At 57.1% G+C, this 57552-nt stretch carries 52 protein-coding genes (2 of these 52 running past the window's edge); 29 read left to right on the top strand and 23 right to left on the bottom strand.

What is annotated here, in order from left to right:
- Together moeB and IFU29_RS07360 are read left to right on the top strand one after the other, a co-directional pair.
- Positions 1–489: the 3' portion of a molybdopterin-synthase adenylyltransferase MoeB gene (gene moeB, locus IFU29_RS07355; protein WP_191933347.1), read on the top strand. The gene continues 282 nt to the left of window position 1, outside the view; 489 of the gene's 771 nt are visible here — the last part of the coding sequence; its start codon lies beyond the left edge, outside the window; its stop codon occupies positions 487–489.
- Between the two features lie 35 nt (positions 490–524).
- On the top strand, positions 525–2072 hold the full coding sequence (locus tag IFU29_RS07360) for a sensor domain-containing diguanylate cyclase (RefSeq protein ID WP_191933348.1): 1548 nt from the start codon (positions 525–527) through the stop codon (positions 2070–2072).
- A gap of 98 nt (positions 2073–2170) precedes the next feature.
- Here IFU29_RS07360 and IFU29_RS07365 read toward each other — a convergent pair whose 3' ends face one another.
- From IFU29_RS07365 to mntR, 7 genes are all read right to left on the bottom strand, one after another.
- Positions 2171–3763, bottom strand: coding sequence for an ABC-F family ATPase (locus tag IFU29_RS07365; RefSeq protein WP_062746635.1), 1593 nt, complete (start codon positions 3761–3763; stop codon positions 2171–2173).
- Between the two features lie 139 nt (positions 3764–3902).
- Positions 3903–5393: a sugar porter family MFS transporter gene (locus IFU29_RS07370; RefSeq protein ID WP_191933349.1), complete on the bottom strand. Its 1491-nt coding sequence runs from the start codon at positions 5391–5393 to the stop codon at positions 3903–3905.
- Between the two features lie 605 nt (positions 5394–5998).
- Positions 5999–7549 (bottom strand): efflux transporter outer membrane subunit, encoded by a 1551-nt coding sequence (locus tag IFU29_RS07375; RefSeq protein WP_191933350.1) that lies wholly within the window; start codon positions 7547–7549, stop codon positions 5999–6001.
- A 1-nt stretch (position 7550) separates the two neighbouring features.
- Entirely contained in the window at positions 7551–9119 is a 1569-nt protein-coding gene (locus tag IFU29_RS07380) for a DHA2 family efflux MFS transporter permease subunit (protein ID WP_062746629.1), read from the bottom strand.
- Positions 9116–10246: an HlyD family secretion protein gene (locus tag IFU29_RS07385; RefSeq protein ID WP_191933351.1), complete on the bottom strand. Its 1131-nt coding sequence runs from the start codon at positions 10244–10246 to the stop codon at positions 9116–9118. Before IFU29_RS07385 ends, IFU29_RS07380 begins: the two co-directional genes overlap by 4 nt.
- Positions 10247–10355: 109 nt before the next feature.
- Positions 10356–11471, bottom strand: coding sequence for an SLC13 family permease (locus tag IFU29_RS07390; RefSeq protein WP_191933352.1), 1116 nt, complete (start codon positions 11469–11471; stop codon positions 10356–10358).
- A gap of 117 nt (positions 11472–11588) precedes the next feature.
- Complete coding sequence (gene mntR / locus IFU29_RS07395; protein WP_062746622.1) at positions 11589–12038, bottom strand: manganese-binding transcriptional regulator MntR; 450 nt, start codon at positions 12036–12038, stop codon at positions 11589–11591.
- Positions 12039–12564: 526 nt separating this feature from the next.
- Here mntR and IFU29_RS07400 point away from each other — a divergent pair.
- A complete protein-coding gene (locus IFU29_RS07400) occupies positions 12565–14145 on the top strand; it encodes a phosphoethanolamine transferase (protein WP_191933353.1) in 1581 nt (526 codons plus the stop codon).
- Positions 14146–14236: 91 nt separating this feature from the next.
- Here IFU29_RS07400 and ompX read toward each other — a convergent pair whose 3' ends face one another.
- Complete coding sequence (ompX, locus tag IFU29_RS07405) at positions 14237–14746, bottom strand: outer membrane protein OmpX (protein ID WP_062746618.1); 510 nt, start codon at positions 14744–14746, stop codon at positions 14237–14239.
- 376 nt (positions 14747–15122) lie between these two features.
- On the opposite strand from ompX, the gene rhtA reads away from it, so the two are divergent.
- The 6 genes from rhtA to ybiO all read left to right on the top strand — a co-directional run bounded on the left by rhtA (position 15123) and on the right by ybiO (position 21849).
- Positions 15123–16019 (top strand): threonine/homoserine exporter RhtA, encoded by an 897-nt coding sequence (rhtA, locus tag IFU29_RS07410; protein WP_191933354.1) that lies wholly within the window; start codon positions 15123–15125, stop codon positions 16017–16019.
- 363 nt (positions 16020–16382) lie between these two features.
- Entirely contained in the window at positions 16383–16886 is a 504-nt protein-coding gene (gene dps / locus IFU29_RS07415; RefSeq protein ID WP_191933659.1) for a DNA starvation/stationary phase protection protein Dps, read from the top strand.
- 370 nt (positions 16887–17256) lie between these two features.
- Positions 17257–18003, top strand: a complete 747-nt coding sequence (gene glnH / locus IFU29_RS07420; RefSeq protein ID WP_191933660.1) for a glutamine ABC transporter substrate-binding protein GlnH — start codon at positions 17257–17259, stop codon at positions 18001–18003.
- Between the two features lie 91 nt (positions 18004–18094).
- On the top strand, positions 18095–18754 hold the full coding sequence (gene glnP, locus IFU29_RS07425) for a glutamine ABC transporter permease GlnP (protein ID WP_191933355.1): 660 nt from the start codon (positions 18095–18097) through the stop codon (positions 18752–18754).
- Entirely contained in the window at positions 18751–19473 is a 723-nt protein-coding gene (gene glnQ / locus IFU29_RS07430; protein ID WP_191933356.1) for a glutamine ABC transporter ATP-binding protein GlnQ, read from the top strand. Before glnP ends, glnQ begins: the two co-directional genes overlap by 4 nt.
- Positions 19474–19617: 144 nt before the next feature.
- Positions 19618–21849, top strand: a complete 2232-nt coding sequence (gene ybiO / locus IFU29_RS07435; RefSeq protein WP_244633665.1) for a mechanosensitive channel protein — start codon at positions 19618–19620, stop codon at positions 21847–21849.
- A gap of 5 nt (positions 21850–21854) precedes the next feature.
- On the opposite strand, the gene rlmF is transcribed toward ybiO, so the two are convergent.
- Together rlmF and IFU29_RS07445 are read right to left on the bottom strand one after the other, a co-directional pair.
- Complete coding sequence (rlmF, locus tag IFU29_RS07440) at positions 21855–22784, bottom strand: 23S rRNA (adenine(1618)-N(6))-methyltransferase RlmF (RefSeq protein ID WP_191933358.1); 930 nt, start codon at positions 22782–22784, stop codon at positions 21855–21857.
- Between the two features lie 145 nt (positions 22785–22929).
- The gene (locus IFU29_RS07445; protein ID WP_191933359.1) at positions 22930–23466 is read right to left on the bottom strand and encodes a hypothetical protein; all 537 of its coding nucleotides are present in this window, start codon (positions 23464–23466) and stop codon (positions 22930–22932) included.
- 151 nt (positions 23467–23617) lie between these two features.
- On the opposite strand from IFU29_RS07445, the gene IFU29_RS07450 reads away from it, so the two are divergent.
- Positions 23618–24247 carry a flavin reductase family protein gene (locus tag IFU29_RS07450; protein ID WP_244633652.1) on the top strand — a complete coding sequence of 210 codons (630 nt, stop codon included), beginning with the start codon at positions 23618–23620 and terminating at the stop codon, positions 24245–24247.
- A gap of 83 nt (positions 24248–24330) precedes the next feature.
- Positions 24331–24852, top strand: coding sequence for a 5' nucleotidase, NT5C type (locus IFU29_RS07455; RefSeq protein ID WP_191933361.1), 522 nt, complete (start codon positions 24331–24333; stop codon positions 24850–24852).
- Positions 24853–24898: 46 nt separating this feature from the next.
- Here the strand turns inward: IFU29_RS07455 and hutG are convergent, their stop codons facing one another.
- Positions 24899–25684, bottom strand: a complete 786-nt coding sequence (gene hutG / locus IFU29_RS07460; RefSeq protein ID WP_191933362.1) for an N-formylglutamate deformylase — start codon at positions 25682–25684, stop codon at positions 24899–24901.
- The gene (gene hutI, locus IFU29_RS07465) at positions 25681–26898 is read right to left on the bottom strand and encodes an imidazolonepropionase (protein WP_191933363.1); all 1218 of its coding nucleotides are present in this window, start codon (positions 26896–26898) and stop codon (positions 25681–25683) included. The genes hutG and hutI overlap by 4 nt, the downstream gene beginning before the upstream one ends.
- Positions 26899–26979: 81 nt before the next feature.
- Between hutI and IFU29_RS07470 the strand changes: the two genes are divergently transcribed.
- Together IFU29_RS07470 and IFU29_RS07475 are read left to right on the top strand one after the other, a co-directional pair.
- Entirely contained in the window at positions 26980–28335 is a 1356-nt protein-coding gene (locus tag IFU29_RS07470) for a formimidoylglutamate deiminase (protein ID WP_191933364.1), read from the top strand.
- The gene (locus tag IFU29_RS07475) at positions 28332–28907 is read left to right on the top strand and encodes a HutD/Ves family protein (RefSeq protein WP_191933365.1); all 576 of its coding nucleotides are present in this window, start codon (positions 28332–28334) and stop codon (positions 28905–28907) included. Before IFU29_RS07470 ends, IFU29_RS07475 begins: the two co-directional genes overlap by 4 nt.
- Before the next feature lie 6 nt (positions 28908–28913).
- Here the strand turns inward: IFU29_RS07475 and hutC are convergent, their stop codons facing one another.
- Complete coding sequence (gene hutC / locus IFU29_RS07480; protein ID WP_191933366.1) at positions 28914–29669, bottom strand: histidine utilization repressor; 756 nt, start codon at positions 29667–29669, stop codon at positions 28914–28916.
- Positions 29670–29972: 303 nt separating this feature from the next.
- Between hutC and hutH the strand changes: the two genes are divergently transcribed.
- From hutH to IFU29_RS07495, 3 genes are all read left to right on the top strand, one after another.
- Positions 29973–31517: a histidine ammonia-lyase gene (gene hutH, locus IFU29_RS07485; RefSeq protein WP_191933367.1), complete on the top strand. Its 1545-nt coding sequence runs from the start codon at positions 29973–29975 to the stop codon at positions 31515–31517.
- Between the two features lie 23 nt (positions 31518–31540).
- Positions 31541–33226: a urocanate hydratase gene (hutU, locus tag IFU29_RS07490; protein ID WP_191933368.1), complete on the top strand. Its 1686-nt coding sequence runs from the start codon at positions 31541–31543 to the stop codon at positions 33224–33226.
- 125 nt (positions 33227–33351) lie between these two features.
- Complete coding sequence (locus IFU29_RS07495; RefSeq protein WP_191933369.1) at positions 33352–34512, top strand: M20 aminoacylase family protein; 1161 nt, start codon at positions 33352–33354, stop codon at positions 34510–34512.
- A 72-nt stretch (positions 34513–34584) separates the two neighbouring features.
- Here IFU29_RS07495 and ybiB read toward each other — a convergent pair whose 3' ends face one another.
- The 4 genes from ybiB to IFU29_RS07515 form a co-directional block, all read right to left on the bottom strand.
- The gene (gene ybiB, locus IFU29_RS07500; protein WP_191933370.1) at positions 34585–35556 is read right to left on the bottom strand and encodes a DNA-binding protein YbiB; all 972 of its coding nucleotides are present in this window, start codon (positions 35554–35556) and stop codon (positions 34585–34587) included.
- A gap of 27 nt (positions 35557–35583) precedes the next feature.
- A complete protein-coding gene (gene dinG / locus IFU29_RS07505; RefSeq protein WP_191933371.1) occupies positions 35584–37746 on the bottom strand; it encodes an ATP-dependent DNA helicase DinG in 2163 nt (720 codons plus the stop codon).
- A 182-nt stretch (positions 37747–37928) separates the two neighbouring features.
- Positions 37929–38453, bottom strand: coding sequence for a GNAT family N-acetyltransferase (locus IFU29_RS07510; RefSeq protein ID WP_191933661.1), 525 nt, complete (start codon positions 38451–38453; stop codon positions 37929–37931).
- 2 nt (positions 38454–38455) lie between these two features.
- Entirely contained in the window at positions 38456–39019 is a 564-nt protein-coding gene (locus tag IFU29_RS07515; protein ID WP_191933372.1) for a helix-turn-helix domain-containing protein, read from the bottom strand.
- Positions 39020–39169: 150 nt separating this feature from the next.
- On the opposite strand from IFU29_RS07515, the gene IFU29_RS07520 reads away from it, so the two are divergent.
- The 12 genes from IFU29_RS07520 to IFU29_RS07575 all read left to right on the top strand — a co-directional run bounded on the left by IFU29_RS07520 (position 39170) and on the right by IFU29_RS07575 (position 47711).
- Positions 39170–39901 (top strand): MerR family transcriptional regulator, encoded by a 732-nt coding sequence (locus tag IFU29_RS07520; RefSeq protein ID WP_191933373.1) that lies wholly within the window; start codon positions 39170–39172, stop codon positions 39899–39901.
- Between the two features lie 10 nt (positions 39902–39911).
- Positions 39912–40343 carry a nuclear transport factor 2 family protein gene (locus IFU29_RS07525; RefSeq protein ID WP_191933374.1) on the top strand — a complete coding sequence of 144 codons (432 nt, stop codon included), beginning with the start codon at positions 39912–39914 and terminating at the stop codon, positions 40341–40343.
- Positions 40340–41056 carry an SDR family NAD(P)-dependent oxidoreductase gene (locus tag IFU29_RS07530; protein ID WP_191933375.1) on the top strand — a complete coding sequence of 239 codons (717 nt, stop codon included), beginning with the start codon at positions 40340–40342 and terminating at the stop codon, positions 41054–41056. Before IFU29_RS07525 ends, IFU29_RS07530 begins: the two co-directional genes overlap by 4 nt.
- Positions 41057–41059: 3 nt before the next feature.
- Complete coding sequence (locus IFU29_RS07535; protein ID WP_191933376.1) at positions 41060–42325, top strand: FAD-dependent oxidoreductase; 1266 nt, start codon at positions 41060–41062, stop codon at positions 42323–42325.
- On the top strand, positions 42322–43038 hold the full coding sequence (locus IFU29_RS07540) for a DUF1365 family protein (protein ID WP_191933377.1): 717 nt from the start codon (positions 42322–42324) through the stop codon (positions 43036–43038). Before IFU29_RS07535 ends, IFU29_RS07540 begins: the two co-directional genes overlap by 4 nt.
- A gap of 3 nt (positions 43039–43041) precedes the next feature.
- Complete coding sequence (locus IFU29_RS07545) at positions 43042–44271, top strand: SAM-dependent methyltransferase (RefSeq protein WP_191933378.1); 1230 nt, start codon at positions 43042–43044, stop codon at positions 44269–44271.
- Positions 44268–44747: a DUF2878 domain-containing protein gene (locus IFU29_RS07550; protein WP_191933379.1), complete on the top strand. Its 480-nt coding sequence runs from the start codon at positions 44268–44270 to the stop codon at positions 44745–44747. The genes IFU29_RS07545 and IFU29_RS07550 overlap by 4 nt, the downstream gene beginning before the upstream one ends.
- Complete coding sequence (locus tag IFU29_RS07555; RefSeq protein ID WP_191933662.1) at positions 44747–45259, top strand: hypothetical protein; 513 nt, start codon at positions 44747–44749, stop codon at positions 45257–45259. The genes IFU29_RS07550 and IFU29_RS07555 overlap by 1 nt, the downstream gene beginning before the upstream one ends.
- Positions 45259–45792, top strand: coding sequence for a DUF3833 domain-containing protein (locus IFU29_RS07560; protein ID WP_062746561.1), 534 nt, complete (start codon positions 45259–45261; stop codon positions 45790–45792). Before IFU29_RS07555 ends, IFU29_RS07560 begins: the two co-directional genes overlap by 1 nt.
- 74 nt (positions 45793–45866) lie before the next feature.
- Positions 45867–45971, top strand: a complete 105-nt coding sequence (locus tag IFU29_RS07565; protein ID WP_072277467.1) for a protein YohO — start codon at positions 45867–45869, stop codon at positions 45969–45971.
- A gap of 362 nt (positions 45972–46333) precedes the next feature.
- Positions 46334–47065: a DUF2384 domain-containing protein gene (locus tag IFU29_RS07570; protein ID WP_191933380.1), complete on the top strand. Its 732-nt coding sequence runs from the start codon at positions 46334–46336 to the stop codon at positions 47063–47065.
- A complete protein-coding gene (locus tag IFU29_RS07575; RefSeq protein ID WP_191933381.1) occupies positions 47058–47711 on the top strand; it encodes an RES family NAD+ phosphorylase in 654 nt (217 codons plus the stop codon). Before IFU29_RS07570 ends, IFU29_RS07575 begins: the two co-directional genes overlap by 8 nt.
- A 7-nt stretch (positions 47712–47718) precedes the next feature.
- Here the strand turns inward: IFU29_RS07575 and idi are convergent, their stop codons facing one another.
- The 5 genes from idi to bglX all read right to left on the bottom strand — a co-directional run bounded on the left by idi (position 47719) and on the right by bglX (position 53284).
- On the bottom strand, positions 47719–48246 hold the full coding sequence (idi, locus tag IFU29_RS07580) for an isopentenyl-diphosphate Delta-isomerase (protein WP_191933382.1): 528 nt from the start codon (positions 48244–48246) through the stop codon (positions 47719–47721).
- A 124-nt stretch (positions 48247–48370) separates the two neighbouring features.
- Positions 48371–49480 carry a suppressor of fused domain protein gene (locus IFU29_RS07585; RefSeq protein ID WP_191933383.1) on the bottom strand — a complete coding sequence of 370 codons (1110 nt, stop codon included), beginning with the start codon at positions 49478–49480 and terminating at the stop codon, positions 48371–48373.
- Positions 49481–49631: 151 nt separating this feature from the next.
- Positions 49632–50045 carry a lysozyme inhibitor LprI family protein gene (locus IFU29_RS07590; protein ID WP_244633653.1) on the bottom strand — a complete coding sequence of 138 codons (414 nt, stop codon included), beginning with the start codon at positions 50043–50045 and terminating at the stop codon, positions 49632–49634.
- 24 nt (positions 50046–50069) lie between these two features.
- Positions 50070–50936, bottom strand: coding sequence for an oxygenase MpaB family protein (locus IFU29_RS07595; protein WP_191933385.1), 867 nt, complete (start codon positions 50934–50936; stop codon positions 50070–50072).
- A gap of 50 nt (positions 50937–50986) precedes the next feature.
- Positions 50987–53284, bottom strand: coding sequence for a beta-glucosidase BglX (bglX, locus tag IFU29_RS07600; protein ID WP_191933386.1), 2298 nt, complete (start codon positions 53282–53284; stop codon positions 50987–50989).
- 188 nt (positions 53285–53472) lie between these two features.
- On the opposite strand from bglX, the gene dld reads away from it, so the two are divergent.
- Complete coding sequence (dld, locus tag IFU29_RS07605; protein WP_191933387.1) at positions 53473–55194, top strand: D-lactate dehydrogenase; 1722 nt, start codon at positions 53473–53475, stop codon at positions 55192–55194.
- 65 nt (positions 55195–55259) lie between these two features.
- Here dld and IFU29_RS07610 read toward each other — a convergent pair whose 3' ends face one another.
- Positions 55260–57552 carry the 3' portion of a DUF3772 domain-containing protein gene (locus IFU29_RS07610; RefSeq protein WP_191933388.1) on the bottom strand. Its footprint extends 140 nt past the window's final position, so only the last 2293 of its 2433 coding nucleotides appear in the window; the start codon falls outside the window, past its right edge; the stop codon is at positions 55260–55262.

Below are 57552 nucleotides of genomic sequence, written 5' to 3' on the forward strand. Positions count from 1 at the left end.
CTCGCCGCCATCAACTCACTGATCGCCCTTGAGACGATCAACGCCCGGTTGACGGATGCGCAGCTGGATGGCGTCATCGCATCACATCAGATGGTGGTCGACTGCTGTGATAACGTGGAGACACGCGAGCAACTTAACCGCCTGTGCCACGCCCGCAAAGTGCCGCTGGTGTCCGGTGCGGCTATCCGCATGGAGGGCCAGATCAGCGTATTTACCTGGAAAGAGGATGAGCCCTGTTACCGCTGCGTCAGCCGCCTGTTCGGGGCCGCCACCCTGAGCTGCGTAGAGGCGGGCGTGATGGCGCCACTGGTTGGTGTTATCGGTTCGCTCCAGGCGATGGAGGCGATTCGCACCCTGACCCATTACGGCACACCGGTGGCGGGTAAGCTCCTGCTGTACGATGCCATGACCTTACAGTTCCGTACTATGACGTTGTCCAAAGATCCTGAGTGTGAAGTGTGCGGCATTGCCAGCGAGCACTATAGTTAAGCCAGTGCCTGGATGCCTAAAGGATTGTTAAGCCCATGATCGATGAGCACAACGCGATAGCTGAGAGCGAAAAATCGTCTCTGCGCCAGCTGATGATCATCTTTCTGTTAGTGATTATCGCGGCGGTTATTACCATCAACGGCTGGGTGATCTGGACATCATGGAACCGCATGATTTCCACCTCGCAGGTTGATGCCAGAAATCTTTCGCAGTCCCTCTCCCGCCAGGCGGAAGATACCTTTCTGCAGGTCGATCTTACCCTGCAGGATCTCCGCGATCGCATCTCCCTGATCGGCCTGCGAGAGGATCAGAGCGACTACCTGCGTGAGATTCTGACCAATCGTAAAGCCAGTCTGCCCCAGCTACACGGGCTGTTTATCTTTGATGCGGAAGGCAACTGGCTGGTGACCTCTGACGGTAATATGCCCAGGCATGCCAACAACGGCGATCGGGAATATTTCCACTTCCATCAGCAGAATCCGGGGAGCGAGGTTCATATCGGTAAAGTGATCCGCAGCAGAACCACCGGCGATTTAATTATTCCGGTCTCGATGCGGCTGGATAACTACGACGGCTCTTTCCGTGGCGTGCTACTGGCCTCCGTGCGGCTGGATTTTTTTAAACAAATTTATAATTACTACAATCTGAACGAGCACGACGTGCTGGCCCTGATGCTGAAAGACGGCACCATTCTGTACATCCGTCCGTTCACCAACGATGCGATTAACCGCAATATCTCTCAAAGCCCGCTGTTTACCAACCTGCTGAAAAACGCCACCAGCGGCACGGCCATTTATAAATCAGCCTTTGACGGCATTGAAAGGGTCTTTGGGTATTCCAGCCTGCGGCGCTACCCGCTGGTGGTGGCCGCCGGTTATGATAAAGAACTGCTGCTGGAAGCCTGGTTCTCCGATATCAGCGTTTATGCCCTGCTCTGCACCATTCTGTTGATCGTAATCTCACTGCTGGGGTTTTTGGTGCTGCGCCACATCTCCCTCAACCTGAAAAACCAGTATGAGCTGAGACAGGTGCGCGATCGGCTCACTTCAGTTAACCGCACTCTGCAAACGCTGGCGCTGGTGGATGGTCTGACGGGGCTGGCAAACCGCAGGCAGTTTGACCTCTATCTGCAGCGCAGTGCCGAACGGTCGGCAAAGCTGCACTCGCCGCTGGCGCTGCTGATGATCGACGTGGATTCGTTCAAGCTGTTTAACGACACATACGGCCATCTGGCCGGCGATGAGTGCCTGAAACTGATCGGTGATACGCTGGCACACCTGCCCCGTCGCCCGGAGGATCTGGTCGCGCGCTATGGGGGAGAAGAGTTTGCCGTGATTATGCCGGGAGCCGATCGTGAAGCTGCGCTGCGCTTTTCCCGCCAGGCCGTGGCGGCCATAGCCGCGCTGAAAATCCCTCACGGACAGGCAGAGGTCACAGGCAGTGTGGTGACCATCAGCGTGGGAATGCATGTGATGAATGCTGAACGTAATGTTGATGCGGGGCTGGCCCTGATTGCAGAGGCCGATAAAGCCCTTTATGCGGCGAAAAAAGCGGGAAAAAACCGGGTAGCGGAAAATCGGTAAGGGAGAGGGGCGACCGGTGAACCGATCACCCCTGCGGGATAACGTCCCCCGTGTCGTGGCGCTCCACAACACGGACAGATATCCCAACCGGCAGAACGTTAAACGATGCCCTGGCTGCGCAGGTAATCTTCGTAGTCACCGGTGAAGTCGTTAATTTTGCCCGGCGTCATTTCAATTACGCGGGTCGCCAGTGAGCTGACGAACTCGCGGTCGTGAGAAACGAAGATCAGCGTCCCTTCGTACATTTCCAGCGCCATGTTCAGCGCTTCGATAGATTCCATGTCGAGGTGGTTAGTTGGCTCATCCATGATCAGCACGTTAGGCTTCTGCATCATCAGCTTACCGAACAGCATGCGGCCCTTCTCGCCGCCGGACAGTACCTTAGCCGGCTTCTTGATGTCGTCCTGGCTGAACAGCAGGCGACCCAGAATACCGCGTACCGCCTGCTCGTCATCGCCTTCCTGCTTCCACTGGCTCATCCAGTCAAACACGGTGAGATCGTCTGCGAAGTCATGCGCGTGATCCTGCGCGTAGTAACCGACCTGTGCATTTTCAGACCATTTTACCGTGCCGTTATCCGGCAGCAGCTCACCAATCAGCGTTTTCAGCAGCGTGGTTTTACCGATACCGTTAGGGCCTAAAATCGCCAGCTTCTCGCCCACTTCCAGCAGCATGTTGACGTTTTTAAACAGAGGACCGTTATCGAAACCTTTAGTAACGGCTTCCAGCGTCAGCGCATTACGGAAGAGCTTCTTATCCTGCTCAAAACGGATAAACGGGTTCTGGCGGCTGGAGGCTTTCACTTCGTCGAGCTTGATTTTATCAATCTGCTTGGCACGAGAGGTGGCCTGACGGGATTTCGAGGCGTTGGCGCTGAAGCGGCTGACGAAGGACTGCAGTTCGTTGATCTGCGCTTTTTTCTTCGCGTTATCGGACAGCAGGCGTTCGCGGGCCTGGGTGGCCGCCGTCATATATTCGTCATAGTTACCCGGATACACGCGCAGTTCGCCGTAATCCAGATCCGCCATGTGTGTGCACACCATGTTCAGGAAGTGACGGTCATGCGAAATAATGATCATGGTGCTGTTACGTTCGTTCAGCACCTGCTCCAGCCAGCGGATGGTATCGATGTCCAGGTTGTTCGTCGGTTCGTCAAGCAGCAGAATTTCCGGGTTAGAGAACAGCGCCTGTGCCAGCAGCACACGCAGTTTCCAGCCGGGCGCGACTTCACTCATCGGGCCGTAGTGCTGTTCCAGCGGAATGCCCACGCCCAGCAGCAGTTCACCGGCACGCGCTTCTGCGGTGTAACCGTCCATTTCGCCATACTTCTCTTCGAGATCGGCCACTTTGTAGCCGTCCTCTTCGCTCATTTCCGGCAGCGCATAAATGGCATCGCGCTGTTCTTTCACCGCCCACAGCTCACCATGGCCCATGATCACCGTGTCCAGCACCGAGTACTTTTCAAAGGCGAACTGATCCTGGCGCAGCTTACCGAGACGCTCGTTAGGATCGAGGGCGACGTTGCCGCCGGACGGCACCAGATCGCCACCAAGAATTTTCATAAAGGTGGATTTACCGCTGCCGTTGGCACCGATCAGACCGTAGCGGTTGCCGCCGCCAAATTTGACAGAAATGTTTTCGAACAGCGGCTTACTGCCAAACTGCATGGTGACGTTGCTGGAAACTAGCACAGAGATAGCCTTTAATTTGCGATGTGAGTATGTGAGTCAGCGCGCATTATGCCAAAAAAAAGGCGCGCGGCATACAGTGGTCTGGCAGGAGGGAGGGTCAGGGAGCACATTGCGGCCGGGGCATTCCCCGGCCGGCAGATTAATGACTTGCCGCTTTACGCTTCGATGCACTGAGCGCTTTGCTCTCTTCTTCGTTGCTCAGCCAGTCATGCAGATAATGTTCGATCTGCTCCAGGCTACGATTGCGGGTTTCCGGGATGCACTTAATCACGAATATTGCCCCGACAATGCCGATTAAGCCAAAGATAAAGAACGCGCCCGACAGCCCCACGCTGGCCAGCAGCATCGGAAACGCCAGAGAGATGAGGAAGTTGGCGATCCACATAGCAAAGACGGCTCCGCCCATAAAGATGCCACGCAGGCGCGTCGGGAAGATTTCGGACAGCAGCAGCCAGGTCACTGGCGACAGCGCCCCCTGCTGGAAGCTCAGGAACATCAGCATTCCCAGCAGCACCATATAACTGCGTAAGACATCCACCTGGCCATTAATGGTTTCCGGCATGAAATAGCTGACGGCACCAATAAAGAACAGGCAGGCGGTACAGCCAAACTGGCCGATTTTCACCATCGTCCGTCGTCCAATTTTACCCAGTAACCAGATCCCAACAAAGGTCATGATTACCGAGATGGCACCGTTAGCGATGGTGGCAAACAGCGCGGCATCGGTACTCATTCCCACCGCTTTTAACATCGTCGGGGCGTAATACATGATGGTGTTCACGCCGGAGGTTTGCTGGATCACCGCTACGCCAATGCCGATCAGAAACAGCTTAAACAGCCAGGGCTTTCTCAGTTCGCGGAGACTGGTCCGTGTCTGCTGCTTGTCTTCCTCTTCCAGCGTTTCGGTGATCTCTTCAAGCTCCCACTCGACATCCTCTTTGGCGCGGGTACGCTCCAGCACCTGGCGCGCTTCGGCCAGACGCCCTTTCATTGCATACCAGCGTGGCGAGTCCGGCATAAACATCATGCCAAACCACAGCAGTACCGCAGGGATAGTGGCGACGGCCAGCATCCAGCGCCAGGTTTCATGCCCGCCCCACGCGGCGTTAAATCCGGCGTTAGAAATGTAAGCCAGCATCTGCCCGGAGACAATCATCAACTCCTGGATGGTGACCAGCTGACCGCGCTTATTCGCCGGGGCGATTTCCGCAATGTAGATCGGCACGGTAGCCGAAGCGCCGCCGACAGCCACGCCTAATACCAGTCGGAAGAAGATCATCCATTCCACATTCGGTGCCAGGGCGGTTCCCATAGCGCCGACAGCGAAGATGATCGCCAGAATGATGATGATCTTTTTACGGCCGGCTGACGCGGCAAAATGCCCGGAGAACAGCGCGCCAAATGCGGCACCAAACAACAGTGAACTGGTCACCAGTCCTGTGGTGAAGGGAGTTAGGTGTAATTCGTCGCCCATAAACAGCAGCGCGCCAGAAATAACGCCGGTGTCGTAACCGAAAAGTAATCCGCCGAGGGTGGCAACCAACGCAATGACCTTAACAAAAGGTTCTGTTTTGGTATCGCTGTTGGGCCCTGATGCCCGGTTCGGGGTGATATATTGTTCTTTTGCCATGGTGACTACAGTGACCTCTCATCGACCTGGTTAGTGGGGTACAGAGTGGTGAATCATTATGTTATTGACCGTCCACCGCCTCTGCGAACTAATTTAGATCATTTTTTTCATTTTAATTAACAATGAAAATTAAATTTTGAGGCTTGCATCCCATTATTTCATTATATTTGCGATACAAATCACATAAACACGCCAATAACGTTGTAATGGTGTGATCCAAATGCAGCAAATATATTTTGAGAACATTTCATCTCATCAAAATCACTTCCCTCTCATTTCATTTTTAGAGTTATGATGAAAGGAATAAATCATTTTCATGAAAGAAAAATATCATTAAAAACTTAACAAAACATTTATTATCAGTGAGTTAATTTAATGATAGGTTGTTTTCATTGCGGAGGATTCAGCTATCAGTATTGAGGATAGCGCTCTCATTCCCGCCGCCCCGGCATGAAATTACAGGCACTGGCAATCGGGCACTGATAAGAAAGCCTCAGTGAGATAAAAAGCAGGGTGACTCATGGGGGGGTGACTTCAGATGAAGGGAGGAATAAAAAAGCGTGGCCGTCTGACAACAGCCACACCGGGTGATTAACAGGGCCGGCTTACTGCGGGTTTTCAGCCGGGCCAAACACCGAATAATTCGGCAATGTCACATTCTGGTACGCTTCCCAGCCGCCGCCCAGTGCTTTATACAGCGCCACCAGGTCAAGCGTGCTTTGCACCCGCGCCTGTTCGGCCTGCTGCTGCGCCTGCGCCAGCTGCCGCTGGGCATCCAGCGCCTCAATAAAGGTTGAGATCCCCTGGCGATAGCTGTCGCTGGCAAGTCTGAAGGCGTTCTGCAACGCTGCCACCGTATCGTCCAGCCCTTCCACCTGCTGCTGATCGCTACGATAGCTGACCAGCGCATTCTCTACGTCCTGCAGTGCCGTCAGCACCGTCTGCCGGTAGCCCAGCGCCGCGCTGGCCTGCTGCGCCCGCGCCAGCTTCACGCCGGAGACCAGCCTGCCCCCCTGGAAGATGGGGATCGTCACCGAGGGGCCATAGCTGTAAAAATTACTGCTCCAGTTATCCAGGTAACTGGCGTCGCTGTTGCGCATGCCAAACTGCCCGGTCAGAGAGAAGCTGGGAAAGAGCTGTGCCACGGAGACACCGATATTCGCCGTAGCGGCATGCAGGCTGGCTTCCGCCTGGCGCACGTCGGGGCGACGGCGCGCCAGCTCCGACGGCACGCCAACCGGGATCGCTTTAGGCAACGCGGGCAGCGGTTTCACCGTCATCAGTTCGGCATCCAGTGCCCCCGGGACTCTGCCGGTTAATACGGCCAGACCGTTCATTGCCTGATGGATCTGCGCCTGATACTGCGGCAGTTGGGCCCGGAGCGAGTTGACCTGCGCGCGGGCATTTTCCACATTTGTCTGCGGGGCCAGCCCGTTACGCTGCTGACTCTGCGTCAGCTCCAGCGTCTGCTGCGCCACGTCGATCTGGGTCTGCAGGGTTTGCGTGATAGCCTGCGCACCGCGCAGCTGCAGATAGGCCCTGGCGACTTCGGCTTCTAATGACACCAGCGCATCATTACGGTTTTCTACCGACTGTTGCTGCTGTGCGTCAGCCATCTCCACCTGACGGCGAACTTTGCCCCACAGGTCCAGCTCCCATGAGGCGTCAAAGCTGCCCTGATACAGGCCAACCGGTTTCGACAGGCTGTCGAGCGCCGGACGCAGATCCGTTTCGCCGTTCGCCTGATCTATCTGGTCATACACGCCCTCAGACTCCAGCTCACCTTTAATGCCTAACTGCTGGCGGGTAAAGCGGGCATTACCGTTGACCGAGGGCGCCCAGGCACCACGCGCCTGATTGAGCTGCTGTCGCGCCCCGGCGATGCGCAAGACCGCCTGCTGCAGGGATAAATTCCCTTTTACCGCCCGTTCAATCAGGCTGTCCAGCTGCGGATCGTTAAATGTTTTCCACCAGTTCGGGTTGGTCGACGCCGCCAGCGGTGCAGACCCGCCGTCAGGCTGCATGCTGTTAAAACGCGACGGCGTGCCCGGCTTCGGCGACTGATAGTCCGGGCCAACGGCGCAGCCACTCAGCGCCAGCGTCACGGCCAGCAGTACACGACTGCGCGAACGCAAAGAAGAAAAAGGAACGTTCATGTCAGTGTGCTCCCGCACTGCCCTGGCTTTTGATCGGGGCCAGCAGCAGACAAAATGGAATAAGGACAAGGGCAACAATACTCAGGCCCATAAAGACATCAATGTAGGCGAGGAAACGCGCCTGGACGATCATCTGCTTGTAGAGTTGCCCGGTGGCGATGGTGACCGGATCGCCCGCCATATGCACAAAATCTCTCACCCCCTGGGCCCAGCGCTCCACCGCCAGATTAAACGGCTCATTGAGCGGGGTCATGTTATCCACCAGCTGTGCGCTACGCGCCTGCGAACGCTCGGTGATCATCGCGGTAGACAGCGAAATGCCAATCGACCCGGCCACGTTGCGAAACATGGTAAACAGCGCCGAAGCGTCCGCATTGAGCCGCTGCGGGATGGTGACAAAGGCAATGGTCGTCAGCGGCACAAACAGGAAACCCAGACCGATGGTCTGGAAGCTGCGCATGATCACCAGCGAGGTAAAATCGATATCCGGGGTCAGCGTTGACGAGTAGATAAATGATACGCCAAGCAACAAAAAGCCGAAGGCGATCAGGATCCGCGTCTGGATAATGGGCATCAGCTTCAGTACCAGCGGGATCGACAGCACGATCAACACGGCTCCGGGGGAGAGGACCAGCCCCGACAGCGTGGCGGTATAACCCAGATCCTGCTGCGCCAGCTGTGGGATGACCACCGAGCTGCCATACAGAATGGCCGCCATGCCAGCCATCAGCAGGCAGGCCACCGCAAAGTTGCGATCCTTAAGCACGTGCAGGTCAACCACCGGCCTTTTAGCGTACATCAGCCAGTAAATCGCCCCGACGATGCCGGTCAGCGCCAGCAGAGCAAAGGTGACGATAAAGCTGGACTGGAACCAGTCTTCATCTTCGCCCCGGTCCATCATCACCTGCAGACACCCCAGGCCCAGAGTGATCAGGCTGATACCGATATAGTCAACGCGCAGCTTGCCCTTCGCCCATTTACGCTCCCACGGCGGATCTTCCAGCAGTTGATAAATGGCCAGCACGCTGAGAATCCCCACCGGAATATTAATGAAGAATACCCAGCGCCAGCTGTAGTTATCGGTGATCCAGCCGCCCAGCGTCGGGCCCAGCACCGGGGCTACGATGATGGCAATCGAAGAGAGGCCAAACGCCTTACCGCGATCCTCAGGCTTGAAATAGTCCAGCAGCACCGACTGCTGCACCGGCTGCAGGCCACCGCCAAAAAAACCCTGCAAAATACGGAACAGGATGATCTGCCACAGCTCGGTAGCGATACCGCAGAGAAAAGAGCAGACGGTAAACATCACGATACAGATCAGGAAAAACTGTTTTCTTCCCAGCAGCCGGCTGAGGAAGGCTGAAATGGGCAAGACGATGCCGTTGGCGACCAGATAAGAGGTCAGCACCCAGGTGGATTCGTCGTAGCTGGCAGACAGTGACCCCGCCACGTGCGGCAGGGCAACATTGACGATGGTGGTGTCGAGGATCTCCATAAACACCGCCAGCGTCACCGTCATCGCCACCAGCCACGGGTTACTGGCGGGCTTCCAGCTCTGCGCGGAATTCATTCCAGCGTGACCTTCGGTTCAACCGACAGGCCAATCGGCAACGGACGGTTCGGGTCGAGGCCTTTATCAATGACGATTTTCACCGGCACGCGCTGGACAATCTTCACATAGTTGCCGGTAGCATTCTCAGAAGGGAAAGCAGAGAATCGCGAGCCACTGCCCATCTGCACGCTGTCGACGTGTCCTTCCAGCTTCATGTCCGGCCAGGCGTCGACGCCGATTTCAACCTTGTCACCCGGTTTCATCCGCGCCAGCTGTGACTCCTTAAAGTTAGCCACAATCCATACGTCCGGAGACACCAGTGAAAATAATGACGATCCGGCCTGAACCAGTGTACCGACCTGCACGTTACGCTTGGTGACAAAACCGTCGTAAGGGGCACGAACCTCAGTGTAAGAGAGGTTAAGGTTAGCGGTATTGAGCTGCGCCTGGGCCTGTTCCACCTGGCTCTGACGCGCCTCAACATTGGTTTCCTGCTGACGGATTTGCAGTGCGACCTGAGAAGCCACCTCAACCTGAGCCTGGGCATTCGCCAGTTCCGCTCTGGCGCTGCGCAGCTGGGCGTTCGCCGTATCAATATTGCGCTGGGAGGTCGCACGGGGGTCGACGCCGCGCTGACGTTTATCATCCGCCTGGGCGTTCATGTAATTTGCCTGGGCGCGTGCTAACTGTGCCAGCGCCTGGTCTTTCTGTGCCGGATACTGCACTTTAGCCAGCGCCAACTGTGCCTGCGCCTGATGCAGCTGTGCCTGAGCCAGACCGAGCTGCGCCTGCGCCTGTTCGCGCTGGGCGGTGGTATCTCTGGGGTCAATCACGACCAGCAGATCGCCCTTCTTCACCCGCTGGTTATCCTTCACTCTCAATTCGGTAACATAGCCCGATGCTTTAGGCGCAATAGTCACAGCATCAGCTTCAGTAAAAGCATCGTCGGTGGTTTCAATATTTCGGGTCGTCAGCCAGAACCACAGCGCCACCACCAGCATCAGGACGATAACAATCGCCAGAATGACCAGCGGCTTTTTGCCGGGACGTTTACGCTGAACTTCTTCATCTTCATGTGAAGAGCCATTTTGATGCTGATTTTCATCATCGGGTGCGGAAGGTGTTTGATTAGCCATAGTATCCATCAGTAAAAGGTCCCCTGTTCAGGGGACGCAATTTTTTCAGTCTGGTATAACCATAGGGCTAAAATTGACAAATGCCAGGGTTTCCTGACAAAAGCAGAATTGCCTGACGTCAGGAAGCATGAATAAGCAAAAACAATCCCCATCCTGTGAGCAGTGCCCAGAACAGCATCGGCACAGAATAGAGATGGAAGTGCCACCAGATGGCGCGGTCTTTTGCCATCCGCAGCGCGATAAGATTGGCCAGCGACCCCGGCAGCAGGCCGAAGCCACCAATATTCACCGCCCAGGCCAGCAGCACGGAGGGAGGAAGACTGCTCAGTAACAGGATGGTGGCAGGTACATTGCTGATGACCTGAGACAGCCCCGCCGCCATAAGGAACTGCCCCCCCGGTGATAACTGCCCTGTCGTCTGTAGCAACGACTGAATGAACGGCAACCGGGTCAGTAGAAAGACATCAACAAACATCACGATAAACACCACCAGCAGGCTCCAGTCGATCTCCAGCAGGATACGGCGGGCCATGACGAGGAAAACCGCGAACACCAACAGCAGCCCCCAGACGGCGACATTCAGCTCCAGCGCGACGATAAACACCAGATACAGTATCGCACTGGTATACAGCAGAGAACGCTGCCACGTCGCCGCTGCCTGCTCCTGATGACGCTCAATTTTCTTTGCACGAAAACAGAAGACGGTCAGCAGCAGCAGGCTGGCAACCAGCCAGCCGGCCAGCGGCAGCATCTGAACAATAAAGCCGGCAAACCCTGCTTCACCATGACGCCACAGCAAAATATTTTGCGGGTTACCGATTGGCGTCAGGAGCGAGCCGGCATTCACCGCCAGTGCTTCAAAGATAATCAGCCGGGCAACCGGTAACGCAGAGTATTTCCGCAGAGACAGCGTGAGCGGCACCAGAATAAACAGCGCCACATCGTTCGTCAGGAAGGTGGAAAGCAGCGCCGCCGCCGCGACCAGGAACAGTGCCAGCTGGCGCTGATGGCTAAACCCCTGCACCAGGCGTCGACCCAGTACGTCAAAATAGCCGCTGGCTTCGATGCCTTTGGTCAGCATCAGCAGGCCAGAAAGCGTGATAATTGTCGGCCAGTCAACGGTAGCCGGCAGTTCCGCCAGCCGGAAGGGAACAAAACAGGCCAGTATCAGCCCCAAAACTACCAACAGATGCAGAAAATGATCGTGCAAAAAAGGTCTTAGCAATGAGGTCATGCTGACGCGCCATGTAGTGTCCCGACGTACTGACGCTGTGTCACAGTGAATCCGGCCTGCGGGTTATCTTCTCAGGGCGGTTGCAGACAGCGTCAGCGATCGGGGGATAAAGGGGGGTTAACGACTTTCGCTAAATTTTTTGAAGATTGCCAGTGTTTCATCACTGACGTGGTGCTCAATACCTTCGGCATCACGGCGGGCGGTGTCGGGGCTGATCCCTAGCGCCAGCAGGAACGTTTCAACAATATGGTGGCGTTCACGGCTCTCTTCTGCCAGTTTTTCACCTTCCGGCGTCAGGAACACGCCGCGGTAGGGTACCTGTTCAACCAGCCCCCCGGTTGCCAGACGTTTCAGCATTTTGGCCACCGTCGGCTGCGACACGCCCAGACGGGCAGCCATATCCACCTGACGGGCCTCACCAAACTCACGGATCAGATCGGAGATCAGCTCGACATAGTCATCGATTAATTCACGGCGGTGCGCTTCCCGCACCTGGCGGAAGCCTTCGACATGCTCTTCTATATCTTTCAGTGGCGCGGGCACTGCAATTTTTGCGCGACGACTCATTAAGCTTCCTCTTCTTATCAACCGACGCATTATATACCGAAAAGCCGCACCAGTCTGTTGTGGCACACAGTGTAAACGAACCACAGGCCAGCACAAAATTTAGCATCTTAGCTATGGCTATAGGGTATAGCCTGTGCTATACCTGATGATAATTCGTTCATATCCTGACAGCCCGGAGGGACATCAGATGAAATTACCACTGTTATTAAGATTATTTTGCCGTTCGCCGTTTACACTGCGGCTGATGCTGCTGGAAATGCTGGTCAATTCGAAGCCTGCCGGTCAGGCTTCTTAACCCGCCACCACCGTAACTGACTATTTTGTCAGCGACTTCACAGAACTTATTGATATTGCTGGTTGCCTTTCAGTAAAACAGCGATTATCGTGCCAGCCTTTCGTTAAGAGTGCAGGCCGATTGGGCACCACCCCACCCCATCCCCCCTTATCTGACGAGTTGTATCAGGCAGTCTGCCACTTCAGCGTCGAACTGAGCGGCCGCTATAGATCTCCCTAATAAGAACCAATAATGAATCTGACATTAATTAAAACTGCGACCGCAGGCCGTTATCGTGCCTGGATTAGCCCGTACCTTGGGCTGTATTTGCTACTGTCCGCCCTGATTAACCTGGCCTTTGGCTACCCGATAAGCGGGTTATACACGCTGGCCTTTACCGCGCTGCTGGTATTGCTGGCTGCCGTCGCGCCGACGTCACAGAAAATACTTATCGCCGCCTGTGCGGTGACGGCAGGCTTCTACTATCCCTTTGGTCAGGTTTACGGCCCACCTAATTTTAATACCCTGCTGGCACTGCACGCGACAAACGTTGAGGAAGCCAGTGAAATACTGCTGATCTTCCCGCTGCACGACTATTTTATCGGGCTGGCGATCCTTATCACAGGTGCGGTAGCCCTGACGCGTAAAGCGCTGGTGAAACAGGCATGGGGACACCCGGAAAGCGCCTGTCTTGCCTTTGTGCTGGTTGCCTTGCTGACTCAGCCCGTAATGAATCAGCTTACCGGGGGGGTATTTAACCTGAAGGATACCGGCTTCCCGGTGGCGCGCTTCGTAAAAGATACGATTGAAAGCAAGCTGTCGGTCGATAAAGAGATTGACCGTATGAACCAGCTGGCCACGCTGAAAGATGACTGGCATGTGACCGGGGTAAAGCCACAACAGCAAATTTACGTTGTGGTCATTGGTGAAAGCGCCAGGCGAGATGCGCTGGGCGCGTTTGGCGGGCGCTGGGATAACACGCCATTTGCCAGCCAGCTGAACGGACAATTTTTTACCCGCTACACCTCAGCGGCATCGTCCACGCAAAAATCCCTGGGCCTGACGCTGACCCAGGTCGTCAACGGTCAGCCCGAATATCAGAACAATATTATTACCCTGGCCAATCGCGCCGGTTTTGATACCTGGTGGTTGTCGAATCAGGGGCAGATTGGCCAGTTTGATACCCCGATAGCCAGCATTGCCCGCCGGGCGAAACATGTGCATTTCCTTAAAAGCGGAGACTTCGAGGCCGACAAAGCCACCCGCGATGAAGATCTGCTCAGTTTTACTCCGGCGGCACTGACCCGACCGGTCGATCGTCCCCGCCTGCTGGTTTATCACCTGGTCGGTTCTCACCCAAAAGCCTGCGACCGGACGCGGGGGCGCTATGTGGAGCGCCTGCACTCGCTGGAAACCTCCTGCTACCTCTACAGCGTGACGCAGACCGACGGCTTCCTGCAGCAGCTCTGGCAGCAGTTGCACAGCAGCGGACTGAGCTTTTCGATGATCTATTTTTCCGATCACGGGCTGGCCTTTAAAGAAAAAGGCACCCGCAATGAATACCTGACCCATGATGATAAATACCGGCAGAACTTTGAGGTGCCCCTGTTTATCAGCTCAGGTAATGACCGCCGCCATCAGAAGATTGATACGCCCCGTTCGGCCAATGACTTTATGATGTTGTTCTCGCAGTGGACGGGCATCCAGAGTCAGGAAATTGTACCAGCCTATCGCTTTGTCTCTGCCGAGAAAGCACCGGCCATTCAGGTGACCAACTTTGCCCTGAAGCGCCTGCCGTTTAGCCAGCTACAGCAGGACCCTTTTGCAAAATAAGCAGAAAACCCTGACCATCAGACAAAAAAAATCCGCCCCGGGGGGCGGATTCTTCAACGTCAGTCCGGAAACCGGACTTGCGGTTAGCAACTTAGAAGCTGTAACCTACGCCAGCAGTCCAGGTGCCAACGTCAACGTTGCGGATACGGCTCTGCTCGTAGCCCACGTCCAGAGCGATGTCCTGGATTGGGTTGAACTGCAGGCCAGCACCGTAGGAGAAGCCTACGTCGCTTGAATTATAACGCTCACGGTTTGGTTCGTTGTACTGGTATTTGCCATAGCCGATACCCACAACACCGTAGATGCTTGCCCAGTCATTCAGACGGTAAGCTGGACCACCAGTGATGCCATAGTACTGGCCCTTGATGTAGTCGCCTGCATCGGTACGATCTTTCTCAGTGTAAGTGAAAGAACCGATCCAACCCAGTGCATCGCTGCCGTTTTCGTAGCGGTACTTCAGGTTGAAACCGTTAGCTTTGTTTGCCACGCCCTGGTAATCGCTCTGAGCGTAACCACCGGTAACGGTGCTCTGTGCCATTGCTGAACCAGCAGATACCGCCAGTACGCAAGCTAAAGCTGAAAGACATGCAATTTTTTTCATAACCACCTCAAATGTGAAAGTACTTCTCTCCTGACAACGCTGAAAATATAACAAAAACCAGCAAGAAACTCTGCCCTGATTTTGTTGTCTAACAGAATGTTTGGTGTAACAGAAAGTTAATGATACACCCTATGTCATTCTTTTTTCTTATAATTCATGCGCTTTTCCCTGCTTTATTTTTAATTGTAAAAAAAGCTTCATTGAGATAAATCCTAATCATTTCTGACATTTCTTTACTGAACTGGCACTGAATTTTAAGAAAATCTGACTTTTCGCGCAGAATTTTTTCCTGCGTTACTGAGATTCCCCGAGCCTTTCAGTACACTGTCATCGCAGACTGTCCTCATAAACGGAACCTTAAAGGCGGGAACACAGGATGTCCTCTTCACGTATTAACAATGCTGTCTGGCTTCCTGTGCTGGTGCTTCTGATTGCCATGACCTCCATTCAGGGCGGAGCAGCGCTGGCCAAAACCCTCTTCCCTACCGTCGGTGCGCCGGGTATCACCGCGCTAAGGCTGGGTCTGGGCACACTGATACTGTGCGCCATCTTTAAGCCCTGGCGGCTGCGTTTTACACGTCAGCAAATTGTCCCTCTGGTCATTTATGGGCTGGCCCTGGGCGGCATGAACTACACCTTCTATTTATCAATACAAACCGTACCGCTGGGTATTGCCGTGGCGCTGGAGTTCACGGGACCGCTGGTGCTGGCGCTTGCCGGCTCACGCCGCCCGCTCGATTTTCTCTGGGTGGCGCTGGCCGTCACCGGGCTGATTTTCCTCCTGCCGGTCGGACACAACATCAATAGCATTGATCCCATCGGGGCGTTGTACGCGCTGACCGCGGGTGCCCTGTGGGCAGTCTATATTCTGTCGGGCAAACGGGCAGGCAGCCAGCACGGTCCGGCTACCGTCGCGGCCGGTTCCCTGATCGGCGCGCTGGTCTTCGTCCCGCTGGGGCTGGTGTACGCCAATCCGGGAATATGGACGCTGTCACTGATCCCTATTGGTCTGGCGATCGCAGTGCTGTCCAGCGCCCTGCCCTACTCGCTGGAGATGGTGGCCCTGACCCGTCTGCCTGCGCGTACTTTTGGTACGCTGATGAGCCTGGAGCCCGCGATGGCCGCGATGTCCGGCATGCTGTTCCTTGGCGAGCGGCTGACGCTGGTACAGTGGCTGGCCCTGCTGGCCGTTATTACCGCCTCTGCGGGCTCGACCCTGACCATGCGCCCGCCGAAGAGTGACATTGACCCGGTAGGGGAAATCAGGGAATAAAACAGGCCTCGTCGGTTTAAATATTCCCCCGGCAGATAACAGGCTGGCGGGGGTATTTTTTAGCAAACGTCGTCACGTGCCAGTTAATTAAGCAGCAATGAAACATCCTGTCATTATTATAATCAAATTGAATTAAAAACTTAGCAAAAAATCAATAAACTTTAAAAAACAGCAAGTTAAATATAAAAAACAAATAACAATCATTCGCATTTTTATTTTCCATCCCTGCCGGCCTCGCCTAATTTCTCAACAGCCGACTGCTATTCCAGCAATAGGCCGTATCTTTCCTGCAGGGTTTAAAAATGGTGCTATACTTATTTCCGTATTCAATTAGGACAACCTGACTTCAAGAGGATATTAATGATGAGTACCGCTAAACTGGTTAAAGCAAAATCTTCTGATCTGATTTACACCCGTAACGACGTGGCCGAAGACGACAAAAAAGCCACCATTGAGGTGCTTAATCGTCTGGTTATTGAATTTATTGATCTGTCCCTGATCACCAAGCAGGCCCACTGGAACATGCGTGGCGCTAACTTCATCGGTGTGCATGAGATGCTGGATGGCTTCCGCACGGCGATCACGGAACATCAGGATACTATCGCAGAACGTGTCGTGCAGCTGGGCGGCGTGGCGCTCGGTACCACGCAGATTGTGGCGGACAGAACCCCTCTGAAAAGCTACCCGCTGAATATTCACAGTGTGCAGGACCATCTTAAAGCACTGGCTGACCGCTATGGCATCGTCGCTAATGACGTACGTAAAGCGATTGGTGAAGTCGCGGATGAAGACACGGCAGACATCTTTACCGCGGCCTCCCGCGATCTGGATAAATTCCTCTGGTTCATCGAAGCTAACATCGAATAACGCCACCGACACCGCGTTATCGGGTGATATCAGTCACCCTTTTAAAAAACAGAGGAATATTTCCTCTGTTTTTTTTTGCTTTTCTTGTTCAAAAGTAAGACGTCAGCGACATTTAATTACTACCCCCCGCCACTATCTGTTGTTTTTATCGCGCAATTTGCTAAAACTGCTGCTGCACCATAATGAACACAGCGCACCAAATTGGGGCACCACAACAGTGCGCACTGTCGAACCCTGTCAACAACATGAAAAAAATGGGCTTTCAACGTATTGTTTTTAAAAAACATTTATAAGTTGGCACGATTCTTTCATAGGGCTGCGGGCATTTAATCGGAAAAGACCTTTCCCGAGAAGCGATAAGGATAAAATGATGAAGTCAATTTTTAAGGTTTCTCTTGCTGCGCTGACGTTAGCGTTTGCCATGTCTTCCACGGCTGCTGACAAAAAACTGGTTGTTGCTACCGATACCGCTTTCGTGCCTTTTGAATTCAAACAGGGTGATAAATATGTCGGTTTTGACATTGACCTGTGGGATGCGATCGCGAAGCAGCTGAACATGGAATATACCCTGAAGCCTATGGATTTCAGCGGCATCATCCCTGCACTGCAAACCCGTAACGTTGACCTGGCGCTGGCCGGGATCACCATTACCCCAGAGCGTCAGAAAGCCATTGATTTCTCAGACGGCTACTACAAAAGCGGCCTGCTAGTCATGGTGAAAGCCGGCAATGATGCCATTAAAAGCATCAACGATCTGAACGGCAAAGTCGTGGCAGTGAAGAGCGGCACCGGGTCGGTTGACTACGCTAAACAACACATTAAATTTAAAGATCTGCGTCAGTTCCCGAACATCGATAATGCCTACATGGAATTAGGCACCAACCGTGCCGATGCGGTTCTGCACGATACCCCTAATATTCTTTACTTCATCCATACCGCAGGCAAAGGCCAGTTCAAAGCCGTCGGTGACTCTATTGAAGCCCAGCAGTACGGCATCGCCTTCCCGAAAGGCAGCGATGAACTGCGCGAAAAAGTGAACGGCGCACTGAAAACGCTGCGCGAGAACGGCACCTATAACACTCTCTACAAAAAATGGTTCGGCAGCGAACCTAAATAATAAGAACAGTCATGTCGTCCTTAAACGCAGCAGTGTGATGCTCCTGCGTTTTTTCCACATCAACAAAATGGTTTAGATCCGGAGAATAAACATGCAGTTTGACTGGAGCGCCATCTGGCCTGCAATTCCAATCCTGCTTGAAGGTGCCAAAATGACCCTGTGGATTTCGGTCCTCGGTCTGCTTGGTGGTGTCATCATTGGTCTGGCAGCGGGCTTTGCCCGTGCCTACGGTGGCTGGCTTTCAAGCAACATCGCGCTGGTTTTCATTGAACTGATCCGTGGCACGCCGATTGTGGTGCAGGTAATGTTTATCTATTTCGCCCTGCCTATGGCCTTGCCTGACTTCAGGATTGACCCGTTCACCGCTGCCGTGGTGACCATCATGATCAACTCCGGTGCTTATATCGCTGAAATTACCCGTGGTGCGGTCCTGTCAATTAACCGTGGCTTCCGTGAGGCCGGCCTGGCGCTGGGGCTCTCCAGCCGCGAGACGCTGCGCTACGTGATTATGCCGCTGGCACTGCGCCGCATGCTGCCGCCGCTGGGTAACCAGTGGATCGTCAGCATTAAGGACACCTCGCTGTTTATCGTCATTGGCGTGGCAGAACTGACCCGTCAGGGGCAGGAAATTATCGCTGGTAACTTCCGCGCGCTGGAAATCTGGAGCGCCGTTGCTGTTATCTATCTGATTATTACGCTGGTGCTGAGTTTTGTTCTGCGTCGCCTAGAGAGAAGGATGAAAATCCTGTGATTGAATTTAAGAATGTCTCCAAGCACTTCGGTGCCACCCAGGTTTTGCATGATATCGACCTGAAAATTAATCAGGGCGAAGTGGTCGTCATTATCGGCCCTTCCGGCTCGGGTAAATCGACGCTGCTGCGCTGCATCAATAAGCTGGAAGAGATCACCAGCGGTGAGCTGATTGTCGACGGCAAGAAGGTTAATGACCCCAAAGTGGACGATCGTCTAATCCGTCAGGAAGCTGGCATGGTGTTTCAGCAGTTCCACCTGTTCCCACAGATGAGTGCTCTGGACAACGTGGCTTTCGGACCGATCCGCGTGCGCGGCGCAAAGAAAGAAGAAGCGCAGCGCCTGGCACGCGAACTGCTGGGTAAAGTCGGCCTGGCTGAACGGGCTAACCACTTCCCTTCCGAGCTGTCCGGTGGCCAGCAGCAGCGCGTGGCGATTGCCCGTGCGCTGGCGGTTAAACCCAAGATGATGCTGTTTGATGAGCCGACCTCCGCACTTGACCCGGAACTGCGCCACGAAGTACTGAAGGTTATGCAGGACCTGGCCGAAGAGGGCATGACGATGGTGATCGTGACCCACGAAGTCGGCTTCGCACGGAAAGTGGCCTCACGCCTGATCTTCATTGATAAAGGCCGTATTGCCGAAGACGGCAACCCTGACGAGTTAATCTCCAACCCGCCAAGTGCCCGTCTGCGTGAGTTCCTGCAGCACGTGTCGTAATCCCTTCAGGGGCGAACCCACTTTCGCCCCTGCTTTCATCTTTGTCTCAAAACGATCCGCTTTTCTCCCTCCCCCGCCTTAAGGTCTATACTTCTCTGCTGCGCGCCACCACAGGAGAAGAGGATGTCAGGGTTCGCCACGTCGATGCGTATCGTTTTGATGCTGCTGCTCACCGGTTTTATCCCCCCCACTCACGCCGTTACGCTGCCCGCCGCCGCCGTCGCTGCCTCAGCGTCACACCCTGCGTCTGACAGCCAGGCAGAGCCGGATATCGGAGATAAAAAGGCCGCTTATGCTGCACTGGCTAACATCCTGGAAAACGATCGGTCCCGCCAGGCGCTTATCGACCAGCTACGCAACGCGGCCGCTACGCCGGACAGCGTGAAAGAGCCTGTACTCACGCCCCCCACGGAAGAGGAGGACAAAACCGTGCTGCAGGGCGTCACTGATGTCAGCCGCCATTTTGGCGGAGAGTTTGCTTCGCGCCTGCAGCAGCTTCACCACAATATTGCTAACGCCCCGCACAAACCGTTTAATCAGCAAACGTTTTTCAATGCCCTGCAGCATTTCGCCATGCTGGCGGCGGGCCTGTTTGCGTTTTACTGGCTGATACGCTGGGCGGTGACGCCGCTTTACCGTCGAATGGGGGCCTGGGGCCGTGAAAAAAATGCCGATCGCCGCAGCTGGCTGCATTTACCGGCGATGATCGCTGCTGCCTTTGTCATCGATCTTCTGCTGCTGGTACTGGCGCTGTTTGTCGGGCAGATCCTCAGCGATAATATGAACGCAGGGAGCCGCACCATTGCCTACCAGCAGGGTCTGTTCCTCAATGCCTTTGCGCTGATTGAATTCTTTAAGGCTATCCTGCGCCTGCTGTTCTGCCCGCGTTATCCCCAACTGCGCTTCTTTCACCTCAGCGATGCGCGAGCGCACTACTGGAACACCCGCCTGAGCTGGTTAAGCGGGCTGATTGGCTATGGCCTGCTGGTCATCGTGCCAATTGTGTCTAATCAGGTGAACGTACAGGTGGCGGCGCTGGTTAATGTCGCAGTGATGGGGGTGATGACCGTCTGGGCGCTGTATCTGATATTCCATAATAAACGCAACATCCAGCATGAGCTGACGCGCCTTGCCGACCGTTCACTGGCCTTCTTCGCGCTGTTTATTCGTGCCTTTTCACTGGTCTGGCACTGGCTGGCCAGCGCCTATTTTATTGCGCTATTTCTGTTTTCTATGTTCAACCCCGGTGACAGCCTGCAATTTATGATGGCGGCAACCGTACGTTCGCTGGCCATCATCAGCCTGGGGGCGCTGGTATCCGGGATGCTGACGCGCTGGATCAGTAAAACGATTGTGCTGTCACCAGAACTGCACCGCAGTTACCCGGAACTGCAAAGTCGGGTAAACGGCTGGGTCTCAGCAATGCTCAAGCTGGCGCGCATTATTACCGTCTTTGCCGTCACCCTGCTGTTACTCAACGCCTGGGAACTGTTCGACCTGTGGCACTGGCTGACGGTGGGGGCAGGTGAAAAGCTGGTGGATATTATCATCCGCATCGTCATGATCCTGTTCTTCTCTGCCGTAGGCTGGACACTGCTGGCAAGCATGATCGAGAGCCGTCTGGCCTCCGACTCCCACGGCCGCCCGATGCCCAGCGCACGCACGCGCACGTTGTTGACGCTGTTCCGCAATGCGCTGGCGGTCATCATCAGTACCATCACGATTATGATTCTGCTATCGGAGATTGGGGTCAATATCGCACCGCTGCTGGCGGGGGCCGGGGCACTGGGTCTGGCGATCTCCTTCGGTTCACAAACGCTGGTCAAAGACATTATTACCGGGGTGTTTATTCAGTTCGAGAATGGCATGAACACTGGCGATCTGGTGACCATCGGAGCTATCACCGGCACGGTAGAACGGATGTCGATCCGGTCCGTTGGCGTCCGTCAGGATACCGGGGCTTACCATATTATTCCCTGGTCTTCGATCACCACCTTCGCCAACTTTGTTCGCGGCATCGGGTCGTTTGTCGCCAATTATGACGTTGACCGGCGGGAAGACGCGGAACGCGTCAACGCCACGCTTCAGGCCGCGGTTCAGGAACTGCTGGAAGATGAGAGCATTCGAGGCATGGTGATTGGTGAGCCGTCGTTCTCGGGCCTGGTGGGGTTGACCGATCGGTCATTTACCGTCCGTGTGTCGTTTACCACCCAACCGCTGAAGCAGTGGGCGGTGCGTTTTGCGCTGGACGACAGGGTGAAAAAGCACTTTGATGCGGCAGGAATACAGGCACCACACCAGACGGTGCAGGTGATGCAAAGCGGGCCCCTGACTGACGGGGCTGCCGGTATGGCAGCCCTAGAGGCCCCGCTGTAAAACGATTATTTACTGAGTAAACGGGTACGCTGTGGCTGCTCCATAAAGCTCCAGGCAAGGAAGCGGCTCTGTTTCTGCCCCTGTGCCATTTCCACGGTACGCATGGCAGCAACGTCCGCCTCTTCCAGCGCCCGCCACAGGTCCGGCAGGTGCTCCTTACGCGATACCAGCGTGGTGAACCACACGCACTGGCGGCCGAAGCGGGTACTCTCATCGATCATACGGTTGATAAACGCCACTTCGCCGCCCTCACACCACAGTTCTTCCTGCTGGCCGCCGAAATTAAGTGGTGAATGGCGATCAAGCCCCAGATTGCGCAGTTTGCGCTGGCTTCCCTGGTGCGCCTCGGCGGCAGAGGCGTGGAACGGCGGGTTACACAGCACGGCCTGATACAGCTCGTTTTTGTGAATAACACCGTTGAAAATTGCGTTAGTGTCTTTCTGACGTCGCAGACGGATGGCGCGGTTAAGGCCCGGGTTTGCTGCGATAATGGCATTCGCGGAGGCCATTGCCTGCTCATTCACTTCGCTGCCGGTAAAACGCCACTGGTATTCACTGTGGCCGATCAGCGGGTAGATCAGGTTCGCGCCACAGCCAATGTCCAGTACGTTAATATCCCGCGGCACCACGCGACGGTTATCTTCCGCCAGCAAATCAGCCAGGTGATGAATATAGTCAGCACGCCCTGGCACAGGCGGGCAGAGGAAACCTTCCGGGATATCCCAGTGGGCAATCTGATAAAAATGGCTCAGCAGGGCCTGGTTCAGCGCCTTAACGGCATCGGGATTGCCGAAGTCAACGGACTCGCTGCCCCAGTTATTGACCGCGACAAAAGGTGCCAGGGGAGGATGGCTGGCAATCAGCGCGGCAAAATCGTAACGACCGCGATGACGATTACGGGGGTGAAGCACATTTTTTTCTACAGGGGTTTTCATCAGTCATTCTCTTATCAGCAGACGCGTAAGATACCTGCTGAGCTATTAATGGTAAACCACTGGCAGATAATTCACGCGCTGTGCCTGCGGGTGGGCAGCGCATGCTGACAGAAAAAAGGCCTGACAGGCCTGATTTTTATGCTGCCTATTTCGCCAACGCTTTCATCGCTTCGAGATCGGCTAATGACGTAAACTCGCAGCTTAGCAATGTCTTACCTGGGATCCCCTGCGCTTCACGGGCAGTGATCGCCACGCGTCCCATTTCCGGTGAGGGCTGGTCGGCATCGTCTAATACGCGAATGTAGCTTTTGGTCGCCACGATCATCGGGTTTTTTGGCTCAGGCGTTAACTGATACGTTTTCGCCAGCTCGTCGGCTTTATTGCCTTCGACCAGCACGCCGTAGGTGCTACCAGCCAGCACAAAGGCGTTGGTACTGTACCCATCTTTGACCACAGCTTCAGCCAGCGGGTAAACCGCCATTGCCCCCACCAGCTGATATTTGGACACTTTTTCCGCTTCATTGTAGAGCGCGCTGGCGGTCTTGGTGGTGTAAGCTGGTTTGCATAATGCGGCATCAAAAAATGCACTATTATCCGCCGCCCTCGCCGCTGTGGCCGAAAAAAGGACTGCAGCAGCAATCAGAAAAGGGGTGGCAGTAAAACGCGTCGCGTTTGAATACATGTAAAGCTCCTTAAAATTAAGTTCCTTAAAAATATACGGGTATAGCTTCATAGATAGCGCCCTAATATATTGCATGTTTCAAATGATTTCCCAACTGAATGTATGTGGCTTAATTCATTACTATTTATCTTTATTACGACAGGAGTTCCCTTTGCGTACACGTCATTCCTATCAGCCCAAACAGGGCCACGGCCTGCCGCACGATCCGCTGAATGCGATTATCGGCCCGCGCCCGATTGGCTGGATCAGTTCGCAGAACGCAGCCGGGCAGCGCAACCTTGCCCCTTACAGCTTTTTCAACTGTTTTAACTACCGGCCGCCGGTGATTGGCTTTGCCAGCAGCGGCTGGAAAGACAGCGTGGCAAACATCGTTGAAACCCGGGAGTTTGTCTGGAACCTGGCGACACGTTCGCTGGCCGTACCAATGAATGAAAGCTCAGCCTCTCTTGCCCACGGCGAGGATGAGTTTGCCTATGCGGGGCTCACTGCCCTGCCCGGCAGCCTGGTGAACGTCAGTATGGTGGCCGAAAGCCCGGTCAATTTTGAGTGCCGACTCTCACAGTGCATCCAGTTGCAAACCGCCGATGGCGAACAAATCCCGACCTGGCTGGTATTGGGCGAAGTGGTAGCGATCCATATTGATCAGGATCTGCTGGTGGAAGGGATCTATCAGACGGCGAAAGCAGAACCGATCCTGCGTGCAGGTGGCCCCTCAGCCTATTACGGCATCAGTGAAGCTTTGAAGTTTGATATGGTCAGGCCGGATGCACGCAACAGCTAAACGCTGAACCTACGCACTGACCTCACAGGCGGCCTTTTTTTGCTATGATAGCGGCTCTGAAAACCGTTTGTCATGGAGTGATTATGAAACGCATCGCCATCGATATGGATGAAGTTATCGCTGACTTTCATCCTAAGATGTTAACCACATGGAACGCGCATTTTTCACAGCAGCTGACGCTGGATGAGCTCAACCTGTTTAATCTGCATCAGGAAGATCCGGCAAAACTGGCTGAAATTTTTGAGCTGGTCGGCGATCCGTCATTCTTTGCCGATCTCGGCGTCATTGCCGACAGCCAGCGGGTGATCGCCAGCCTGAGCGAACATTATGAGATCTTTATCACCACCGCGGCGATGGAGGTACCGACTTCCTTCAACGCCAAGTTCCAGTGGCTGAAGACTCATTTCCCGGCGATTAAACCCAGCAATATCGTGTTTTGTGGCAATAAAAGCATTATCAATGCCGACTATATGATCGATGACAATGTGATTAACTTCGCCAACTTCTGCGGGGAAGGCATACTCTATTCTGCCCCGCATAACCGCCATGTGACGGGTTACCGACGCGTAGAGAACTGGCGAGAAATTGAAACCCTGCTGCTCTAGGGCAAAAATAAGGGCGCAACGGCGTTGCGCCCGATGCGGCAATCGCTTAGCGGGGGCCGTTTAGCAGGGTGCCGATCAGTTGCCTGAGCAGCGGCTGTAGCCTGGTCGCTTTATCCTCACGCCAGCGAAAAGGCGGCTGTTCATCCATGTAGTTACACTGTGCCAGCTCCAGCTGGATGGCGTGCTGTCCCTCTTCTGGCCTGCCGTACGCACGGGTAATGTACCCCCCTTTAAAGCGCCCGTTCAGCACCCAGCTAAACGCAGACTGTGCCTGGCAGCATGCCGTCAGCCGCTGGGTGATGTCCGTGCTGCAGCTTGCGCCGTCGTTAGTCCCCAGGTTCAAATCCGGCAGCTGGCCGTCAAACAATCGCGGGATAACGGAGGCAATCGAATGGGCATCAAACAGCAGCGCATAGCCATGCTGCTGTTTGAGACGCGCCAGCTCCTGTTGAATCTTGTCATGATACGGCTGCCAGATGTCGTGCAGGTAGCCCTCACGCTGCGCCGGGGTGGGGATTTTTCCCGCCATAAAGGTCGGCGTACCGTCAAACAGCGTTTCCGGATACAGACCGGTGGTGGCTGTGGTGTAGAGCGCCTGATTATCTGGCGGGCGATTGAGATCAATCACAAAGCGGGAGTAGTTACCCACCAGCACGCTGATGCCCATTTCACGGGCAAAATTGTACAGCTGGGGAATATGCCAGTCGGTGTCTGGCAGGCCCCTGGCAGCATCGCTCAATCCCGCATCGACTTCCGGCGTCAGCTGCGTCCCCGCATGGGGAATACTGAGTAGCAGCGGTAGCGTGCCCGCGCTGAACTGAAAAGCCTTCATCGCTCTTCTCCTTTATAGATTACCCGGCAGGGCAACTGCCCGCCAAGCCAGTAAACCAGTTCAGCCGGACGGGCAAGCGGCCAGTGAACGAAATCGGCCCGCTTGCCACTTTCCAGCGATCCCAGACGATTATCGAGTCCCAGCGCCCGTGCGCCGTGGAGAGTCACTCCGGCCAGCGCCTCTTCCGGCGTCAGACCAAACAGCGTACAGCCCATATTGAGCATCAGACGCAGGGACAATGCAGGAGAAGTGCCGGGGTTAGCGTCACTGGCCAGCGCCATCGGGACCTGGTAGCGGCGAAACAGCTCAACGGGTGGCCGCTGCGTCTCACGCAGCAGGTAGAAAGCGCCCGGCAGCAGGACGGCCACCGTGCCATGCTGGGCCATGGCCGCCACATCGCTTTCTGTGGCGTATTCCACGTGGTCGGCAGACAGCGCGTTAAATTCGGCAGCAAGCTTACTCCCTCCCAGCGACGACAGCTGCTCCGCGTGCAGCTTCACCGGCAACCCCAGTGCCTGTGCGGCTGTAAACACCCGCCGTACCTGTTCGGGCGAAAACGCCAGATGTTCGCAGAAAGCATCAACCGCGTCGGCCAGGCATGCGGCGGCGACCTGGGGCAGAAGCTGGTCGCAGATGACGTCAACCCAGGCGTCAGGCTGATGCTGATATTCCGGCGGCACCGCATGGGCAGCCAGGCAAGTGGCCTGAATCTGCACGGGCATCTGCTGCGCCAGCTGTCGGATGGCCTGCAGCATGCGCAGCTCACTGGCAACTTCAAGCCCGTAACCGGACTTGATCTCCACGGTGGTCACCCCTTCAGCCAGCAGGTGCGCCAGACGCTGGCGGGCGCTTGCCACCAGTCCGGCCTGGGAAGCCGCCCGCGTTTCGCGAACGGTCGAGAGGATCCCTCCCCCCGCAGCGGCAATGTCGCTGTAGCTGACGCCGTTGAGACGCTGTTCAAATTCATGGCTGCGATCGCCGCCGAAAACCAGATGCGTATGGCAGTCCACCAGCCCTGGCGTCACAATCCCACCGCCCAGATCGTTGCGCTGGCCAGCCTGAATATGAGCGCTGTGCGCCTCAGGCCCGACCCAGACAATCTCTTCGCCGCTGACGGCAATCGCGCCCTGTTCAATGATGCTGTATCGCCCCCCCTGCATGGTGACAATATCAGCCCCATACCAGAGATGGTCACAGTTGAGTTGCTGGTTCATCCGCTCTCCCACGTTGCGCACTTTACTGTTAATCCATAAGTATGTATATGTATATACAACCTCAATGCACAGGAAGCAACCATGACTCGCTTTTTTGCGCCCCGCGCCCTGCTGGCTGCTGGCTGGCAACACAATGTTGTGATCGAGGTCGATCCTCAGGGTATGATCCTCGCCACTACCGCCAACAGTACGCCTGAGGGAGCGCAGCGTCTCAATGGCACCGTTCTCCCGGCGATGGCTAATCTGCACTCCCATGCGTTTCAGCGCGCCATGGCCGGGCTGGCTGAAGTGGCCGGCGATCCCCAGGACAGCTTCTGGACCTGGCGTGACCTGATGTACCGGATGGTGCAGCGCCTGTCGCCGCAGCAGATCGGCGCAATTGCCACCCATCTCTATGTTGATATGCTGAAAGGCGGCTATACGCAGGTCGCCGAATTCCACTATCTGCACCATCAGCCCGACGGGCGTCCCTATTCCGACGATGCCATGCTGCAGCAGCTGATTCTCGCCGCTGAACAGAGCGGCATCGGCCAGACGCTGTTGCCGGTGCTGTACAGCTACGCCGGGTTTGGCAGCCAGCCCGCACAGCCGGGGCAAAAGCGTTTTATCCAGGATACTCAGCAATATCTTGCCCAGCAGCAGCGCCTGCAAACGCTGATGACCGGGCGGCCGCTGCATAACCAGGGGATCTGTTTCCACTCCCTGCGCGCGGTCAGCGAACAGCAGATGCGGGAGGTGCTGGACCAAAGCCCCGGCGACTGGCCCGTGCATCTCCATATCGCCGAACAGGAAAAAGAGGTTAACGACTCGCTGGCCTGGAGCGGCGAACGGCCGGTCAGCTGGCTGCTCGACCGCTTTGACGTCAACCACCGCTGGTGCCTGATTCACGCCACCCACCTTAATGACGAGGAAATCCACCGGCTTGCTGCCAGTCAGGCCGTTGCCGGCCTGTGCCCGACCACCGAGGCGAATCTGGGTGACGGTATTTTTCCGGCGACGGAGTATGTGGCACAGGGGGGACGCTGGGGGATTGGCTCAGACAGCCATGTCTCGCTGGACATCGTGGAAGAACTGCGCTGGCTGGAATATGCCCAGCGTCTGCGCGATCGCCGCCGCAACCGGATCGTCACGGCACAGCAGGCTTCGGTAGGCGATGTCCTCTTTCAGCAGGCCCTGGCCGGCGGGGCGCAGGCCTGTGGCGTGAAAACCGGGAGCCTGCAGCCAGGCTTCCGCGCGGACTGGCTGGTGCTGGGCGGGGATGCCCTGCTGGACAGCACCCCGGATGCCTCGCTGCTCAACCGCTGGCTGTTTGCCGGCCAGCGCACGCAGATACAGGATGTCTTCGTTGCCGGGCAGCAGCGTATTCACGCAGGTCAGCACGCCCGCCAGGCTGAAACGGATGCCGGACTGCGTGACGCGCTGGAGGCACTGCGATGATCCATCTTTATGACAGCGCCAGGCTTGCGGTAAGTCCATGGCGCAACGGCGGCGGCGAAACGCGGGAGATCATCAGTTATCCCCCCGGTTCGCCAGATTTTGACTGGCGCATCAGCATTGCCACCATTGCCGCTGACGGCGCTTTTTCATCATTTCCGGGCGTCGACCGGATCATTACCCTGCTGAGTGGTGACGTGACACTCTACCGCCATGACGCTTTATACCGGCGGCTGCCGCTTCATCAGCCGTTTGCCTTTGCCGGAGAAGAGCCCATTAACGCCCGCCTGTCCGGTCAGACCAGTACCGACTTTAATCTGATGGCGCGGCGTAATGCTTACCGGCCGGATGCCGGGATCGCTACCATCCGTTTTGCTCCAGCCAGCGCCGTGGCCGGCGTGGTGTATGTGCTTGCCGGGCAGTGGCAGCATCAGCAAACGCTGCTGTCAGCCGGTCAGGGAGCCTGGTGGGAAAATCGCGGTGGGGCCTTTATTCCGCTCTCTGCCGACGCCCGCCTTCTGTGGGGTACGCTGGAACCCAGAGAGCAGGCAACGCCTCTGCGGCTCGAAGTCTGACGGCTGTCAGCCGTGACCTTTAAAGCGCCCCAACAGCTTATAACGCGACCCCGGATAGAGCAGGCGCGCGTAGGTAACAATTTTCCCGTCACTCCAGGTCTGGCGACGGATCAACAGGCAGGGCTCCTGTGCCTCAATCGCCAGGTGGCGACACTGCTGAACGTCGGGCAGGACCGCTTCGACAATATGCTCTCCTGCCGTTAGCGGCGCTACGCGCATCAGATAGGTGTAGGGCGTCTGATTCGCGTAATCCTGTTGCAGATAATCCGGGGCCATCTGCGGGTTAACCAGACGATCCTCCAGCTGCACCGGCTGCTCATTCTCATAGTGCACCATCAGCGAATGAAACAGCGGTTGGCCGGGGGTTAACCCCAGCACGGCAGCCTGTTCCGGATCGGCCTTCGTTTCACACAGCGTGAGAATGTTGCAGCTGTGACGGTGCCCGCGCTGGGCGATCTCTTCCGCGATGTTATGTACTTCCAGCATGGCGGTGTAGCCCTTGACCTCAGCGACAAACGTTCCGACCCCCTGCATACGGATCAGATAGCCTTCGCTGGTGAGCTCACGCAGCGCGCGGTTAATGGTCATCCGGCTTACGCCGAGTTCATTGACCAGCTCGCTCTCCGACGGCACCCGCTGATTGGCTTTCCAGACGCCTTCGCTGATCTGGCTGATGATGGCCTGTTTAACACGCAGGTAAATCGGGGCAGGCTGATCGCTCATGGCTGCAGAAAGTTGTGAAATGGCAGTCTGAACGACCATGGATATTTCCTTAATTAACTGATAACGGCAGTTTACTGGCTAAATTCTGATATGTATAGACATCCTCCCTGCCCTGTTATCCGGTGCTCTGCCCTCAGTTGGTGCAGCGGAGAAACGTTTCAGCCAGTGACCTTTCCCTTGCAGGGCGTATCCATCATCCCCCTGTCACTGTCACCCGTTTTGTGACACAGCTGGCACAATGCTTGCAGGTTGTATAGACAAGACTATACGTATGTGATTCACTCAGTAGCATCTTGTTAACAAAATTCAATACAACCCTAGTTGTCTATACAGGAGTATACCATGTCACTGACTACGCATCATTGCCTGCTGACGCCGGGCAAGGTGGATCTGGCCACGCTAAAAGCTATTTATCGCGGAGGAGTCACACTGGCGCTGGACGACACATCGCGCAGCCGTATTCAGCAGGCGAGTGCCACGGTGGCTGCCATTGTCAAAGAAGGTAAAGTGACCTACGGCATCAATACCGGCTTTGGCAAACTGGCACAGACGACCATTCCCACAGAGCGCCTGGCTGAACTGCAGCGTAATCTCGTGCTGTCGCACAGCGTCGGACTGGGCGATCTGCTGCCGGACGATGTCGTGCGGGTGATTATGGCGACCAAGGTCATCAGTCTGGCACGCGGTCATTCGGGGATCCGCATTGAGCTGGTCGATGCGCTGATCGCCCTGTTTAATGCCGGAGTGATGCCCTGTATTCCGGAAAAAGGATCGGTCGGTGCTTCCGGCGATCTGGCTCCGCTGGCGCACCTGTCCCTGATGCTGCTGGGCGAAGGGGACGTGCGGGTGAAAGGCAAAATGATGCCCGCCACGGAAGGGCTGGCCCTGGCCGGTCTGCAACCGATTGTTCTGGGGCCGAAAGAGGGCCTTGCGCTGCTGAACGGCACTCAGGTATCGACCGCGCTGGCGCTGCGCGGCCTGTTTGAGGGCGAAAACGTGTTTGCCGCCGGACTGGTGGCCGGGGCCCTGTCACTGGAAGCCATCAAGGGTTCGATCAAACCTTACGACCGTCGCATTCATGAGGCACGCGGCCAGCAGGGGCAGATTGACGTTGCCGCGGCCGTTTCGGCGCTGCTGGAGGGCAGTCATATCCTGACATCGCACGCTAACTGCGGACGAGTGCAGGACCCCTACTCCATTCGCTGCGTGCCGCAGGTGATGGGTGCCTGCCTGGACAACCTCAACCATGCGGCAAAAGTATTGCAGATCGAGGCGAACGCCGCCTCCGACAACCCGCTGGTGTTTACCGATACCGGAGAAGTCATTTCCGGTGGGAACTTCCATGCCGAACCAGTTGCCTTTGCCGCCGATATAATTGCCCTGGCCGTAGCGGAAATCGGAGCGATTTCCGAGCGCCGTCTCGCACTGCTGCTGGATACCGGCCTTTCCGGTCTGCCCCCCTTCCTCGTTAATGATGGCGGGGTGAACTCCGGCTTTATGATAGCTCAGGTCACCGCTGCGGCGCTGGCTTCTGAAAACAAATCCCTCGCCCATCCGGGGAGCGTGGACAGCCTGCCCACCTCCGCCAATCAGGAAGATCACGTATCGATGGCCACCTATGCTGCCCGTCGCCTCGGGGCCATGTGCTTCAACACCGCTGCCGTGGTGGGGATTGAGGCGATGGCCGCCGCGCAGGGTATTGATTTTATTCGTCCGCTGCAAAGCTCTCCGCAGCTGGAGCAGGTGCTGGCCGGCGTGCGCGAACGTGTGGCTTACCTGGAAAAAGACCGCCTGATGGCACCAGATATTGAGCAGATGCGCCTGTGGGCGACATCCGACCGCTGGCCAGAAACGATCGCCGCCCTGCAACCTGCACGTGCGCGCTAAGCCTGTTTGAAAAGGAAAAGATAATGACTGATTCCGTAAGCCAAGCCGTCGCCCGCACGATCCGTGCCCCACACGGCAGTGAACTGCACTGTGCCAACTGGCTGATTGAAGCCGCGTACCGCATGATCCAGAACAATCTCGACCCGGATGTGGCCGAACGCCCGGAGGATCTGGTTGTGTACGGCGGCATTGGTAAAGCAGCCCGTAACTGGGCATGCTTCGAGCAGATCCTGCGTTCGCTGCAGGCCCTGCAGCCGGAAGAGACGCTGCTGGTCCAGTCCGGTAAGCCGGTAGGCGTGTTCCGTACCCATGCCGATGCGCCACGCGTACTGATTGCCAACTCTAACCTGGTACCGCACTGGGCCAACTGGGACCACTTCCATGAATTGGATAAAGCGGGCCTGATGATGTACGGCCAGATGACCGCAGGCTCCTGGATCTACATTGGTGCACAGGGCATTGTGCAGGGTACGTTTGAAACCTTCGTGGAAGCCGGTCGACAGCATTACAACGGTGACCTGACGGGCAAGTGGATCCTCACCGCCGGGCTGGGCGGTATGGGCGGCGCACAGCCGCTGGCAGGGGTGCTGGCCGGAGCCTGCGTGCTGGCCGTTGAGTGCCAGGAGTCACGCATTGATTTCCGACTGCGCACCCGTTACCTGGATCACAAAGCCTATACCGTTGATGAGGCACTGGCGATCATCGACAAGGCCTGCAACGAAAAACGTGCCATTTCCGTCGGTTTGCTGGGCAACGCAGCGGAGATCCTGCCCGAGCTGGTGCAACGCGCCAAAGCCGGGGGTATGAAACCGGATATCGTGACTGACCAGACCTCGGCACACGACCCGATTAACGGTTACCTGCCTGCTGGGTGGGATCTGGCACGCTGGGAGTCCAGCCGCCAGTCCGATCCGAAAGCCGTCGAAAAAGCCGCCCGCGCGTCAATGGCTGTTCATGTTCAGGCGATGCTCGATTTCTGCCATATGGGCATTCCAACCGTAGATTATGGCAATAACATCCGCCAGGTCGCACTGGACGAAGGAGTGAAGAATGCCTTCGATTTTCCGGGTTTTGTCCCGGCCTACATTCGCCCGCTGTTCTGCGAAGGTAAAGGCCCCTTCCGCTGGGTGGCTCTCTCCGGCGACCCGGAGGACATCTATAAGACCGATGCCAAACTGAAAGCGCTCTTCCCTGATCATGCCAATCTGCACCGCTGGCTGGATATGGCCCAGGAGCGCATCGCCTTCCAGGGGCTGCCTGCCCGTATCTGCTGGCTGGGCCTCGGAGAGCGGCATCTTGCCGGGCTGGCCTTTAATGAAATGGTGCGTAACGGCGAGCTGAAAGCGCCCGTGGTGATTGGCCGTGACCACCTTGACTGCGGATCGGTGGCCTCGCCAAACCGGGAAACGGAAGCAATGATGGATGGATCGGATGCGGTGTCCGACTGGCCGCTGCTGAACGCCCTGTTGAATACCGCAGGCGGTGCGACCTGGGTCAGCCTGCATCACGGTGGCGGCGTGGGGATGGGCTTCTCCCAGCACGCCGGGGTGGTCATTGTCGCGGACGGCACCGCGGAGGCCGATGCGCGGCTGAGTCGCGTACTGTGGAACGATCCGGCCACAGGCGTAATGCGCCACGCGGATGCCGGATATGAGGTTGCCAGAGACTGTGCCCGCAGGCATGAGCTGACTCTGCCGATGGTAAAATAACCCCCCTGCCGGGCCTGACTCTCAGGCCCGTTTTACTGACTCCCTGCCCTTTCTTTCCCCGTTTATGCTAACTTATTTTCTGCCCGCTACTGGATAGCAGAGTCCCTGAACAGGAGAAGTAACCTATGGTCATTCCCGTTTCGCTGATTGATGAGGCCACCGGCTGGCGCAGGGCCTTTCACGCCCGTCCGGAGCTGGGCTATCAGGAGCATCAAACCTCGCAGGCGGTAGCGGACCAGCTAACGGCAATGGGCCTGCAGGTTCACCGGGGTCTGGCCGGAACAGGCGTGGTCGGCACCCTGGAAAACGGCCCCGGCCCGACCATCGGCCTGCGGGCCGATATGGATGCGCTGCCCATGACCGAACTCGGCACCCCCCCACACCGCTCCACCCAGGCGGGGGTGATGCACGCCTGCGGTCATGATGGCCATACTGCGATCCTGTTGGCGACCGCCCGGCATCTCACTGCCACCCGATGTTTTAGCGGTACCGTCCACTTTATCTTTCAGCCTGCCGAAGAGAACCTCGGCGGGGCCCGCCGCATGGTCGAAGAAGGCTTATTTATGCTGTTCCCGATGGATGCAGTCTACGGGATGCACAACTGGCCGGGCCTGCCTGCGGGCCACGTGGCGGTCAACGAAGGGGCAATGATGGCCTCGCTGGACTCGTTTGAAATTACCCTGCACGGCCGCAGCTGCCATGCGGCGATGCCGGAAAATGGCGCAGATCCGATCGTCGCCGCAGCCCAACTAATCCTGGCCCTGCAAACCATTCCCGCGCGCCGTCTGTCACCGCTGGCGTCAGCGGTAGTGAGCATTACGCAGATTAACGGCGGTGAAGCGATCAATGTGATCCCGGAAACGGTGGTACTGCGCGGGACGTTGCGCTGCCTGCAGGCCGATGTGCGCCTGCGGGTTCGCCAGATGATTGATGAGTTTGTGACCACCTTCACGGCTCCGCTGGGAATTGAAGGCAGCATTGTTTATCAGACTGACTATCCGGTGACCGCGAATCACGCGCCGGAGGCGGCGCAGGTACGCGATGCAGCGCTAACGATACTGCCGGCAGAGCAGGTTCACTTTAACGTTAACCCGTCAATGGCGTCGGAGGATTTCGCCTGTATGCTGGAGGCCTGCCCGGGTGCCTATTTCTGGCTGGGAGCCGACGGCAGTACCCCATCAGCCCCGCTGCACAACGCCCGTTATGACTTTAACGATGCGCTGATCGGCCCTGGCATTGCGTTGTGGACCGCGCTGGTCACGCAGCAGTTACCGGCAAGCGTTTAAGGCGCACGCCTAAAACAGGGGTTTGCCTCTCCCCGGGACGGAACGGGCTTTTTTCCGCTCGTCCCGGCCCGCTTAATAACCTGACGACGCAATCTGCGCCAGGGCACCGTCCAGATCGCTGGCCCGCCCGGTGGCCAGATAGCAGCAGGCGATTTGCAGGCGCAGCGATGCCGGTACCGGCACCTCACGATCCAGACAGCGACGGATCCAGGCGGCCGTCGTGGCGGCATCTTTTGCCTGGGGCAGAAGGTCACCATTCAGCACGGTCTCCTCCTGGCGTGCCAGCAGCACCTGCGGCTCATCACCGGCAATCAGGGTGATCGACGGACAGCGCTGCGGATTAGCATACACCTCCCCTTCCGTCCCGTTCAGTAACAAACCGCGCCCGCCGATAGCACTGAAAAACGCCGCCACGCGCGGGATATATTCCGGGTGCGAAACGCTGGCAATGCGCAGCGCCGCCTCTTCCGTAAACGGCGTCGCCAGTTTCGCCAGGGTGTGCGCACTGTTGCGCACACCCATACGCCAGCGCAGTGACAGCTGCTGCTCCATCGGCTGACACAGTGTGCCAATGGTGAAAAATGCCAACTCCCCCGCCTCCAGCTTTGCCTGCGCATCGTCTGCACCCGCCACCGGGGCAATGCCCAGCGCCGCAAACACCGCTTCACTGGTCACCCGCGTCGGGTCATCGCTGACGCCGTGTACCACCACCGGGAAGCCAAGGTGCGACAGCAGCAGCGCCAGTAATGGCGTCAGATTGCCCTGACGGCGCGCGCCATTATAGCTGGGGATCACCACCGGCATCGGCCGGTGTGCAGGCGGAGTCAGGCGCGGCATCTGCTCCTGCATTGCCCGGTAAAACCCCTGCATTTCATCTTCGCCTTCACCCTTAATGCGCAGGGCAATCAGTATCGCCCCCAGCTCAAGATCGGGAACCTCTCCGGCCAGCATGCAGCGATAAAGTTGATGCGCGGTGTCAGCATCAAGATGGCGGGCGTGATTCTTACCGCGTCCGACTTCTTTAATAATCTTGTTATATTCCATGCTTATGCCCAGTCAGAGTTAAAGGGGTTAGCGACGCCGGCGTGCTGCTGGCTTCTTTTTCACGGCCGGGGCCACGGCTTTGGGCAGTTCACCTTCGGGCATCGGCGGCTGCGCAATCGGAAATACCGGCAGCGCCCCCAGCAGACGCGCACCATAGCTTTTGCTGATCAGCCGGCGGTCATAAATAACAATCTCGCCGAAGCAGTCATGGCTGCGGATAAGCCTGCCAACCTGTTGGATCAGGTTAAACGAGGCGCTGGGCAGGCTTTGCACTTCAAACGGATAGCGCTTCAGGCTCTTCAGCCACTCGCCCTCCGTCAAAATAACCGGACTGTCTATCGGGGGGAAAGCAATTTTATGAATATGCACCTGGGAAAGCAGATCGCCCTTCAGATCCAGCCCTTCAGCAAAGGACTGTAACCCCACCAGCACGCTGGTCTCCCCCTGCTCAACGCGTTTGCGGTGCAGCGCCACCAGTGCAGGCCGGGGTTTATCCCCCTGCACCAGCATCATCAGCCGCAACTCGGGCAGATAGGCAAGAAACTGATGCATGGCGCGCCCGCTGGCGAACAGCACCAGAATACCTTTATGCGCGGCCAGTTTAATCTGATGGCGGAAGAAGTGGGCCATTTCGGCAAGGTGCATTATTTCATTCGCCAGCATCGGCTCATATTTCATCTGCGGGATAATCAGCGTTCCCTGCGTCACGTGATTAAACGGGGAGTCGAGTGCAACAAACCGGTCACCCACTTTTTCGCTCAGGCCGGACATCTCCTGCAGGCGCTGGAAGCTGTTGAGAGAACGCAGCGTGGCCGATGTCACCACCACATGGGGAATTTTACGCCACAGCAATTTTTCCAGCTGTTCGCTGACGCGGATCCCGGCACAGTGAAACAGCAGATGCGCTGTCCCGTCGCGCACTTCCCGCGTCACCCATTTGGACACCGGCGCGCCGGAGGCCTGCTCCATCGCCGCCAGCCGCCACAGCTTGCTGGTCGCTTCAAACCAGCCCAGCGCCCGGTTCATCTGAATCAGCGCGCGGTGCAGACGTACCACGTCAAACTGCCCGCTCTTCTCACTGAGATCGTTCATCATGCCTTCCGCCAGCCCGCGCAGCGCATCGCTGAGTTTAAACAGCCGGGCACAGATCGTCAGGATCTCGTCAGGCAGCAGCCCCATTTCAAAGCGATATTCCCCTTCCTCACCGTTCGGGGGCAGATACAGCCCCAGGATCTGCGACAGCATCTGCAACTGTTCGCGTACCTCTTCGCAGTGGGCCTTCAGTTTATCGGGGTGGCTGAGGGAGGGTGGGCGCTTGGGGCGGAACTGTGCCAGGCACTGCTCCACCAGGCGGCAAAACAGATCGAGCTGCAACTGGGTCCAGCCCGGCGTAATATCACCGCTCATCTCCAGAGCATCGCGCGCCACATCCGGCAGGTGATGGCCTTCATCCAGCACCAGCAGCAGATTTTTCGGCGGGGGCAGTACGGATTCGGTCTCCAGCGCCGCCATCACCAGGGCATGGTTGGCCACCACCACATCGGCATCTTCAATTTCACGGCGGGCCACATAGAACGGGCATTCACGGAACCAGTTGCAGTTGCTACCGAGGCAGTTGGCTTTGTCGGTGCTGAGGCGCTGCCAGAGGGAGTCTTCAATATTTTCCGCACAGTGATCGCGCAGCCCGTCCCACTCGTAGCGTTTCAGGGATTTTTCCAGTCCGGTGCAGATCGCCCGCTCATCCTTGCTGGCGGTCATGTCGTCATCAAGAAACAGCAGCAGATCGCCCTGATTTTCTTCATCCGTTGCCAGGGCAGAGAGATTACGCGGGCAGACGTAGCGTCCACGGCCAAAAGCGGCTGTGAATTTAAGATCGGGAATAATTTTCTTCAGCAGCGGCAGATCCTTGCTGAAAATCTGATCCTGCAGCGCCACGTTGGCCGTGCTGACCACCAGCGGTTTTTCCTCAGCGCGGCTGACGGCAATGCCCGGGATCAGGTAGGAGAGCGTTTTCCCCACGCCAGTGGGAGCTTCAATGGCCAGATGGCGGCCGTCATCTCCCGACAGCGTTTTGGCCACTTCCGCAATCATCTGACGCTGCGGTGCGCGCGGAATAAAATCGGGAACCTGCTGCTGCAGGGCTTTGTACCACCCGGCAATTTGCGTTTTTAACGCGACAGTTAACGCCATGACAACCACTTCCAGCTAAACAAGGCTGTATTTTTACACAGTATGGCGGCGACGTCAGCCTGCAAACGCTAATCTTGCACAGCCACCCGCGGTTTACGCCGATCGTGCAGCGCCCGGACAGGCACTGCACGACGTTGAATAAACAGCGCAAATGCAGACCGCTGGCACCGTGACGGGCCCCTTTACGCCACCTTCTCCGGGATCTTAAACATCACCGTTGTCGCGTCCATCACCCCGGCGGTGGAGCGGGCATAGTCGGGGATCTGCCCTGCCACCTGCCATCCCAGCGAGCCGTACAGCATTTCAGCGACATCGCCGCTGCGGGTATCCAGCACCAGCAGGCTGCGGCCGAGTTCAACAGCGCGAACCTCTGCCTGCTGCATCAGCGCGCGGGCAATGCCGCTGCGGCGCGCCTGCGGATGCACCAGCAGTTTGCATACCTCGGCGCGGTGAGCACCGTTGGCCGGCATTGCCAGCCCCAGCATTACCGTACCGACAATGCGTCCTTCCCGCCGGGCGGCCAGCAGCTGTTTATCGCCGCAGGCGAGGCTCATCACCACATCAAGCCAGAAACGGTTGAACTGCTGTGGGTCGCGATCGACAAAACCGATACTCGCGCCTTCGGCCACGCAGCCATCCAGCACATCGCTCAGCACCGCGATCTCCTGTCGGGCCTGTGCCGCGTCCAGCCACTGATAACTGATTATTCTCATGGGCGTGCCACCACCAGCGCGTAATGCGCCCCGGCAGGCTCAGGCGCGTGAAAGGTGGTACGCCCGAACAAATGAAAGCGCAGGCAGTCGCCCTGCTCCAGTCGCCAGAACTGCCCTTCCAAATGAAATTCCAGCACCCCCGCCAGTATCCAGATATGTTGTTCCAGCCCGGACAGCGGGGGAATGTCATACTCAATCCGCGCACCGCCCTGCAGTCGGGCATCAATCAGTTCGGCATGGAACGACTGGGCGGGAGGCGAAACCGACCGGCGTTCATAGCCGTTTTCCGCATCGCGCCAGACGCTTTGCTGGTGCGGCCGCAAAAGCTGTACCGCCTCCTGCTCGACCTCACTCAGCAGCCGTGACATGGTCAGCCCGTAAGTATGGCACAGGCGGTTGAGCAGCGATGCCGTGGGACTGGTCTCAGAACGTTCGATACGGGATAGCGAAGCCCGGCTAATCCCGGTAAGCTCGGCCAGGGTCTCCAGCGACCAACCCTTTTCCAGGCGCAGGTCAGCCAGGCGTTGTGCCAGACGTTGTTCCGTTGGGGTATGTTCCATCTCATATTCTCATTTATGGGAATAAATCTCTCTAATGAGATATAGCAGGCGATTTTCGCCATTTCAACTTGTACAATGAATAATACTTTGTACAACCTGATAATATTGGTTAGGCTGATAACAGGTCTGACAGTCAGTAAGAGGTAATTCATGGCACTGTACAGCATCGGAGACGTCGCAGAGCGCTGCGGCATTAATCCGGTAACGCTGCGCGCATGGCAGCGTCGCTATGGCCTGCTTAAGCCACAGCGTACAGAGGGAGGTCATCGTCTTTTTGATGAAGACGACGTGGCGCGCATTGAAGAGATCAAACGCTGGATTGAAAGCGGCGTACCGGTCGGCAAAGTGAAAGCGCTGGTTGAAGGCGAAAACATCAACGTTGATGATGGATGGGCGTCAATTCAGGAAGAGATGCTGGCCGTGGTCCGTCAGGTGCGTCCCTCTAAATTGCGGGTGAAAATCGCCGCAGTAGGGAAGGATAATCCGGCAGAAATGCTTATCGACCATGTTTTCGTACCGATTCGTCAGCGACTAGGGTTAGATCAAAACACCGCAAGAGCGATGTGTAGTTTATTAGATGGTGCGTTAATTGATTACATCGCCTTCTGTTTAACCGGCTCGCGTAAAAAAGCGGGTAAAGATGCCCTGCTGATCGGCTGGGGGATTAATGACCGGACACGGCTGTGGATGGAAGCCTGGCGGCTTTCTCAGCAGGGCTGGCGCATCGATGTGCTGGCAGAACCGCTGGAGTCACCGCGTCCTGAACTGTTCCCCGGACAGCATATTTTTGTCTTCACCGAGAAAGCCCTGACCAAACGCCAGCAGGAGCAGTTAACCCAGTGGCAAGCGCAGGGGTTCTCGATTACCGCACACGGCCAGTAGGGGATCCGGTATGACGCAGCAGATCGCACTTCAGCAGTTAGTGACATTTTATCAGACCCTGGACAGCGAGCGTCTGTCGATGCTGGCAGAGATATACCATCCTGAAGTTCGTCTGAGCGATCCGGTCGGTGAACATCAGAGCCTTGCCGTGGTAGAGCAGTACTTTGCCAGCCTGTTGAAGAATATGCGTTATTGCCGTTTTGTCGTCACACTGACCCGCGAGTTTGACAGCGATGCGCTGCTGCTGTGGCGTATGGAGTACGCGCACCCCTCATTACAGGGCGGTGCTGATCAGACGCTGGAAGGCAGCAGCTATCTGCAATTCCGCGAGGGCAAAGTCGTCTTCCAGCGGGATTACTACGATATGGGCGCCATGCTCTACGAGAAACTGCCGCTGCTCGGCAGCGTCATTGGACTGGTCAAAAAGAGGCTGCAACCATGAATCGCGTTCTGATCACCGGGGCCAGCTCCGGCATCGGCCTGCAGTTAGCCCGCGACTATGCCGCCGACGGCTGGCATGTCACCGCCTGCGGGCGTAATGAGGAGCGGCTGGAAACCCTGCGCCAGGCCTTTCCGCAGATTGAAACCTGCGTATTTGACATCACCGATCTGGCAGACACCCGCGCGGCACTAAGCGGTAAGCTGGTCGACCTGGCCATTCTCTGCGCCGGTACCTGTGAGTATCTCGATCACGGCGTGGTGGAAGCAGAGAAAGTCCACCGCGTTATGCTGACAAACTTCAGCGGGCCAGTGAACTGCCTCGACAGCCTGCTACCTCAGATGCAGCCCGGCAGCCGCGTGGCGCTGGTCGGCTCCACCGCCAGCATGGTTCCCCTGCCCCGCGCAGAGGCTTACGGTGCCTCCAAGGCGGCACTGGCCTATTTCGCCCGCAGCCTGGCCCAGGACGTGAAGCGCCAGCAGGTAGGCATTACCCTGGTTCTGCCCGGGTTTGTTGACACGCCGCTGACGCAACGCAACGATTTTGCCATGCCGATGATCGTCGATGTGGTTCAGGCTTCGCGCTTTATCCGGCGCGGGCTGGCAAAAGGAAAAGCTGAAATCGCTTTCCCGGCGCTGTTTGCTTTTATCCTGCGGGTGACCTCCCGGTTACCCCTGGCCCTTCAGCGTCTGTTAACGCAGAAAATAGCGAGGTAGATCGTGCGCGTTGCGATTATTGGCAGTGGTATCGCTGGCCTGAGCTGTGCGTGGAAATTAGCCCCGCGCACGGAAGTCCACCTTTATGAATCAGGCACCACTCTCGGCGGTCACACGGCGACGGTGGACGTTGAGCTGGACGGCAAAAACTGGGCGATTGATACCGGATTTATTGTTTTTAATGACCGCACCTATCCGCGTTTTCTGGCCCTGCTGGCTGAACTGGGTCTGGAAAGTCAGCCAACGGAGATGAGTTTTTCCGTGCGTAACACCCGCACCGGACTGGAGTATAACGGCCACTCTCTCAGCAGCCTGTTTGCCCAGCGCAGTAATCTGCTGAAACCCTCTTTTTACCGTTTCCTGGCTGAAATCGTCCGCTTCAACCGCTGCGGTAAGCAGTGGCTGACCCACCAGCAGGAACAGGGTACGCTCGACGAATTTCTCACCGTACAGGGGTTCAGCGACTTCTTTGCCCGGCACTATATACTGCCCATGGGGGCCGCTATCTGGTCAGTCTCGCTGAGTGAAATGCGCCAGATGCCGCTGACCCAGTTCCTGAATTTCTTTAATCATCACGGCCTGCTGGATTTAACGCAGCGGCCGCAGTGGTATGTGGTGCCCGGCGGATCGCGTGAATATATTCGCCGTCTGATGCAGCTGATCGGTCAACAGATGCAGGTCTATCTGGATACCCCGGTCACCCGGGTGACGCGGGATACGCAAGGCGTTACGCTGGAAAGCCCGCGCGGAGTAGAACGTTATGATCAGGTGATTTTTGCCTGCCACAGCGACCAGGCGCTGCAACTGCTGCACGATGCCTCGCAGCAGGAAAGTGAAATGCTGGCTGGCGTGCCTTATCGCGCCAATGAAGTGGTCCTGCACACCGACACCAGCCTGCTGCCCAAGAGCCGTGCGGCCTGGGCCAGCTGGAACTATCGCCTGAATGACAGCGACGATAACAGCGAACAGCAGGGTGCCAGTGTGACCTACAATATGAATATATTGCAGGGCATTGCGTCTGCCCACACCTTCTGTGTCAGCCTGAATCCCACCCAGACCATCGACCCGGCAAAAGTATTGCGCCGCTTCGAATATCATCATCCTCAGTTTGGACCCGACTGCCTGCGTACCCAGCAGCAGCGGCTGTTGCTGAACGGAAGCAATCACACGTGGTTCTGCGGTGCCTGGAGTTATAACGGTTTCCATGAAGATGGCATTCGCAGCGCCCTCGACGTAGTGGTAGCGATGGACCAGGCAGGCCTGCTGTGAACAGCGTCCTGTACAGCGGCCACGTGCGCCACCGCCGTTTTACGCCGGTGGATCACCAGTTCAGCTACCGTATTTTTATGCCGCTGATTGACCTGGATGAGCTGGCGCTGCTGAAAAGCGTGGGGATTGGCAGCAGCCGCCTGTGTGCAGCCAGCTTCAGCGAGGATGACTTTCTCGGCGGTGGGGGCAATATCAAACAGCGCGCTCAGGCGCGCATTGCTGCCCTGACGGGTGAGCATATCTCCGGACGCGTAATGCTCCTGACCCAGCTGCGCTACTTCGGCTGCTCGTTTAATCCGGTCAACCTCTACTATCTGTACGATGCCGCAGACACCCTGCGCTGGATGCTGGCCGAAGTCCGTAATACGCCGTGGAATGAGCGCCATACCTACGCGGTAAAACCGGACGGCAGCGAAACCACGCAAAAGGCATTTCATGTCTCGCCGTTTAACCCCATGGATATGGTTTATCACTGGCGGCTGTCGCCGCCGGGGAAATCCCTGGCCGTACATATTGAAAACCACCGCGAAGGACGGGAGTTTGACGCCACGCTGCATTTACGCCGTCAGCCGCTCACCCGGCAGACACTGCGCCATTTTCTCTGGCGCTTCCCGATGATGACCGTTCGAACCGCGCTGGCGATTTACTGGCAGGCGTGGAAACTTTGGCGCAAAGGTGCGCCTGTCTATGATCACAGCAAGTCGGAGAAATAACCCATGAATGGCACCGACCTCAGTCTGACACGCCGTGCAAAAACGGGTAAACGCTTCTCCGCTTCCCGCCGGGTGATTTTTTCCCTGCTGCAGGCGATTAAAGGGGCGGGTCTGACCCTGCACGATCCCCATCTCGGCACACAGTTTTTCGGCGATGCCCAGGCACCGCTGCAGGCCGAAGTCATGGTTCATCATTCGCGTGCCTATCGCCGCATTCTGCTGGGAGGCAGCATCGCGGCGGCGGAAACCTATATGGATGGCGAGTGGGAAACCCCGGATTTAACCGCGGTGATCCTCACGCTGGCGCAAAATATCCGCGTGGCCGATAAGCTGGAGGCCCGCCTTAGCTGGCTGACCGCCCCGTTTAATCAGCTGGTCCATGCGCTGCGCCGGAATAACGTGCGGCAGGCAAAGCGGAATATTGCAGCCCATTACGATCTGGGTAACGACTTCTATACTACCTTCCTGGATGAGGCCATGCTCTATTCCAGCGCCTGGTTCCAGCAGCCAGAGATGACGCTGGAGCAGGCGCAGCAGGCCAAAATGAAGCGCCTGTGCGTCAAACTGGCGCTGACCCCGCACGACCACCTGCTGGAAATTGGCAGCGGCTGGGGGGCGATGGCCGAATTCGCTGCCCGGGAATACGGCTGCCGGGTGACCACCACCACCATTTCCCGCGAGCAGTATGAATACTGCTGTCAGCGTATCGCCGCGGCTGGCCTCAGCGATCGCGTCACCGTACTGTGTGAGGATTATCGTAATCTTAGCGGCCAGTACGACAAAATCGTGTCGATCGAAATGATCGAGGCGGTAGGCAAACGCTATATCCCCCTGTTTATTGAGCGCTGCCAGCAGTTGCTGAAGCCGGGTGGCCGCCTTGCCCTGCAGGCGATAACCATCAGTGAAGAACGCTTCACTGGTTATGCGCGCGGCGTGGACTTTATCCAGCGCTATATCTTTCCCGGTGGCTTTTTACCGTCGGTCAGCCTGCTGCAGAACACCCTGCGGGAGGTCAGCGATTTTAGCGAGATAGACCAGCTTGAAATTGGCCCGGACTACGCAAAAACCTTACAGCTGTGGCGACGCCGTTTTGACCACGCGTGGCCGCAGCTTGCGCAGGGGCGCTTTGACGAACGCTTCCGCCGCATGTGGCTGTTTTATCTCTGCTACTGCGAAGCTGGTTTCCGTGCCCGGACCATTGGCACCGTCCAGCTGACGCTGCAGCGCGCATGAACCGCCTGCGCTTCTGGCTGTTGACCCTGGCATTCGATGTCTACTGGGGGCTGGCGGTTGCGCTGCGCGCGCGTATCTGGCCGCTGCTGTGCGGGGTGGCGCTGTTCGCCTGGTTCCTTTGCCCCCGCCGGATCAAACCCCGGCTGCTGCTGGTGGCATTGCTGGGGATAGCACTGGACAGCCTGTGGCTGAGGCTCGGGCTGTTCAGCTTTACTCAAAGCGAAACAGTACCGGTCTGGATGATGGCTCTGTGGCTGGCGTTTGCCTGCTGGTGGTGGCTGATCCTCACCCGCTTTGCGCCCGGTCGCCTCTGGCAGGTGCTGGCCGGTGCGCTGGGGGGCCCTTTTTCCTATTTTATCGGTGAGCGACTGGGCGGCCTGCAGTGGCATCAGCCCCTGCTCGTCGTTATGGCAGCCCTGGCCCTGGGCTGGGCGCTGTATTTACCCTTAGCCAGCCATCTTCTGCGGAGCAAATGATGAAAAAATGGCTGTTGTTATTACTGCTGTGCTCACCGTTGACTCAGGCCGCTGACTGGCTGCGCTGGCAGACAGTCGGTCAGGCTACGCTCACCTGGGGACCTTTTACCGTCTACGACTCGCAGCTGCTGACCCCCGGAGGGCGCTGGCAGCCGCAGCAGTGGCCACTGGCACTGGTCATTACCTATCGCCGGGATATCAGCCGCCAGGACCTGCTGGACGCCACGCTGGAACAGTGGCAGGCACAAAAAACAGGGACGCCGGATCAACGCCAGCAGTGGCTGAAAACGCTGGCCACCGTCTGGCCAGACGTCAGTCCGGGTGACCGTCTGGCCTTTCAGGGGGATGCCGGCGGCGGGCAGTTTTACTGGCAGGATGCCGGAACTCAGGCGGCTATCCGTCCCATCGGGCCGCGCTTTGATAGCGCGTTTCGTGATGCCTTCCTCAATATCTGGCTCTCGCCACAATCGACTTACCCCGATATCCGTCGGGAACTGACCGGAGGTGAATGATGTGGAAATCCCTGTTACTGACCTGCACCCTGCTGCTGTCGGGCTGTGGTACAACCATTGATGAGTACCAGCAGGCCCAGCCAAAGATTGATATTTTCAGCTGGTTCAACGGTGAGTCCCGCGCATGGGGCATGGTACAGGACTATAGCGGCAAGCAGATCCGCCGTTTCGAAGTGGCGATCCAGGGCCAGGTCGTCGGCGACACTCTGACGCTGAACGAAAAGTTCGTTTATGACGACGGCGAGAAGCAGACCCGCGTCTGGCATATTCGCCGCCTGGCTGACGGCAGCTATGTGGGGACCGCAGGCGATATTATTGGCACCGCGAAGGGGCATGCCAGCGGCAACGCCTTCAACTGGCGCTATACCATGACGGTGAAAACCGATGACAGCAGTTATAAACTGAACTTCGATGACTGGATTTATCAACAGGATGCCCTGCACCTGATGAACGTCACCTCAATGAAAAAGTTTGGCGTTGAAGTGGCACGCGTCACGTTATTTTTCTCAAAACAGCCCGCTGCGGCACAATAAGACGCCTGTTTGGCTTAATTACGGAGGGCGGAAGCGCTATACTTCGCCCTCCGTTAAGAAAAACAGGTTAAGTGATGAACTTACAAAAGATTGGTGTGGTATTTATTTTTCTGCTGATGGCGCTGGGTGGTATTGGTGGCGTCATGCTGGCCGGCTATACCTTTATCGTCCGCTCCTGACGGCCTCGCCAGGCGGCATGCCCCCTGCCGCCACGCACTCATTTCCGTTGGTTTAACCGATCACCCGCCGTAATACCTCACTCCCGGTCATGACATTATGCTCTGAGTTTACTGATTAAAATAAAACTCAAGCGTGATGACTGAAACCCCATTTTCGGCCTACGCCGCACTGACAAACTGTTCCGGGTGACTGGCACGGCACCGGTCATTGGCCTGCTGGCCCTGCTGATGATTCCCCGGGAACCCTCGGGCTACGAGAGGCACGGCGGGGACTTTGCCCCTGCCCGGTGATGAAATTTTAGACACCTCGAAAAATATGCGATATATTCAATCTATGCAATATATTCAATCAGGGGTCTTTTATGTCCGCTAAAATGACAGCCGTTACACTGAATACCGTCGGTCTCATCAACGGTCAGCAGTTGCGCAATATGGTGGCGGAGGAGAGCGCTGAATACCTGGTGATTAACGTTAACCAGCTGAAAGAGACAGCGCGACCGCCCGCAGACAGCCGCGATGCCATGCGCAAAAAACTGGAAGCGCTGGTCAACAATCCGCTGCTCGACCCCTCACTTGCTCTGGCACTCTTTGAGGTCGCGCAGACGCTGCTGATACCGGCACGCCGTAAAGCAAAGGTCGCCCCGGCGGTGAATAAAACCGCCAGTATCTTTGACGGTTATGAGCAGCTCAGAGCCCGTAATCAGCTGCGTGCGCAGGATATCCGCGCCTTTGTGCTGCGTGAAGGTGAATGGATCGCCTCCGGAGAGCTGTCTGACCGGGCCCACTTCACCAACCGCAACCGCAGCGCCGGGCCGAACGCATGGAAGCGTCGCGGGAAAATCTTTGCGGTCAGCGTCGACGGTCAGGATCGTTACCCTGATTATGCATTTGATGAGGCGTGGCAACCGCTACCGGTGATCAAACGCGTGCTGGCGATCTTCGACGGCACCCGCACCTCCTGGGCGCTCGCAGCCTGGTTTGCCACTGAAAATAGCTGGCTGGGCGGGCGTAAACCGAAAGATCTGCTCAACAGCGATCCCCTGGCGGTGGCAGAAGCCGCCCTCCAGGCAAGATCAGGAGCCCTGCATGGCTAAGGACAGCCACAACGAAAAAGGACTTTTACCGCCGGGGGGCGCGGTCGTGATTAACGATCTGTGCCTGCTTCCCGGCCATATACTGTTTCGTATTCATCGCCAGCCGTTCGCTGGTGACTGCTTTAATTCCACCACGCAGGGTAATGCACGCTTCAGCCCGCTATTCGATCGACTGGGTGCCGTGATCCCCACCCTCTACGCCGGCGATGCTACACGTGTGGCGCTCTGCGAGGTGATTTTCCACGATGTCGACGTTTCCCGGCAGGCTATCGTCTACCCGGTCAGCCAGCTGGATGCCTTTCGCCACAGCCAGCTGGTCACCACGGCACCTGTTCAACTGGCCAGCCTGGATTTACCGTCTCTGGTAAAAATGCGGGTAGGGAAAAAACTGATCCACTCCGATGCCAGCAGCTACGGCATCACTCGCCAGTGGGCTGAAGCCATCCACCAGCAGCATCCGCAGGTTCAGGGACTGACCTGGCCCTCACGTCAGCACGAGGGTAATGCCTACCTGTTTTTTGGCGACCGCATGGCCGGGAACTTGCAGATGTCCGGTCGCGGAACACAGCCTCTGACCTCCCCTCCCGTAGTGGGAGAACTGCTGGCGCTGGCAGACCGGATGGGAATTTATCTGGAGGAGTCGTGAAGAATGGCTACGCGATGTAGCGGGCAAACTCGGCCGGGATGCGGGCAAAGGTCAGGAGGAACCAGGGAGTAAAGCGTTCCGGGTGGCTTTGCATTTCACGCTGAATATCCGCCAGCGAACTGTAGCGCCACTCATCCGCTTCTTCCGGATTAATACGCGGCAGGTCATCACTGACCGCGAAATAGACATGGCCATATTCGTGTTCGGTCAGACCGTTACTGAGCGGCAGATTGTAGCTGAGTTCAAACACGGGCTGCAGCGACAGACGCAGCCCCATCTCTTCTTCAAGGCGGCGCTCCGCCGCGCTCTGCGTCGACTCCTGCGGGTAGGGATGACCACAGGTGGTATTGCTCCACAGCCCGCCACAGTGGTATTTACCCCTGGCGCGACGCTGTAGCAACAGCTGATGGTCAGAATTGAACACGTAAACGGTAACCGCACGATGCAGCAGTCCCTTTTCGTGAACTTCCATTTTCTCCATCTTACCGGTAGGGCGGTCCAGACTATCGACCAGAATTACTTCAATTGCAGACATGCCGACTCCTCAGAACAGATACTGACTATTCTGGCATAAGAGGCGGCAGAGGATCTGCACTAAATCGTGCTTTCGCTAACGTTCCCGGCAATGTGTCCGCCTCCCTCACGGGCGGAGGGAGGTATTACGCCTCCACGTTGACCACCTGCTGACGGGCGCGGAAAATATGTCCGCTGCCGTACTGCAACAGCCGGGCCACCAGCTCCATACCGCCATTCTCTCCGGCCTGGGCGAACTCGCGCTCCGGGGTGGTCACCGGCGCTGCCCATAGCAGATTGACCTTCTCTCCATCACGTTTTGGCAGAGGAAACTGCCCGCTTTCACGTCCGAGGGCAGAGGAAAGGATAAACCCTTCGAAGCCCATCGGGGCCGACGCAGAGGCCAACGTATGCCCCTCCCCCAGCCAGCTGAGGCGCGCCCAGGGCATATGAGCAAATCCGGCCAGCGCACTGGCCATCTGTACCGCGTTCTCTTCCGTCATCACCTCAGCATCCACCGCCATTGCCAGTTCGGTACGCCGGTACTCCGGGGCCAGGTCTTCGTAGAGGAAATCGACCCAAGGCATCGGACGAATGCACATGCCCAGCGTCAGAAAATACCAGCTGCCCTCGTGGTAATGCTGCGAAATTGCCATCGGCGGCCAGTTGCCCTGGTCAATAGAGTAATACTTCAGGGACTCACCGTACTGGGCTTCATAGCACTGCAGCATCTCCTGCTGGAAAGGTTCCCACAGCTGACCGTCCTGCCACTCGCGCCAGAACTGGCGGTACTGCTGCGCGGCGGCGTAGTTTTTATTGGTGGAGGCAGAGCCCAGTGGTGAGGTCAGGCGGTTAGCTTTGATGCAGCCCGCAGAAAAGCTCACCTGCTGATCCTGATACAGGCTCCAGCCCGGGATCACCGCCAGTAGCTGCCCCTGATACCAGAGTGCAGCGCCGTCGTCACTGGGTTCCCAGATAATCTGCAGCCCGGCCGGGTCGAGCATCGGCTCGGCGGCGAGCGTCCGGCAATATTCCGCACTCAGCAGCGGCGGGGTACCCTGCTGCATCGCGGCCACATCTTCCTGCTGGGGAGCAGGCAGCAGATTACGCAGCCAGCAGCCGCGCACGGCAAACTGCTGGCGAAACGCTTCGGCCGGCCAGATATAGAAATAAGCGGTGCGCTCATCCTGCTCAACAATTGCAATCAGCGTCTGTTGCTGATTGGCCACCTCAGCAATCTGATAGGGCTGTGTCATAAGGCCTCGACGGTTGTAGGGTTCCATTCCCCTGAGAACAGGTCAGGATAAGAGAAGAGGATGGCGCGTTGCACCCCGTCAGGGCAAGGGTAAAAGTCTCAAAATGGTGCAGCCAGAAGACGGCGCGGTTTTTCGCCGCCCCTACCCGGGGTCAGTCGCCCATCCGGGTGCTGTTGCGCAGACGATAAAGATCCCGCGCTTTGTCCCTGACGACATTCAGTTTCGATTCGGCCGCCACCAGTCCCCAGACCGTGCCCTGCTGCTGCTGATAAAAGAGATTCATGCCCTGAAAGTAGCTGTCGCGATAGCCTATCCACGCGCGCTGCGCCTTTTTCAGCGCCGCCTGCGCAGCGGGCGACTGCCCGGCCAGCAACTGCTTATACTGGCTGTTCAGCTCACTGTCCCAGGCGGTATTTGCCGCCTCATAGCACTGCAGATTCGCAAGCGTACTGACAGCCTGCTGCTGGCAGCGCTCCAGCTGCGTGTCCAGATCCTGCCGTAACAGGTCTGCGCCGCTGGCCGTTGCGGCAATCAGCATCAGCGCGCCGGCAATAAGGGTTTTCATGATCATATCCTTCGTCGTTAAGGGTTATCGTCCAACCCGCGTCATCGCCCGCTGATACGCGCCGCGTGAAATTGCCCAGCGCAGCATTCTGGCGATGATGGCAATACGCAGGCGTATCATTCGTCGTCGCAGTGGGGAAAAGTGCAAGCCAAAGTCCTGTAGCGCCCACTGCGGCAGTAGCTCAATACCGGCGACCAGCATGGCATTCATCGCCGGGCGGGCCTGCCAGGAGGGCGCAGGCGCATTCAGCAATAGCGACAGGACCTCCTGCGTACGCTCATCACAACGCAGCTGCGGCCGCATCGCCGTCAGATACGTCTCCACTGCCGCCACGCTGTCCGGCACCTGTTCTGCCCCCAGCGCCACGGCCACTAACGCTGCCTCAGCGTAGTAACGGTTCTGCTCTGCCAGACTCAGCTGCGGATTTTTATAGCGCAGATGGGCGGCGAGGAAACAGCGGGTTTCCGCTACGTGTACCCAGGTCAGCAGTTGCGGATCGCTGGCGGCATAAGGCTGCCCCCGAGCATCCACGCCGGTGACGCGCAGGTGAATACGTTTCACCCGCTCGATCAGCGTATGAGCATCTGCGGTATTACCAAAGGTGGTGACGGCAATGAACTGGCTGGTCCGGCGCAGCCGTCCCATCATATCGTGGCGGAAGGTGGAGTGGTCCCAGACACCCGCCAGTGCAAGGGGATGTTGCATCTGTAACAGGAGTGCGGCGATCCCACCACACAGCATGGAAGGAAAATCACCGTGTACACGCCATATCACGCTGTCCGGGCCATAAAGACCGGGATCGCCCGGCGGTTGTGACAGATCAAACTCGTTCAGGGACAGGCCGTTTAAACGAAATACCTGCTGCTGAATTCTGTCGCGTAAACTGACCATTCTTTTCGCCTGGTAAAGCAGAACGGGCGGGGCTGACCCCGCCCTGTGATTTACAGATAATCAAACTCAGCGTTAACGGTTCGGGCTGAATCCAGCCCAATCATCACGCTAAATTTACCCGGCTCGGCCACCTGCTGCATTCTGGCATTCCAGAATTTCAGCGCGCTGACGTCGATCGGGAAAGTTACCGTCTGGGATTCGCCCGCCTTCAGCATGATGCGCTTAAAGCCTTTCAGCTCTTTCACCGGGCGGCTGATACTCGCCACCTCATCACGCAGATAAAGCTGAACCACGGTCGCTCCATCGCGCTTACCGCTGTTCGTGACGGTGACGCTGGCGTTAACCGTACCGTTACGCGGCATAGTGGCTGATGACATCTTCACCGGGGAGAGCGTGAACTGCGTATAGCTCAGTCCGTAGCCGAACGGGAACAGCGGACCGTTTGCCTCATCGAAGTAGTGAGAGGTGTACTTATTCGGATTTTCGAAGTTATAAGGACGGCCGGTATTCAGGTGGTTGTAATAGATTGGGATCTGGCCCACCGAACGCGGGAAGGACATCGGCAGCTTACCGGACGGGTTGTAGTCACCGAACAGCACATCGGCAATAGCGTTACCGCCCTCGGTGCCGCTGTACCAGCTTTCCAGCATCGCATCCGCCTGCTGCGTTTCATGGGTCAGCGTCAGCGCACGTGCGTTCATCAGCACCATCACCAGCGGTTTGCCCGTGGCCTTGATGGCATCAATCAGCTTCAGCTGGCTTTCCGGCAGCGTCAGATCGCTGCGGCTGGAGGCTTCATGCGCCATACCGCGCGCTTCACCAATGGCCAGCACAACCACATCCGCTTTCTTCGCGGTTTCAACGGCTTCATCCAGCATCTGTTGCGGCGATCGTGTATCCACGGTCATCGCTTTTTCATACAGATTGATAAAGTCCTGAATGCCTTTATCGTCGGTGACGTTGGCCCCTTTGGTGTACAGCAGCGTCGCCTTACCGGCGGTCGCGTTTTTCATCCCCTGCAGCAGGGTCACGGACTGGGCGGCCACACCCGCGGCAGACCAGCTGCCCATAATATCAATCTGGCTGTCAGCCAGCGGGCCGATCAGCGCCACCGTGCCGGATTTTTTCAGCGGCAGCGTCTCCAGACGGTTTTTTAACAGCACCATACTTTTACGCGCCACATCCCGCGCTTCGGCACGATGCAGGCGGTTTTCCGCATTGGTATCCGCCGGATCGCTGCTGGCGGGACCCAGATGGCTGTACGGGTCATTAAACAGGCCCATATCGTATTTCACGTTGAGCACGTGGCGCGCAGCGTCATCGATCTCTTTTTCACTGACCTGGCCGCTTTTAACCAGCCCGGGCAGGTATTTGCTGTAGTACTCATCGCTCATACTCATATCGATGCCGGACTTCAGCGCGATGCGCACGGCATCCTGAGGGTCACTCGCCACCCCGTGTTTGATCAGCTCTTTGATCGCGCCGTGATCGCTGATGGTGATGCCCTTAAAGCCCCAGTCATCGCGCAGCACGTCTTTAAGCAGCCAGCTGTCGGCGCTGGCCGGAACGCCATTCAGTGAGTTCAGCGCCACCATTACCCCGCCGCTTCCGGCGTCCAGCGCTGCTTTATACGGCGGCAGATAGTCCTGGAACAGGCGCTGCGGGCTCATATCGACGGTGTTGTAATCACGTCCGCCTTCCACCGCCCCGTAGGCAGCGAAATGCTTGACGCTGGTCATCACCGAGTAGCGATCGGCCGGGCTTTTACCCTGCATGGCCTGCACCATGGTTCGGCCCATGACGGACGTCAGATAAGTGTCTTCCCCGAAGCCCTCAGAGCCACGCCCCCAGCGCGGTTCCCGGGTCACGTCAACCATCGGCGCCCAGGTCATATTTAACCCGTCATCGGCGGCTTCATAGGCGGCAATACGGCCCACCTCCGCTACGGCATCGGTGTCCCAGCTGGAGGCCAGCGCCAGCGGGATGGGGAATTGGGTGCGCTGACCGTGAATCACATCATAGGCAAAGAACAATGGAATTTTCAGGCGGCTGAGCTGCATGACCTGATCCTGCATCTCACGGATGTCATGGCGGGTCACGGTATTGAAAATCGCCCCCACCTGCCCCTGCTGGATCATATCGCGGATCGTGGATTTGGGATTATCCGGCCCGACGCTGATCAGCCTCAGCTGGCCAATCTTTTCATCCAGTGTCATTTTTTTCAGCAGGTCAGTGACAAAAGCGTCGCGTGCCTGCGGCGTAAGTGAGTGCGGGCCGATCAGATCGTCGGCAAATACTGGCTGGATCGCCAGAGTAACGGCAAGGCTGACAGAACAAATCCATTTCATCAGTGGGTTTTCTCTCAAGTGACTGTGGCGTATCTGTTATTTTACTGCAGGTAACCTATGGCAGCAGTGTGTCATACCTTGAGAATAGCAGCTAGTTTTCAGGTGATGAATCACAGAGGTCTCAGACGGGACTTTATTGCCATGCGGTGAGTGCTACAGTAGAGCGGTGATACTGACAAGGACATGACATGCACACTTCCCAACACGCTGGACAAAAACTGATTGCTGAACTGGGCCGCATCGTTGGCCGCAACCATCTGCTCACGGACCCCGAAAAAACAGAGCGCTATCGCAAGGGCTTCCGATCGGGCGAAGGCGATGCGCTGGCTGTGGTGTTCCCCGGGACATTACTGGAACAGTGGCGCATTCTGCAGGCCTGTGTCACCGCGGATGTGATTATCCTGATGCAGGCGGCCAATACCGGGCTGACTGAAGGCTCAACGCCGAACGGCAAGGATTATCCGCGCGATATCGTGATTATCAGCACCCTGCGGATGGACAAAATCCAGCTGCTGGACGCCGGGAAGCAGGTGCTGGCCTTCCCCGGTAGCACCCTGTATCAGTTAGAAAAAGTCCTGAAGCCGCTGGGCCGTGAGCCCCATTCGGTGATTGGGTCCTCTTGTATCGGGGCATCCGTGCTCGGCGGTATCTGTAATAACTCAGGCGGGTCGCTGGTCAAACGCGGCCCGGCCTACACCGAAATGGCGCTTTACGCGCAGATAGACGCCAGCGGTAAGCTACGACTGGTCAACCATCTCGGCATCAACCTGGGCACCACGCCGGAGCAAATCCTCGGTAAGCTGGACGATGACAGCTGGCAGCAGAGCGACGTGCTGCACGACCAGCGCCACGCCTCCGATCCGGACTATGCCGTGCGGGTGCGCGACGTCGACGCCGACACCCCGTCACGCTTTAACGCGGATGCGCGTCGCCTGTTTGAAGCCTCCGGCTGTGCCGGTAAGCTCGCCCTGTTTGCAGTCCGTCTGGATACGTTTGAAAGCGAAAGCGCCCAGCAGGTCTTTTACATTGGTACCAACGATACGGCAGTGCTCGATCGGCTACGCCGCCACATGCTGGCCAGTTTTACCCATCTGCCGGTGGCTGGCGAATATATGCACCGGGATATTTTTGATATCGCGGAAACCTACGGCAAAGACACTTTCGTGATGATCGACAAGCTCGGCACCGATAAAATGCCGCTGTTCTTCACGCTGAAAGGGCGCGCAGATGCGCTGCTGGCAAGGATCAAGTGGCTGAAACCCCACTTCAGCGATCGGATGCTGCAAAAAATTGCCGCGCTGCTGCCCTCACACCTTCCACCGCGCATGAAGCAGTACCGCGATCGTTTTGAGCACCATCTGATGCTGAAAATGTCCGGCGAAGGCGTGGCCGAAGCGCGGGCCTATCTGCAGGAATTCTTCAACGATGCCGACGGCGGGTACTTTGAGTGCGAAGGGAAAGAAGGCGCACACGCGTTTCTGCACCGCTTTGCCGCCGCCGGGGCCGCCGTGCGTTACCACGCCGTGCATCATGAAGAGGTGGAAGATATTCTGGCGCTGGATATTGCGCTGCGCCGTAACGATCGCGACTGGTTCGAAAAACTGCCGCCGGAGTTTGACGATGCCCTGACCCACCGCCTCTATTACGGCCACTTCCTGTGTCATGTGTTCCACCAGGACTATATTGTGAAAAAAGGGGTGGATGCGCACGCGCTGAAAGAGAAGATGCTGGAAATTCTGCACGCCCGCGGCGCAGAGTATCCGGCAGAGCATAACGTTGGCCATCTGTATCAGGCCAAGCCGCAGCTGAAGGCCTTTTACCAGCAGCTTGACCCGACTAATACGTTTAATCCTGGCATTGGAAAAACCACACGGGCGAAGCACTGGGGTGAGTGCGGGTGCGATAAATAGCCGCGCGGGCGAACAGGAAAAAATGCGCGGGGCGACCGGAATAAAGGTCGCCCTCTACGGGGGGATTATTCCTCCGGGGCGTCCTTCAGTACCATCTGACCGTTTTTACGCTCGATGATCATGGTCTGTGGCGCAGAAAGCATCACCCCTTCTTTGCGTAGTCGGGTGAGGATATCAAACAGCAGATCGCTTTTTGCGCCGCCCACCTGACGCGGGCTGGCCACATTCCCCGTCACCGACAGCACGATGCCGGTTGAGGTCAGATCTTTGAACGTGACCGACGGCTCCGGGTTCTCCAGAATACGTTCGTTCTCGTTATACACTTCCAGCAACAGCTGACGCACCTGCTGCGGGTCAATATCCAGCGGGAAGGTCAGCGTAATGGTGGCCACCCCCTGCGCATTGCCCATCGTGGCGTTGCGCACGTTCTGAGAGATCAGCTGAGAGTTCGGTACAATCACCGTGGATTTATCACTGAGCTGAATTTCGGTGGCGCGCACGTTGATACGGCGGATATCCCCTTCAATGCCGCTAATGCTCACCAGGTCACCCACTTTGACCGGGCGCTCGGTCAGCAGGATCAGACCGGAAATAAAGTTCTTCACAATCTCCTGTAAGCCGAAACCGATACCGACCGACAGGGCGCTGACGATCCACGCCAGCTTGTTCCACTGCAGACCCATAATCGACAGTGTCATCAGGATCACCAGCACAAATCCTATATTGCTGAACAGCGTGAGCAGCGACAGCCGCATCCCTTTGTCCATGGTGGTTTTGGGCAGGAAATCATGCTCCAGCCAGCGTTTCACCGAACGCAGCACCCAGATACCGACCACCATGCAGATCAGCGCATTGACCATATGCGCAGGCACGATATTCAGGGATTCAAGCCCTTTGCCGCCCCAGAACTCAATCGCTTTCTGCACCAGCTCAATCGGCGTCGAACTGCCGAAGGTGCCATTAAGCAGCGCCATTGCGGCTGCCAGTATAAGGAACGTCTTGCCAATGGCGCCAAGCACCGCTGCCACCTGCCCCAGATGCCGCTCGTCGATATTCAGTGAGGTCTGAATACGCTTGCCGGAAGCATTGTTGGTGGAGAACAGGCTTTCGCAGCCGTCCGCTACCAGCTGGCTGCAGATGTAGAATGATCCAAAGACAATTCCCATCCAGATCAGCTCATAGCTGAGGAAGCGTGCCAGGGTGATATAGCCGATAAGCAGCGCGATCATAATCGCCACGCCAATCAGCGTCAGCGCCATCTGAATCAGCCCCACCAGCGTGGATTTGGCTTCCGGTGGGTTACCTGCCTGGAGCATACGCCGGCGCACGCGATTGGTTCGCATGCTGATTGACAGCGCCGTGGCACCGATCAGCAGCGCCGTCATGCCGTTGGCAAAAATCGTCGTCCCGACGCTGGTGCTGGCGCTGCTGTTAAAGGTCTCTACCGTCTGGAAAATAAACACCAGGGCGGCGGTCAGCGGTGGATAGGGCTTTAAAGCCAATGCCACTTCATTGGAAATATTGGGCAGACGCCATGACGGCCGACGGGTGGAGAGGAACGCCCGGCCTAATCCGGCGATCAGGCCGCAGAACACACTCAGCCCGACCAGCTTATCGGCAAAATCACGGACGTCATCAATCACCTGATCGTGACGGGTAAAGGCCTGGTCGAGGAAATTAAACGCCAGCACCACCGCGGCCAGAGTGGTCACTGCCGTGGCGGCCGCCAGGAAACTGCGACGCAGACGCCCTTCGGGCAGATGATGGATCCCCACCCAGGCGAGAAACTCCTCAAGATAGCGGCGACCCAGCGTGGCGACCAGCCCGGCGGCCAGCACCCACATAATGGTGCCAAAACGCCAGCCTGACTCCCACGACAGTGCGGCGGTGGAAGTCAGTTCATCAATAAAATCGCTGATTTTAACGCTGTCATCGCTTTGCGTGTTATACAGCGGCGCCCAGAAGCGCGGGCCAAGAATACTGCCCGCGTTCAGTGCCAGCTGAGTTTTCAGCGCATCACGGCGCAGGTTGACGATCTGCGCGGAAAGATTAATGGCCCCGCTCTTTATGGCTTCCGCCTGCTTGATCTGGGCATCCATTTTCCCCTTCTGGTTTTCCAGCTTATTTCTTTTGCTGGTCACCTCCGCGGTCTCTTTCACTCCGCTGTTCGCCTGCGGAGCCGGGCCAAGCACGGCCAGCTGGGCCTGCAGCTGGGCACGCTGGGGAACAATACCCTGCATCAGCGTATCCGCATCGCCAGACAGCTCCAGCGCCAGTTCGTTGAGCGCCATCAGCTTGCTGTCGTTGGTTTCACCGGAAACCTGCTGTTTGATCTTGTCCAGCACCTTCTGCATTTTC

It is taken from the genome of Erwinia persicina, assembly GCF_014838825.1.
Taxonomy (GTDB): domain Bacteria; phylum Pseudomonadota; class Gammaproteobacteria; order Enterobacterales; family Enterobacteriaceae; genus Erwinia; species Erwinia persicina_A.

What these genes read in the sequence shown, in the direction of transcription:
- IFU29_RS07590 (WP_244633653.1), bottom strand. Translation starts at nt 50,045, where the DNA reads ATGAAAACCCTTATTGCCGGCGCGCTGATGCTGATTGCCGCAACGGCC.
- ompX (WP_062746618.1), bottom strand. Translation starts at nt 14,746, where the DNA reads ATGAAAAAAATTGCATGTCTTTCAGCTTTAGCTTGCGTACTGGCGGTA.
- IFU29_RS07575 (WP_191933381.1), top strand. Translation starts at nt 47,058, where the DNA reads ATGGCTAAGGACAGCCACAACGAAAAAGGACTTTTACCGCCGGGGGGC.
- IFU29_RS07400 (WP_191933353.1), top strand. Translation starts at nt 12,565, where the DNA reads ATGAATCTGACATTAATTAAAACTGCGACCGCAGGCCGTTATCGTGCC.
- IFU29_RS07455 (WP_191933361.1), top strand. Translation starts at nt 24,331, where the DNA reads ATGAAACGCATCGCCATCGATATGGATGAAGTTATCGCTGACTTTCAT.
- IFU29_RS07595 (WP_191933385.1), bottom strand. Translation starts at nt 50,936, where the DNA reads ATGGTCAGTTTACGCGACAGAATTCAGCAGCAGGTATTTCGTTTAAAC.
- IFU29_RS07530 (WP_191933375.1), top strand. Translation starts at nt 40,340, where the DNA reads ATGAATCGCGTTCTGATCACCGGGGCCAGCTCCGGCATCGGCCTGCAG.
- hutH (WP_191933367.1), top strand. Translation starts at nt 29,973, where the DNA reads ATGTCACTGACTACGCATCATTGCCTGCTGACGCCGGGCAAGGTGGAT.
- IFU29_RS07370 (WP_191933349.1), bottom strand. Translation starts at nt 5,393, where the DNA reads ATGGCAAAAGAACAATATATCACCCCGAACCGGGCATCAGGGCCCAAC.
- IFU29_RS07515 (WP_191933372.1), bottom strand. Translation starts at nt 39,019, where the DNA reads ATGGAACATACCCCAACGGAACAACGTCTGGCACAACGCCTGGCTGAC.
- IFU29_RS07520 (WP_191933373.1), top strand. Translation starts at nt 39,170, where the DNA reads ATGGCACTGTACAGCATCGGAGACGTCGCAGAGCGCTGCGGCATTAAT.
- dinG (WP_191933371.1), bottom strand. Translation starts at nt 37,746, where the DNA reads ATGGCGTTAACTGTCGCGTTAAAAACGCAAATTGCCGGGTGGTACAAA.
- IFU29_RS07495 (WP_191933369.1), top strand. Translation starts at nt 33,352, where the DNA reads ATGGTCATTCCCGTTTCGCTGATTGATGAGGCCACCGGCTGGCGCAGG.
- IFU29_RS07560 (WP_062746561.1), top strand. Translation starts at nt 45,259, where the DNA reads ATGTGGAAATCCCTGTTACTGACCTGCACCCTGCTGCTGTCGGGCTGT.
- dld (WP_191933387.1), top strand. Translation starts at nt 53,473, where the DNA reads ATGCACACTTCCCAACACGCTGGACAAAAACTGATTGCTGAACTGGGC.
- ybiB (WP_191933370.1), bottom strand. Translation starts at nt 35,556, where the DNA reads ATGGAATATAACAAGATTATTAAAGAAGTCGGACGCGGTAAGAATCAC.
- IFU29_RS07385 (WP_191933351.1), bottom strand. Translation starts at nt 10,246, where the DNA reads ATGGATACTATGGCTAATCAAACACCTTCCGCACCCGATGATGAAAAT.
- glnH (WP_191933660.1), top strand. Translation starts at nt 17,257, where the DNA reads ATGAAGTCAATTTTTAAGGTTTCTCTTGCTGCGCTGACGTTAGCGTTT.
- IFU29_RS07555 (WP_191933662.1), top strand. Translation starts at nt 44,747, where the DNA reads ATGAAAAAATGGCTGTTGTTATTACTGCTGTGCTCACCGTTGACTCAG.
- IFU29_RS07375 (WP_191933350.1), bottom strand. Translation starts at nt 7,549, where the DNA reads ATGAACGTTCCTTTTTCTTCTTTGCGTTCGCGCAGTCGTGTACTGCTG.
- mntR (WP_062746622.1), bottom strand. Translation starts at nt 12,038, where the DNA reads ATGAGTCGTCGCGCAAAAATTGCAGTGCCCGCGCCACTGAAAGATATA.
- IFU29_RS07550 (WP_191933379.1), top strand. Translation starts at nt 44,268, where the DNA reads ATGAACCGCCTGCGCTTCTGGCTGTTGACCCTGGCATTCGATGTCTAC.
- IFU29_RS07470 (WP_191933364.1), top strand. Translation starts at nt 26,980, where the DNA reads ATGACTCGCTTTTTTGCGCCCCGCGCCCTGCTGGCTGCTGGCTGGCAA.
- IFU29_RS07525 (WP_191933374.1), top strand. Translation starts at nt 39,912, where the DNA reads ATGACGCAGCAGATCGCACTTCAGCAGTTAGTGACATTTTATCAGACC.
- glnP (WP_191933355.1), top strand. Translation starts at nt 18,095, where the DNA reads ATGCAGTTTGACTGGAGCGCCATCTGGCCTGCAATTCCAATCCTGCTT.
- IFU29_RS07570 (WP_191933380.1), top strand. Translation starts at nt 46,334, where the DNA reads ATGTCCGCTAAAATGACAGCCGTTACACTGAATACCGTCGGTCTCATC.
- IFU29_RS07380 (WP_062746629.1), bottom strand. Translation starts at nt 9,119, where the DNA reads ATGAATTCCGCGCAGAGCTGGAAGCCCGCCAGTAACCCGTGGCTGGTG.
- idi (WP_191933382.1), bottom strand. Translation starts at nt 48,246, where the DNA reads ATGTCTGCAATTGAAGTAATTCTGGTCGATAGTCTGGACCGCCCTACC.
- ybiO (WP_244633665.1), top strand. Translation starts at nt 19,618, where the DNA reads ATGCGTATCGTTTTGATGCTGCTGCTCACCGGTTTTATCCCCCCCACT.
- hutU (WP_191933368.1), top strand. Translation starts at nt 31,541, where the DNA reads ATGACTGATTCCGTAAGCCAAGCCGTCGCCCGCACGATCCGTGCCCCA.
- rhtA (WP_191933354.1), top strand. Translation starts at nt 15,123, where the DNA reads ATGTCCTCTTCACGTATTAACAATGCTGTCTGGCTTCCTGTGCTGGTG.
- hutG (WP_191933362.1), bottom strand. Translation starts at nt 25,684, where the DNA reads ATGAAGGCTTTTCAGTTCAGCGCGGGCACGCTACCGCTGCTACTCAGT.
- hutC (WP_191933366.1), bottom strand. Translation starts at nt 29,669, where the DNA reads ATGGTCGTTCAGACTGCCATTTCACAACTTTCTGCAGCCATGAGCGAT.
- IFU29_RS07445 (WP_191933359.1), bottom strand. Translation starts at nt 23,466, where the DNA reads ATGTATTCAAACGCGACGCGTTTTACTGCCACCCCTTTTCTGATTGCT.
- IFU29_RS07545 (WP_191933378.1), top strand. Translation starts at nt 43,042, where the DNA reads ATGAATGGCACCGACCTCAGTCTGACACGCCGTGCAAAAACGGGTAAA.
- rlmF (WP_191933358.1), bottom strand. Translation starts at nt 22,784, where the DNA reads ATGAAAACCCCTGTAGAAAAAAATGTGCTTCACCCCCGTAATCGTCAT.
- bglX (WP_191933386.1), bottom strand. Translation starts at nt 53,284, where the DNA reads ATGAAATGGATTTGTTCTGTCAGCCTTGCCGTTACTCTGGCGATCCAG.
- IFU29_RS07475 (WP_191933365.1), top strand. Translation starts at nt 28,332, where the DNA reads ATGATCCATCTTTATGACAGCGCCAGGCTTGCGGTAAGTCCATGGCGC.
- hutI (WP_191933363.1), bottom strand. Translation starts at nt 26,898, where the DNA reads ATGAACCAGCAACTCAACTGTGACCATCTCTGGTATGGGGCTGATATT.
- IFU29_RS07360 (WP_191933348.1), top strand. Translation starts at nt 525, where the DNA reads ATGATCGATGAGCACAACGCGATAGCTGAGAGCGAAAAATCGTCTCTG.
- IFU29_RS07390 (WP_191933352.1), bottom strand. Translation starts at nt 11,471, where the DNA reads ATGACCTCATTGCTAAGACCTTTTTTGCACGATCATTTTCTGCATCTG.
- IFU29_RS07585 (WP_191933383.1), bottom strand. Translation starts at nt 49,480, where the DNA reads ATGACACAGCCCTATCAGATTGCTGAGGTGGCCAATCAGCAACAGACG.
- IFU29_RS07565 (WP_072277467.1), top strand. Translation starts at nt 45,867, where the DNA reads ATGAACTTACAAAAGATTGGTGTGGTATTTATTTTTCTGCTGATGGCG.
- dps (WP_191933659.1), top strand. Translation starts at nt 16,383, where the DNA reads ATGAGTACCGCTAAACTGGTTAAAGCAAAATCTTCTGATCTGATTTAC.